The sequence below is a fragment of the Streptomyces sp. NPDC042100 genome (assembly GCF_055582325.1).
In genome coordinates this window covers 1-56086 of record NZ_JBVJDK010000027.1, presented here as the reverse complement: position 1 = coordinate 56086, position 56086 = coordinate 1, and the positions used below count along the sequence as shown (strand labels likewise).

46 protein-coding genes are annotated in these 56086 nt (G+C 73.8%); 23 read left to right on the top strand and 23 right to left on the bottom strand.

What is annotated here, in order from left to right; all coding sequences use genetic code 11:
- From ACZ6J5_RS35385 to ACZ6J5_RS35375, 3 genes are all read right to left on the bottom strand, one after another.
- Positions 1 to 855, bottom strand: an 855-nt coding sequence (locus tag ACZ6J5_RS35385) for a carbohydrate ABC transporter permease (protein ID WP_469398055.1), incomplete at its 3' end; no start/stop codon positions are given.
- A 3-nt stretch (positions 856 to 858) separates the two neighbouring features.
- Positions 859 to 1863 carry a carbohydrate ABC transporter permease gene (locus tag ACZ6J5_RS35380; RefSeq protein ID WP_469398054.1) on the bottom strand — a complete coding sequence of 335 codons (1005 nt, stop codon included), beginning with the start codon at positions 1861 to 1863 and terminating at the stop codon, positions 859 to 861.
- Between the two features lie 135 nt (positions 1864 to 1998).
- Positions 1999 to 3345, bottom strand: a complete 1347-nt coding sequence (locus tag ACZ6J5_RS35375; RefSeq protein WP_469398053.1) for an ABC transporter substrate-binding protein — start codon at positions 3343 to 3345, stop codon at positions 1999 to 2001.
- Between the two features lie 406 nt (positions 3346 to 3751).
- On the opposite strand from ACZ6J5_RS35375, the gene ACZ6J5_RS35370 reads away from it, so the two are divergent.
- Positions 3752 to 4846, top strand: a complete 1095-nt coding sequence (locus ACZ6J5_RS35370) for a LacI family DNA-binding transcriptional regulator (RefSeq protein ID WP_469398052.1) — start codon at positions 3752 to 3754, stop codon at positions 4844 to 4846.
- 140 nt (positions 4847 to 4986) lie between these two features.
- Here the strand turns inward: ACZ6J5_RS35370 and ACZ6J5_RS35365 are convergent, their stop codons facing one another.
- Together ACZ6J5_RS35365 and ACZ6J5_RS35360 are read right to left on the bottom strand one after the other, a co-directional pair.
- Entirely contained in the window at positions 4987 to 6759 is a 1773-nt protein-coding gene (locus ACZ6J5_RS35365; RefSeq protein ID WP_469398051.1) for a glycoside hydrolase family 6 protein, read from the bottom strand.
- 498 nt (positions 6760 to 7257) lie between these two features.
- Positions 7258 to 8169 (bottom strand): poly-gamma-glutamate hydrolase family protein, encoded by a 912-nt coding sequence (locus ACZ6J5_RS35360; RefSeq protein ID WP_469398050.1) that lies wholly within the window; start codon positions 8167 to 8169, stop codon positions 7258 to 7260.
- A gap of 322 nt (positions 8170 to 8491) precedes the next feature.
- Between ACZ6J5_RS35360 and ACZ6J5_RS35355 the strand changes: the two genes are divergently transcribed.
- The 3 genes from ACZ6J5_RS35355 to ACZ6J5_RS35345 all read left to right on the top strand — a co-directional run bounded on the left by ACZ6J5_RS35355 (position 8492) and on the right by ACZ6J5_RS35345 (position 12848).
- Complete coding sequence (locus ACZ6J5_RS35355) at positions 8492 to 10402, top strand: glucose PTS transporter subunit IIA (RefSeq protein WP_469398049.1); 1911 nt, start codon at positions 8492 to 8494, stop codon at positions 10400 to 10402.
- Entirely contained in the window at positions 10399 to 11874 is a 1476-nt protein-coding gene (locus ACZ6J5_RS35350) for a 6-phospho-beta-glucosidase (RefSeq protein WP_469398048.1), read from the top strand. The genes ACZ6J5_RS35355 and ACZ6J5_RS35350 overlap by 4 nt, the downstream gene beginning before the upstream one ends.
- A gap of 134 nt (positions 11875 to 12008) precedes the next feature.
- Positions 12009 to 12848: a PRD domain-containing protein gene (locus tag ACZ6J5_RS35345; protein ID WP_469398047.1), complete on the top strand. Its 840-nt coding sequence runs from the start codon at positions 12009 to 12011 to the stop codon at positions 12846 to 12848.
- Between the two features lie 258 nt (positions 12849 to 13106).
- On the opposite strand, the gene ACZ6J5_RS35340 is transcribed toward ACZ6J5_RS35345, so the two are convergent.
- Together ACZ6J5_RS35340 and xylA are read right to left on the bottom strand one after the other, a co-directional pair.
- Positions 13107 to 13571: a hypothetical protein gene (locus tag ACZ6J5_RS35340; protein WP_469398046.1), complete on the bottom strand. Its 465-nt coding sequence runs from the start codon at positions 13569 to 13571 to the stop codon at positions 13107 to 13109.
- A gap of 89 nt (positions 13572 to 13660) precedes the next feature.
- A complete protein-coding gene (gene xylA, locus ACZ6J5_RS35335; RefSeq protein ID WP_469398045.1) occupies positions 13661 to 14830 on the bottom strand; it encodes a xylose isomerase in 1170 nt (389 codons plus the stop codon).
- Positions 14831 to 14953: 123 nt separating this feature from the next.
- On the opposite strand from xylA, the gene ACZ6J5_RS35330 reads away from it, so the two are divergent.
- Entirely contained in the window at positions 14954 to 16639 is a 1686-nt protein-coding gene (locus tag ACZ6J5_RS35330; RefSeq protein WP_469398044.1) for an FGGY family carbohydrate kinase, read from the top strand.
- 81 nt (positions 16640 to 16720) lie between these two features.
- Here ACZ6J5_RS35330 and ACZ6J5_RS35325 read toward each other — a convergent pair whose 3' ends face one another.
- Positions 16721 to 17182: a MarR family winged helix-turn-helix transcriptional regulator gene (locus ACZ6J5_RS35325; RefSeq protein ID WP_469398043.1), complete on the bottom strand. Its 462-nt coding sequence runs from the start codon at positions 17180 to 17182 to the stop codon at positions 16721 to 16723.
- Positions 17183 to 17376: 194 nt separating this feature from the next.
- Between ACZ6J5_RS35325 and ACZ6J5_RS35320 the strand changes: the two genes are divergently transcribed.
- From ACZ6J5_RS35320 to ACZ6J5_RS35290, 7 genes are all read left to right on the top strand, one after another.
- On the top strand, positions 17377 to 18246 hold the full coding sequence (locus tag ACZ6J5_RS35320; RefSeq protein ID WP_469398042.1) for a CoA transferase subunit A: 870 nt from the start codon (positions 17377 to 17379) through the stop codon (positions 18244 to 18246).
- Entirely contained in the window at positions 18243 to 18896 is a 654-nt protein-coding gene (locus tag ACZ6J5_RS35315; RefSeq protein WP_469398041.1) for a CoA transferase subunit B, read from the top strand. The genes ACZ6J5_RS35320 and ACZ6J5_RS35315 overlap by 4 nt, the downstream gene beginning before the upstream one ends.
- Positions 18897 to 18947: 51 nt before the next feature.
- Positions 18948 to 19724 (top strand): protocatechuate 3,4-dioxygenase subunit beta, encoded by a 777-nt coding sequence (gene pcaH / locus ACZ6J5_RS35310; RefSeq protein ID WP_469398040.1) that lies wholly within the window; start codon positions 18948 to 18950, stop codon positions 19722 to 19724.
- Positions 19725 to 19727: 3 nt separating this feature from the next.
- Positions 19728 to 20297, top strand: a complete 570-nt coding sequence (gene pcaG, locus ACZ6J5_RS35305) for a protocatechuate 3,4-dioxygenase subunit alpha (RefSeq protein ID WP_469398039.1) — start codon at positions 19728 to 19730, stop codon at positions 20295 to 20297.
- Complete coding sequence (pcaB, locus tag ACZ6J5_RS35300; RefSeq protein WP_469398038.1) at positions 20294 to 21724, top strand: 3-carboxy-cis,cis-muconate cycloisomerase; 1431 nt, start codon at positions 20294 to 20296, stop codon at positions 21722 to 21724. Before pcaG ends, pcaB begins: the two co-directional genes overlap by 4 nt.
- Positions 21725 to 21795: 71 nt before the next feature.
- Positions 21796 to 22920, top strand: a complete 1125-nt coding sequence (gene pcaDC / locus ACZ6J5_RS35295; RefSeq protein ID WP_469398037.1) for a bifunctional 3-oxoadipate enol-lactonase/4-carboxymuconolactone decarboxylase PcaDC — start codon at positions 21796 to 21798, stop codon at positions 22918 to 22920.
- Between the two features lie 204 nt (positions 22921 to 23124).
- On the top strand, positions 23125 to 23514 hold the full coding sequence (locus ACZ6J5_RS35290) for a VOC family protein (protein ID WP_469398036.1): 390 nt from the start codon (positions 23125 to 23127) through the stop codon (positions 23512 to 23514).
- Between the two features lie 98 nt (positions 23515 to 23612).
- On the opposite strand, the gene ACZ6J5_RS35285 is transcribed toward ACZ6J5_RS35290, so the two are convergent.
- Entirely contained in the window at positions 23613 to 25340 is a 1728-nt protein-coding gene (locus ACZ6J5_RS35285) for an IclR family transcriptional regulator domain-containing protein (RefSeq protein WP_469398035.1), read from the bottom strand.
- 153 nt (positions 25341 to 25493) lie between these two features.
- Between ACZ6J5_RS35285 and ACZ6J5_RS35280 the strand changes: the two genes are divergently transcribed.
- The gene (locus ACZ6J5_RS35280; protein WP_469398034.1) at positions 25494 to 26681 is read left to right on the top strand and encodes a 4-hydroxybenzoate 3-monooxygenase; all 1188 of its coding nucleotides are present in this window, start codon (positions 25494 to 25496) and stop codon (positions 26679 to 26681) included.
- A 53-nt stretch (positions 26682 to 26734) separates the two neighbouring features.
- Here ACZ6J5_RS35280 and ACZ6J5_RS35275 read toward each other — a convergent pair whose 3' ends face one another.
- Complete coding sequence (locus ACZ6J5_RS35275; protein ID WP_469398057.1) at positions 26735 to 27154, bottom strand: MarR family winged helix-turn-helix transcriptional regulator; 420 nt, start codon at positions 27152 to 27154, stop codon at positions 26735 to 26737.
- 421 nt (positions 27155 to 27575) lie between these two features.
- Between ACZ6J5_RS35275 and ACZ6J5_RS35270 the strand changes: the two genes are divergently transcribed.
- Together ACZ6J5_RS35270 and ACZ6J5_RS35265 are read left to right on the top strand one after the other, a co-directional pair.
- Positions 27576 to 29033 (top strand): MFS transporter, encoded by a 1458-nt coding sequence (locus ACZ6J5_RS35270; RefSeq protein WP_469398033.1) that lies wholly within the window; start codon positions 27576 to 27578, stop codon positions 29031 to 29033.
- An 86-nt stretch (positions 29034 to 29119) separates the two neighbouring features.
- Positions 29120 to 29896: an SDR family NAD(P)-dependent oxidoreductase gene (locus ACZ6J5_RS35265; protein ID WP_469398032.1), complete on the top strand. Its 777-nt coding sequence runs from the start codon at positions 29120 to 29122 to the stop codon at positions 29894 to 29896.
- 9 nt (positions 29897 to 29905) lie between these two features.
- Here the strand turns inward: ACZ6J5_RS35265 and ACZ6J5_RS35260 are convergent, their stop codons facing one another.
- Positions 29906 to 30748 (bottom strand): LysR substrate-binding domain-containing protein, encoded by an 843-nt coding sequence (locus ACZ6J5_RS35260; RefSeq protein ID WP_469398031.1) that lies wholly within the window; start codon positions 30746 to 30748, stop codon positions 29906 to 29908.
- Positions 30749 to 30806: 58 nt separating this feature from the next.
- Here ACZ6J5_RS35260 and ACZ6J5_RS35255 point away from each other — a divergent pair, with 58 nt between their 5' ends.
- A complete protein-coding gene (locus tag ACZ6J5_RS35255) occupies positions 30807 to 31217 on the top strand; it encodes a DUF5997 family protein (protein ID WP_469398030.1) in 411 nt (136 codons plus the stop codon).
- 621 nt (positions 31218 to 31838) lie between these two features.
- On the opposite strand, the gene ACZ6J5_RS35250 is transcribed toward ACZ6J5_RS35255, so the two are convergent.
- The 3 genes from ACZ6J5_RS35250 to mgtA all read right to left on the bottom strand — a co-directional run bounded on the left by ACZ6J5_RS35250 (position 31839) and on the right by mgtA (position 36362).
- On the bottom strand, positions 31839 to 32888 hold the full coding sequence (locus ACZ6J5_RS35250; protein WP_469398029.1) for a hypothetical protein: 1050 nt from the start codon (positions 32886 to 32888) through the stop codon (positions 31839 to 31841).
- Entirely contained in the window at positions 32885 to 33484 is a 600-nt protein-coding gene (locus tag ACZ6J5_RS35245; protein ID WP_469398028.1) for a hypothetical protein, read from the bottom strand. The genes ACZ6J5_RS35250 and ACZ6J5_RS35245 overlap by 4 nt, the downstream gene beginning before the upstream one ends.
- A 118-nt stretch (positions 33485 to 33602) precedes the next feature.
- Positions 33603 to 36362 (bottom strand): magnesium-translocating P-type ATPase, encoded by a 2760-nt coding sequence (mgtA, locus tag ACZ6J5_RS35240; RefSeq protein WP_469398027.1) that lies wholly within the window; start codon positions 36360 to 36362, stop codon positions 33603 to 33605.
- A 693-nt stretch (positions 36363 to 37055) separates the two neighbouring features.
- Between mgtA and ACZ6J5_RS35235 the strand changes: the two genes are divergently transcribed.
- Positions 37056 to 38747: a phosphodiester glycosidase family protein gene (locus ACZ6J5_RS35235; RefSeq protein ID WP_469398026.1), complete on the top strand. Its 1692-nt coding sequence runs from the start codon at positions 37056 to 37058 to the stop codon at positions 38745 to 38747.
- Between the two features lie 37 nt (positions 38748 to 38784).
- Here ACZ6J5_RS35235 and ACZ6J5_RS35230 read toward each other — a convergent pair whose 3' ends face one another.
- On the bottom strand, positions 38785 to 39762 hold the full coding sequence (locus ACZ6J5_RS35230; protein WP_469398025.1) for a LysR family transcriptional regulator: 978 nt from the start codon (positions 39760 to 39762) through the stop codon (positions 38785 to 38787).
- Between the two features lie 72 nt (positions 39763 to 39834).
- On the opposite strand from ACZ6J5_RS35230, the gene ACZ6J5_RS35225 reads away from it, so the two are divergent.
- Positions 39835 to 40803: a 4-hydroxy-tetrahydrodipicolinate synthase family protein gene (locus ACZ6J5_RS35225; protein ID WP_469398024.1), complete on the top strand. Its 969-nt coding sequence runs from the start codon at positions 39835 to 39837 to the stop codon at positions 40801 to 40803.
- 271 nt (positions 40804 to 41074) lie between these two features.
- Positions 41075 to 41719 carry a maleylpyruvate isomerase N-terminal domain-containing protein gene (locus ACZ6J5_RS35220; RefSeq protein ID WP_469398023.1) on the top strand — a complete coding sequence of 215 codons (645 nt, stop codon included), beginning with the start codon at positions 41075 to 41077 and terminating at the stop codon, positions 41717 to 41719.
- Between the two features lie 4 nt (positions 41720 to 41723).
- Here ACZ6J5_RS35220 and ACZ6J5_RS35215 read toward each other — a convergent pair whose 3' ends face one another.
- Both ACZ6J5_RS35215 and ACZ6J5_RS35210 read right to left on the bottom strand, forming a co-directional pair.
- Entirely contained in the window at positions 41724 to 42521 is a 798-nt protein-coding gene (locus tag ACZ6J5_RS35215) for an alpha/beta fold hydrolase (RefSeq protein WP_469398056.1), read from the bottom strand.
- 73 nt (positions 42522 to 42594) lie between these two features.
- Positions 42595 to 42960 carry a DUF2568 domain-containing protein gene (locus tag ACZ6J5_RS35210; protein ID WP_469398022.1) on the bottom strand — a complete coding sequence of 122 codons (366 nt, stop codon included), beginning with the start codon at positions 42958 to 42960 and terminating at the stop codon, positions 42595 to 42597.
- A 225-nt stretch (positions 42961 to 43185) separates the two neighbouring features.
- On the opposite strand from ACZ6J5_RS35210, the gene ACZ6J5_RS35205 reads away from it, so the two are divergent.
- A complete protein-coding gene (locus ACZ6J5_RS35205; protein WP_469398021.1) occupies positions 43186 to 45003 on the top strand; it encodes a S8 family serine peptidase in 1818 nt (605 codons plus the stop codon).
- A gap of 102 nt (positions 45004 to 45105) precedes the next feature.
- Here ACZ6J5_RS35205 and ACZ6J5_RS35200 read toward each other — a convergent pair whose 3' ends face one another.
- Together ACZ6J5_RS35200 and ACZ6J5_RS35195 are read right to left on the bottom strand one after the other, a co-directional pair.
- The gene (locus tag ACZ6J5_RS35200) at positions 45106 to 47202 is read right to left on the bottom strand and encodes a protein kinase domain-containing protein (protein WP_469398020.1); all 2097 of its coding nucleotides are present in this window, start codon (positions 47200 to 47202) and stop codon (positions 45106 to 45108) included.
- A 50-nt stretch (positions 47203 to 47252) separates the two neighbouring features.
- Positions 47253 to 47576, bottom strand: coding sequence for a hypothetical protein (locus tag ACZ6J5_RS35195; protein ID WP_362482279.1), 324 nt, complete (start codon positions 47574 to 47576; stop codon positions 47253 to 47255).
- 94 nt (positions 47577 to 47670) lie between these two features.
- Between ACZ6J5_RS35195 and ACZ6J5_RS35190 the strand changes: the two genes are divergently transcribed.
- A complete protein-coding gene (locus ACZ6J5_RS35190) occupies positions 47671 to 48417 on the top strand; it encodes a hypothetical protein (RefSeq protein ID WP_469398019.1) in 747 nt (248 codons plus the stop codon).
- Here ACZ6J5_RS35190 and ACZ6J5_RS35185 read toward each other — a convergent pair.
- From ACZ6J5_RS35185 to ACZ6J5_RS35170, 4 genes are all read right to left on the bottom strand, one after another.
- The gene (locus ACZ6J5_RS35185) at positions 48375 to 48614 is read right to left on the bottom strand and encodes a DUF6296 family protein (RefSeq protein WP_469398018.1); all 240 of its coding nucleotides are present in this window, start codon (positions 48612 to 48614) and stop codon (positions 48375 to 48377) included. The two genes, ACZ6J5_RS35190 and ACZ6J5_RS35185, sit on opposite strands and share 43 nt — an antisense overlap.
- A gap of 38 nt (positions 48615 to 48652) precedes the next feature.
- Complete coding sequence (locus ACZ6J5_RS35180; protein ID WP_469398017.1) at positions 48653 to 49483, bottom strand: N-formylglutamate amidohydrolase; 831 nt, start codon at positions 49481 to 49483, stop codon at positions 48653 to 48655.
- Between the two features lie 53 nt (positions 49484 to 49536).
- The gene (locus ACZ6J5_RS35175; protein WP_469398016.1) at positions 49537 to 50514 is read right to left on the bottom strand and encodes an aldo/keto reductase; all 978 of its coding nucleotides are present in this window, start codon (positions 50512 to 50514) and stop codon (positions 49537 to 49539) included.
- Positions 50515 to 50646: 132 nt separating this feature from the next.
- Complete coding sequence (locus tag ACZ6J5_RS35170) at positions 50647 to 52926, bottom strand: MMPL family transporter (protein WP_469398015.1); 2280 nt, start codon at positions 52924 to 52926, stop codon at positions 50647 to 50649.
- Between the two features lie 158 nt (positions 52927 to 53084).
- Between ACZ6J5_RS35170 and ACZ6J5_RS35165 the strand changes: the two genes are divergently transcribed.
- Together ACZ6J5_RS35165 and fusA are read left to right on the top strand one after the other, a co-directional pair.
- Entirely contained in the window at positions 53085 to 53531 is a 447-nt protein-coding gene (locus ACZ6J5_RS35165) for a nucleoside deaminase (protein ID WP_469398014.1), read from the top strand.
- Between the two features lie 339 nt (positions 53532 to 53870).
- Positions 53871 to 55952 (top strand): elongation factor G, encoded by a 2082-nt coding sequence (gene fusA, locus ACZ6J5_RS35160; RefSeq protein WP_469398013.1) that lies wholly within the window; start codon positions 53871 to 53873, stop codon positions 55950 to 55952.
- The last annotated feature ends 134 nt before the right edge of the window (positions 55953 to 56086 follow it).

Sequence of the window (56086 nt, the reverse complement as noted above, 5' to 3'; positions counted from 1 at the left end):
CGCCATCGCGGGCCGGGCCACCGGGAACACCACGTGCCACACGATGCGCAGCGAGTGCGCCCCGTCCATCCGGGCCGCCTCCACCAGCTCGACGGTCAGCACCACGGCCTGGTCGACCGTGTGGTTGCCCGCGCCCAGGCCCGCGAGCGCCACCTGGAGGGTGGGACTGCCGTCCGGGGTGAGCGCGATGAAGGGCCAGAAGAAGTCGTTCCACGCCTGCACGAAGACCAGCATCCCGAGCACCGCCATCGCGGGCCGGGCCACCGGGAACACCACGTGCCACACGATGCGCAGCGAGTGCGCCCCGTCCATCCGGGCCGCCTCCACCAGCTCGACGGGCAGCGCCTCCACCAGGTACTGGCGCATGAAGAACACCCCGAACGCGGCGACCAGCGAGGGCAGCACCACCGACTGGAGCTGGTCGACCCAGCCGAGGTCCGTGATGATCCGGTACAGCGGGATCACGCTGAGCTGCGGCGGGACGGTCATCGTCGCGACCACCAGCGTCAGCAGCGCGCCACGCCCCTTGAACGGCAGCTTGGCGAAGGCGAAGCCGGCCAGCGTGGCGAACAGCACCGTGGACACGGCCACCAGCGAGGCGACCACCGTCGTGTTGACGAGGGCCTCGCCCATGTCCACCTGGTTCCAGGCGAACGACAGGTTGTCGAAGAGGCGCGGCCCGGGCAGCAGCGGCGCGGGCGCCTCGACGACGCGCTCCCCGCTGTGCGAGGCGGCGACGAGGTTCCAGTACAGCGGGAAGAGCGAGAAGAGGGCGGCGGCGCCGAGCAGGACGTAGGTCAGCGGACCCGCGTGGTGCTGCCGGCCGGCCGTCGGCCGGAGAAAGGTTCGGGCCATGGGTCAGCTCCCCGGCTTCGTGCGGTGCGAACGGGTCAGGAGCGCCTGGACGCCCCCGATGAGCAGCAGGATCAGCAGCATCACCCAGGCGATCGCGGAGGCCTGCCCGAGCGCGCCGGTGACCCAGCCCTTCTCGTACATGAGCAGGCTGAGGGTCTGGAACTGGTTGCCGCTGCCGCCCGCGACGCCGACGCTGCCGCCGTACAGCATCGGCTCGCCGAAGAGCTGGGTGGCGCCGATGGTGGAGACGATGACGGTGAAGAGGATGGTGGGCCGGATCGACGGGACCGTGACGCTGAGGAACTGGCGCCACCGGGACGCCCCGTCGAGCGCCGCCGCCTCGTACAGGTCCCGCGGCACGGCCTGCATGGCGGCCAGGTAGATGAGGGCGTTGTAGCCGGTCCAGCGCCAGATCACGATCGTCGAGATCGCGAGCTGCGCGGGCCACTTGGACGCCTCCCAGTCGACCGGTCCGAGCCCGGCCCAGCCGAGCAGGGAGTTGATCATCCCGTAGTCGGTGTTGAAGAGCTGGGCGAAGACCAGGGTGGCCGCCGCGATGGAGGTGGCGTACGGGGCGAGGACGGCGACCCGGAAGAAACCCCGGGCGCGCAGCCGGTAGTTCAGCAGGTGCGCGAGGCCGAGCGCCATGAGGAGCTGGGGGACGGTCGAGATCACCCCGATGGTGAAGGTGTTGGCCAGCGCGTTCCAGAAGAACTCGCTGGTGGCCAGGTCGGTGTAGTTCGCCAGCCCCTTCCAGCGCGCGTCGCCGCCGAGTTCGACCCGGTGGAGCGAGAGCCAGCCGGTGTAGAGCAGCGGGAAGAGTCCGAAGGCGGCGAAGGTGAGGAAGAAGGGGGCGACGAAGGCGTACGGGGTGGCCTTCAGGTCCCAGCGGTAGAGCCGGGTCCGGCGGGCCGCGGCGGCGGGGCCGGTACGGCGGGACGGGACGGGGGAGGGCGGTGCGCCGGGCGACGGGGAGCCGCCGTCCCCCGCCCGAAGGGAGGTGGCCACGAGGGCGTCCTTCCGGGTCGGTGCGTGCGGGGTACGGGGAGTACGGGAGGTGCGAGGGGCACGAGGGGCAGAAGGGGCACGTGAGGTGCGAGGTGGGGGCGGCGGCCCGGGTGGGCCGCCGCGGGCCCGGGGCTCCTACTGGTCGATCTTGTCCTCGGCCAGCTTCCGGACGTTCTCCCACGCCTTCGCCGGGTCCGTGCCGCGCTGTTCGATGTCGAGGATGCCGTTGTCGGTGAGGAAGGTCTTCAGCTGCCCGTCCCAGCGGCTGATCGGGGCGGGCCGGATGTTCGCGGCTGCGGTGGCGAAGATCTCGCCGACCGGGGTGTCGCCGAAGTACGGCAGTTTGGCGCCGACCACGGCGGGGGAGCTGAGCGTGCCCTTCGTGGAGGGGATGTTGCCGTTCACCGCGAAGACCTTGGCGTGCTGTGCCGGGGCGGTGAGCCAGGCGGCCAGCTTCGCCGCCTCCTCCGCGTGCTTGCCGGACTTGGGCACGGCGAGGAAGGAGCCGCCCCAGTTGCCCGCCACCGGGGGCGCGGCGATGTCCCACTTGCCCTGGTTGGCCGCACCGGCCTGGTCCTTGATGATGCCGGTCATCCAGCTGGGGCAGGCGACCGTGGCGAACTTCTCGTTCTTGAAGGCGGCGTTCCAGGTGCCCTTCTCGTCGAACTGGCGCAGTCTGGCGGTGAGTCCGCCCCGCGCCGCCGCGACGGCGGTGTCCCAGGCCTTCTTCACGCCCGGGCTGGTCTCCCAGGCGAGTCGCCCGCTCGGGTCCGCGTACTGCTCCGGCTCGCTGGAGATGACGGCGTTGAACAGGCCGCTCGCCGAGTCGTGGAAGGACGTCCCTGCGGGCGCCTTCCTCTGGTACGTACGGCCGGTCTCCAGGAACTTCGACCAGTCGCCGGCCCAGAGCCTGCCCACCTCGGTCCGGTCGGTGGGCAGCCCGGCCTTGGCGAAGAGCTCCTTGTCGTAGCAGATGGCCATGGGGCCGATGTCGGTGCCGAGGCCGATGACCTTGCCGTCGGAGGTGGTGGCCTGCTTGACCTTCCAGTCGAGGAACGCGCCGAGGTCGGCGCCGCCGGTCCTGGACAGGTCGACCCACTTGCCGGCCATCGACGGGCCGGTGGCCTCGGCGATGTAGCCGACCTCGATCGCCTGGATGTCGGCGAGGCCGCTGTCGCGGGAGAGGCGCAGCTTGAGGGTGTCCCAGTACTTCTGGCCGTCGGCGACGTTCGACTCGACGATCTTGATGTCGGGGTGCGCCTTCTCGTACTCGGCGTAGAGCTTGGCACCCGTCTTGTCGTCGTAGCCGAACGAACCGAAGGTGCCGATCCGCAGCGTGATCTTCCCGTCCGCGGCGGCGTCCGGCCCGTCGCCGCCGCAGCCCGTGAGCAGGGCCGTGCCGGCCGTCAGGGCGGTCACGGCGGCGAGCACGGTACGGCGGCGTCCGCGGCCGGACGTCCGTCTGCTGCTGGAAGTGCGCATTCCACTCTCCTCGTCCAAGGTGGTGCCGGTTGTGCGCCAAGGGGTACGGACGGCTCTCGCGGCCCGGCCGGTGTGCCGGCGTATCGCCGTACCCGTGTGTGGGAGCGCTCCCACGTCGTCGTTGCCGGAAGGTTCCTGCCTGGCGGGTGCCGGTGTCAAGACACGTGCGCGGATTGGACGTTGGGCGGGCGCGCGGGTCGCCCCGGGGGTCCGAGGCGCGGGCCCTTCTCGTGGACCCGTCCCCTGGACCACCGCGTGGACCGCCCCCTGCGTCGGCCGGATTGGGAGCGCTCCCAGGTCGTGGCGGCCGAATCGGGCCCGGTCCTGCCGGGACCGCCGGTCGTGGCCTATCTTGACCAGATCGGCGCATGGGGGCCGAGGCCCGCACGAGGGGAGTACGAAGACCGTGAACGGACGGCAGAGTGGCAGGCCCACGCTGGAAGAGGTCGCCGCCAGGGCCGGGGTCGGCCGGGGCACCGTGTCCCGCGTGATCAACGGCTCGCCCCGGGTGAGCGAACAGGCCCGCCAGGCCGTCCACCGCGCCATCGAGGAACTGGGCTACGTGCCCAACCAGGCCGCCCGCACCCTCGCCGGCAGCCGCACCGACGCCATCGCCCTGGTGATCCCCGAGACCGAGGCGCGGCTCTTCGCGGAGCCCTACTTCCTCGACATCGTCCGGGGCGTGAGCGCCGAACTCGGCGATGCCGACAAGCAGTTGCTGCTCACCCTGGTCCGCACCGAGCGGGAGCGGCAGCGTTTCGCGCAGTACCTCGCCGCCCAGCGCGTGGACGGGGTCCTGCTCACCTCCCTGCACGCCGACGACCCGCTGCCCGACCTCGTCGACGCGCTCGGGCTCCCGGTCGTCCTCGGCGGCCGGCGCTCCGCCGACGAGCCCGCCGCCTACGTCGACTCCGACAACACCGGAGCGGGCCGCGCCGCCGTCGCCCACCTCGCCGAGCGCGGGCGCCGCAGGATCGCCACGATCACCGGTCCCCTCGACATGTACGCGGCCCGGGCCCGCCTCGACGGCTACCGCGAGGGCATCGCGGCGGCCGGTCTCGCGCCCGACGAACTCCTCGTCGCCACGGGCGACTTCACCGAGGAGGGCGGCCGGAGCGCGATGCGCGGGCTGCTGCTCCGCGCCCCGGACCTGGACGCGGTCTTCGCCGCCTCCGACGTCATGGCGGCGGGCGCGCGCGGCGTCCTGCGCGAGGCGGGCCGCCGGGTCCCCGAGGACGTGGCCCTGGTCGGCGTCGACGACTCGGCGGTGGCCCGCCTGATGGACCCGCCGCTCACGAGCGTGCGCCAGCCGATCGAGGAGATGGGCCGCACGATGGCACGGATGCTCCTCGACCGGATCGGGGGGACGGGGGACCAGGCGGCGGGGGCGTCGGCCGAGCCGAACGGTGCCGTGCCGTCGATGCCGGCCTCTGCCTCGGTCCCGGTCCCGGCGCGGGGAAGCGTGCTGCCGACGACGCTCGTGCGGCGGGAGTCGTCGTGAGGTACGGGCGGCGGCGGAACCGATGACGGGTCCCGGCCCGGTCCTCGGCTGCCGGGGGCGCGGGCGCCTGTCCGCGCGCGTGGGTGCGGCCCGGCTGAGCGGGGCGGACGGGGGCGGGGCACGGGGCCCCGCCCCCGTACTCACAGCGCCGGGTGGGCGTTCCTCATGAGCTCCTGGAACTGGGCGGAGAACCACTGGCCCGACAGCGGCGCGTCCGGAAGTGCCCCGGACATGCTGTTGCCGTTGCGGGCGTTGCCGGTGTACGTCGGGTCGCACATCCGGTCGAAGCCCTTGCCCTGGTTGTTCGGGATCTCCTTGCTCGCTCCGTCGGACTCGCCCGGGGGCTTCATCCAGACGTACGCGTCGATGCCGGCCGCCGGGGCCGCCTGGGGCCGCTCGCCGAGGCCCGCTCCGGACTGGTTGCACCAGTTGCCGAGGTGGATGCGCCGGTCGTAGCGCCCGCCGTTCACGTAGGTGTCGACGCTGGTCGTGGCCCCGGGGCCGGTGGGCCGGGCGGTGCCTCCCCAGCCGTTGCGGGAGGTGTCGATCAGCATGCCGATGCGCGGGTCGAAGCCGATCGAGACGAGCCGGTCGCGCATGGCCTGGGCGTACGAGAGCTCGTCGGTGTAGCGGTTCCAGTCCACCCACTTCGACTGGCGCACCGAGACCCCGTTGACCGAGTCGCCGATCGCGAAGTGGTCTTCCTTGAGGGCGCTGTAGTTGGCGGTGTTGACGATGAAGCCGTGCACGTCGGCGACGGTCGAGCCCTCGGCGGTGGCGGCGGTTCTGAACAGGTCGGCGGAGGGGCCGAGGTTGTCGTCCCAGCCGAGCCAGCCGTGGTGCCCGGCGTCCACGTAGTTGTAGACGTTGGGGATGGCGCCCAGCGTCTTCAGGGCGTAGCCGACGCCCTTGACGTAGTTGCCGTTGGCCTTCATCACGTCGCAGTTGGCGGTGGCCGTCGGGCGGCCGGAGACGTTGGTGACGAGGTTGGGCAGGGAGTCGATCTCGACCGTGGTGACGATCCTCAGCCCGGCGTACGCGGCGTCGCCGAGGATCGCCGCGATCGGGTCGATGTACTGGGTCCGGTAGCGGTCGATCTCGGTCGGCCCGAGCTCCCCGTTGGAGGCGAGGGCCGCGCAGTCGCGGCCCGGCAGGTTGTAGATCACGAGCTGGACGACGAGCTCCCCGGCGCCCTTCTGGCGCAGGGCCTCGTCGAGGTGGGCGCGCAGGCCCATCGAGCCGGCGGACCCGCCGATGGCGGCGATCCGGTCGAGCCAGACGCCCGTGGGCTGGTGCGCCACCCGGCTCCCGCCCGGCTCGGCCGAGGCTTTGGCGGACCACTCGGGATTCACGTACACCTTGGCCCCCGCGTAGGGGTTGTCGACCCGGCTCCCGGCCGGCGGTGTCGTGGGCGGCGGGCTGGTGGGCGGGGTGGTCGGGGGTGTGGTGGGCGGGGCGGTCGGGGCGGTGCCGTTGCAGACGACGCCGTTGAGGGTGAAGGTGCCCGGGACGGCGTTGGTGCCGCTGTAGGAGCCGTTGAAGCCGAAGGAGGCCGAACCCCCGGTGGACAGGGCTCCGTTGTAGGACACGTTCTTCGCGGTGACGGCGGCGCCGGACTGCGTGATCGTGGCGTTCCAGCCCTGGGTGACCTTCTGGTCGCCGCCGAAGGACCATCCGACGGTCCAGGCGGCGAGCGGGTCCCCGGTGTTGGTCACGGTCACGTTGGCGCCGAAGCCGGTGTTCCACTGGCTGGAGATCTGGTAGTCGACCCGGCAGCCCGGGGTGGCGGCTCGGGCGGCGCCCGTGCCGATGACGGTCGCGGTGGTGCCGGTCGCGGCGATCAGACCGAGCGCGGCGAGCAGGGCGGTACGACTGGTGGAGCGGCTGGTGGAGCGGCTGGTGGAGCGGCTCATGGGGGTGTGACCCCTTTCAGTGTCCGTTCGGGGTGCGCGGGGATACGCGCGGCCCGAAGCCGAATGCGAGGGGGGTGCCGTCGTACGGGGTGGTCCGGAGCCGCCGCGGGTGCGGGCCCGGGTGCGGATTCGGGTGCGGGTTCGAGTACGGGTTCCGCTGCGGAGACGGGGGATGTCGCATGAGCGAGTCCTTCGGCGGGGGCACGGCCCTGACGGCGTGCCGGCGGAATGGAAGCGCTCCCACTGGTGGGGCCAGACCGTAGCGTCAACCGACTCCGAGGAAAAGAGGCACCGGCGGATTCGCCGGCCGATCGCATTCGACTCTTCGCGCGTCTTGACGGCGTGTCGCCGATTCTGCACAGTGGGAGCGCTCCCACTGGTTCAGTTCCTGACGGTGTGCCTTGTGCGGTGCGCCGTGCACGGCCCGGGACCGGGCGGACCCGCGGGAGGGCCCGCCCGGTCCCGGTCTCGCTCCCGGTCCCGGAGGTTTCGGACGGATCAGGAGGCCGTGAACTTCGGGTCGAGGCCGAGCTCGTGGTTCCTGACGGCTTCGCGCACGCCCTTGACGAAGCCGTTCCAGAAGTGGTCCGCGTACGGGCTCGCCGTGCTGGGGACGCCCGCCGTGGTGCGGCGGTTGTCGGCGCCCGAGAAGGTGCCGAACATCGCCTCGCGCAGCCCGGTGGACAGCTCCAGCTGGGCGCCCGCGCCGGTCCGGGTGCGGTTGACGATGTTGGCCGGGTCGTCGCCGTTGATCGGGTCGTCGGCGCCCGCGACGACGACGCCGACGCTCCGGTCGGCCCCCGGTCCGGGGGAGGTGATCCCGTTCGCCGCGAGGGAGGCCAGCAGATTGCGCTTGAGACGCTCGTCCCGGCCGCCGATCACGATCTTCCGCTCGGCGGAGTCGAAGCCGTGGAGGGAGACGGCGTACAGGTTGTTCGCGCACACCGCGAGCGCGGCGGGGTCGTCGCAGTGGGTGGAGGTCACGTGCTGGGGGCCCGAGTTCTTCAGCGCCTCGAACATCCAGAAGTCGCGCTGCGGTTCGCCGGGCACCGCCGACACGGCCGGGTCGGTGTCGTACGCGAAGGGCCGGTAGCCCGCGACGGCCATGCACAGCTCGCTCGTGCCCGCCTCGATGCCGCCGCCGTGCGGGGCGAGGACGGCGGTGCTGCCGACGGGGAGGCTGCCGGCCTTCGCGTTGTCCGAGACGGCCGGCGCGCCGAGCCGGAAGCGGCGCATCCAGTCGGTGCCCTCCAGGTGCGCGGTCTTGCTGTAGAGCTCGGTGTTGGAGCCGTACGTATCGGCCGCCGCGGCAGGTGTCGCGCCGCTGCCGGCGATGGCGTTGAGCGTGGGGAGGGCCGCCGCCGCGGCGACGGCGGTGGCGAGGACGGAGCGTCGGCTGGTGTTCTTCATGCCGCCGATCTTGCCCGGGCCCCGTACGGAGGAGGCCGCCGGGGGGCCCTGAGCATGACAACGAACGGCGGTACTCGGGCATCCGGACGCGCGTACCGTTTTTGCGGTCCGGTCATGGGGCTTATAGGGTGACATGCGTATCTATCCGGATATCGGGCTTGTTACTCGCAAGAGGCAATACTCGAGGTCGGAGCGTCCGCTTCGTCTCTGACGTGTTGCCTCTTTTGGTTTGTCGCGCCGGCCACCGGGAGAAGCTGGGTCCGCCCAGTCACCCCAACCGAGTGACCCGGTCGACGGCCGGGAGTGCAGAGAGACCAGCATCGTGACTGAGCCAGTCCGCGACTACCCCAAACTCGCACGCGACATCCTCGAACGTGTCGGCGGCCCCGAAAACGTCTCACGGGCCAGCAGGTGCGCCACCCGGCTGCGCCTGGTCCTCGGAGAGGTTCCCGCCGACGCGAAGGAACAGATAGCCGCACTCCCCGGTGTGATCACCGTGGTCCAGACCGCCGGGCAGTTCCAGGTGGTCATCGGCTCCCACGTGGGGGAGGTCCACGAGGAGTTCCTGCGCATCGCCCGGACCGACGAGGCCACCGACGCGGGGGCCGAGAAGCAGTCGGTCGTGAACCGAGTGATCGCGACCATGTCCGCGGTGTTCGCACCCTTCATCTACATCCTGGCTGCCGCCGGCATCCTCCAGGGCGGCTTGATCCTGGCCAAACTGGGCTGGCCGGCGTTCGAACAGAGCGGCACCTTCGAGGTGCTCTCCTTCATGTCGTGGACGCCCTTCACCTTCCTGCCCGTGTTCATCGCGATCACGGCGTCCAAGCACTTCAGGACCAACACCTTCATCGCCGTGGTGTGCTGCGCCGCGATCATGAATCCCAGCTGGGCCGCGATCGCCGCGCGCATCGCCGAGGGCGAAACCGTCACCTTCGCCGGCATCGGCCTGAGCGAGACCGTCTACACCAGTTCGGTCCTGCCGCCCCTGCTGCTCGTCTGGGGTCTGTCCTATCTGGAACGCTTCCTCTCCCGCCACCTGCGGGGCACCGCCGAGCAGCTCCTGACGCCGCTGCTGTGCCTGCTCGTCATGGTTCCGCTGACCCTGCTCGTCATCGGCCCGCTCAGCGCGGGCGCCGCCGACGGAATCGCCAACGGGTACAACGCCCTCGTCAAGGCGGCACCGCCGGTCGCCGCCGCACTGATCGGCGGCGCCTGGCAGTTCGCCGTGATCTTCGGGGTCCATTGGGGCGTCACGCCCATGAACCTGTCCAACTTCGCCCGTTTTGGCGAGGACTCCTTCCAGGCGTTCCAGACCGCCGCCGTCATCGGCCAGGTCGGCGCGGCCTTCGGCGTCTTCCTCAAGTCGCGGGACAAGAAGCTGCGCGGGGTGGCCGCCTCGGCGACCGCCACCGGTTTCTTCGGCATCACCGAGCCCGCGATCTACGGGGTCACCCTGCGGCTGAAGAAGCCCTTCCTGATGGGGTGCGTCGGCGGAGCCGTCGGCGCCGTCGTCATCTCCCTCTTCGGTGCCCGGTACTACGCCTACGCCGGTCTGCCGGGCCCGCTGACCATCGTCAACGCCGCCAAGCCCGGCACGAACTCCCTGCTGTGGCAGACGGTCGGCTGCCTCACCGCCTTCGTCGTGTCCGCGGCGCTCGTCTACCTCGTCGGCTTCAAGGAGCCCCGCGACGCCCGGGACCCGCAGGACACCGGTGGCGGGGGCGATCGGCTCGCCACCGCCTCGGTGCCGGCCCAGGAACCGGCCCCGCTCACCGTGGCCTCCCCGGTGAGCGGCGCGATCATCCCGCTGGCGGAACTGCCCGACCCGGTCTTCTCCTCGGGCGCCATGGGCCAGGGCGTGGCCGTGGAACCGACCGATGACCGGGTCCACGCGCCGTTCAGCGGCACCGTGGTGGCCCTGATGCCACACGCCGTCGGGCTGCGGGCCGACAGCGGGATCGAACTGCTGATCCACGTCGGCCTGGACACGGTCAAGCTCAACGGCCGTGGCTTCACCCCGCGGGTTCAGCAGGGAGACCGGGTCAAGGCCGGTGAACCGCTGCTGGACATCGACCGCCGCGCCCTCGTCCAGGCGGGCTACCCCCTCACCACCATCCTGGTCGTCACCAACAGCGGTTCCTACGCCGATGTCATCGCCGAGACGGATGTCTCCGTCCGCCGCGGCGACCCCGTCCTGACCGCCCTGCGGACCGCGCCCGTCACCGCATGACCCGTCACCGCATGATCAAGGAGCAGACCATGAACGCGTTCCCCGGCGAATTCCTCTGGGGCGGCGCCGTCGCCGCCCACCAGCTGGAAGGCGGATGGGACCAGGGCGGCAAGGGCCCCAGCGTCGTCGACGTCCTCACCGCCGGAGCGCACGGCGTACCGCGGCGCATCACCCGGAACGTCGAGCCCGGCGAGTTCTACCCCAACCACGAGGCCATCGACTTCTACCACCGCTTCCGCGAGGACGTCGCGCTCTTCGCGGAGCTGGGACTGAAGTGTTTCCGCACCTCGATCGCCTGGACCCGGATATTCCCCCTCGGCGATGAGACCGAGCCCAACGAGGAGGGCCTACGTTTCTACGACGAGCTCTTCGACGAGTTGCTGGCACACGGCATCCAGCCCGTGATCACCCTCTCGCACTTCGAGATACCGCTGCACCTCGCGCGTGAGTACGGCGGCTTCCGCAACCGTAAGCTGGTCGGCTTCTTCGAGCGCTTCGCCCGGGTGTGCTTCGAACGCTACGCGTCCAAGGTCCGCTACTGGATGACCTTCAACGAGATCAACAACCAGATGAACACCGACGCCCCGATCTTCCTGTGGACCAACTCCGGGGTGAGCGTCGAGCCCGGCGAGGACGCACGGGAGGTCATGTACCGCGCCGCTCATCACGAGCTCCTCGCGAGCGCGCGGGCGGTCACCGTCGGCCACGAGATCGATCCCGGACTGAAGATCGGCTGCATGATCGCGTCCGTCCCGGTCTACCCCCTGTCGTGCGACCCGGACGACATGATGGCGGCGCAGACCGCCAACCACTCCCGCTACTTCTTCAGCGACGTGCACGTGCGCGGCCACTACCCCGGATACGCGCTGAAGGAGTTCGAGCGCCAGGGCTGGGACGTCGGGTTCCAGGACGGCGACGCGGAGATCCTGGCCGCCGGCACGGTGGACTACATCGGACTCAGCTACTACATGTCGGTGGCCGTGCGGGCGGCGCGGGACAAGGACCTCGACGAGGCCAACGTCGTCTCCGGCGGTCTGCCGGGGGCGGTCGCCAACCCGCACATCGGGGCGACCGAGTGGGGCTGGCCGATCGACCCGGTCGGCCTGCGCTGGACGCTCAACGCGCTCTACGAGCGCTACGACCTTCCGCTGTTCATCGTGGAGAACGGTTTCGGCGCGGTCGACGAGCCCGAGGCGGACGGGTCGTTCCACGATCCGGAGCGCATCGACTACCTCCGCCGTCACGTCGAGCAGGTCCGGCGCGCCGTCCTGGAGGACGGGGTGGACGTGATCGGCTACACCCCCTGGGGCGTCATCGACCTCGTCTCGTTCACGACGGGTGAGATGAAGAAGCGGTACGGCATGATCCACGTGGACCGTGACAACGCGGGTAACGGCACGCTGGAACGCAGCCGCAAGACCTCGTTCACCTGGTTCAAGCGGGTCATCGCCAGCAACGGAGCCGAACTCTGAATCGGGTTGCCCGACGGTGTGGGGCGGGCGGCCGCCCGCCCCACACCCCACCCCTCCCGCCACGGGACTCCACAGCGCACACCTCACCACTGGCCGAGGCCGGAACCCCACCCGACGGAAACGGAGGAGCACACGTGCAGGTCGTCCGGGTGCTGAACAACAACACCGTGCTGGCCTCCCGCTCCGACGGGCGGCGCGTCGTCCTCATGGGCAAGGGGATCGGCTTCGGCAGACGGCTGGGGGACCCCGTCGACAGGGCCGCCGTGCGGCACACCTTCGTCCCCACCGGGCCCCATCCGATCGGGCGGCTCGCCGACCTCGTGGGAGACCTGCCCATCGACATCACCGAGACCGCGGGCCTGATCGTCCGGGCCGCACAGGCACACACGGGAGTGCCCCCGAACCAGGCACTGCTGCTGACCGTCGCCGACCACCTCGCCTTCGCGGTGCGACGGGGCGACCACGGCACGGCTGCCTACCCCCTCGCGTGGGAGGTGTCCCAGCTCTTCCCCGACGCGCTCGCCGCGGGCCGGCAGGCGCTCCAGATCATCGCGCAGCGGCACGGTGTCCGTCTGCCGGCCGAAGAGGCCACGGCCTTCGCCCTGCACTTCGTGAACGCGCAACTGGCCGGGGACTTCGACCGGACGGTCGCGATGACGCGGCGCATCACCCAACTCCTGGACGTGGTCGGAGCGGCGATGGGGACACCGCTGGACACGGACTCCCTGTCGGTCACGCGATTCGTCACGCACCTGCGCTACCTCTTCGCGCGGATCGCCCAGGAACAGCAGATCACCAGCGCACCCTCACTGCTGTCAGACGCCATCAGACAGTCCCATCCACTGTCCTTCCGCACCGCGGAACGGCTGCGGGAGATCCTTGAGATGGACGCGCGGGGCATCACCGACGACGAGGTCAGCTACCTCGCACTGCACGTCGCCCGCCTCGCCACCGACATGGGCCGCCCCACCTGACCCGATGACAACGCCCGTGGGGCGCGGAGCCGGTGAGGAGCGTCACCTTCAGTTCCGCGCTCTCACCCTTCTTCAGGCCTCGCTGAAGACAGTCGATTTCCCGCGCCGCCTGTTTCCTCTGCTCCTCCCCCTGATCCAGGCTCACCTCGCCACAATTCGAGAACACGGTCCTGGACTCCCAACGGTCCTTGACCGGATCGTTCAGCGCGCCGCGACCGGCGACCACCAAAGGACGTCAGCCGGACCACGAACGACGCGCTAAGCGGTGGGCTCCGCCGCGCACTCGCCCACGACGGTCACCGTGCCGCCCCGCTTGACCAGGGTGTTCGCGGCGGGCTCCATGCGCGTGTAGCCGCAGGGCCCGTCGGTGAGACCGCCGCTCTCCTCGCGGTAGGCGCGTTCCAGGATCACGCAGAGGGTGCCGTCGCCGCAGGCGCCCTCGAAGAGCTTCTTGATCTCCTCCCAGTTCGCGCGCCCGACGGCCGAGTCGTCGTCGAAGAGGAAACCGTTCCTGCCCCACTCCGGGATCCGGATCGGGGCGCCGTCGTCACCGCCCTCGCCCGGGGCGCCGCTCCCGCTCGTTCCGGGAGAGGGCCGCCCGCTCGTGCCGGAGCGCCCGCCCGGGTCGCCGTCCCTGCCGCCCTCGCTGTCGCAGGCGACGGCGGCGGGAAGGCACAGGACGAGCGCGACGGCCACGCGGGCAGCGCTGGTCGAGATCCACATGACGCGTCACCGATCCCCCGACGATGAAGTGGTGCTCGGAGGATGGCACAGCGGTCACCGGCCGTACAGGGCACGGCCGGTGCCGGTGTTCAGCGCACCCCGAGAAGATGCTCCAGCGCCAGTTGGTCCAGCCGCTCGAAGGCCATCGAACGGCCTCCGGCGGCGTCCGCGTCGAAGGTCTCGTACGCCGTGGGGTCGCCGAGCAGGCCGGCGAGGCCGTCCGGGGCGGTGGGGGCGGCGAGCTCGTCGAGCCGGGAGGCGGCGAGCGCGTCCCGGACCGCCGGGTCGGCACGGAAGCCGGCCGAACGGTCCTTGAGCAGAAGGTAGTTGCGCATGCAGTTCTTCGCGGACTCCCACACCCCGTCGAAGCCGTCGGTGCGCACGGGCTTGAAGTCGAAGTGCCGAGGTCCCGCGTAACCCGCCGTCTCCAGGAGGTCCACCAGCCAGAACGCCTGGCGCAGGTCCCCGGCGCCGAAACGGAGGTCCTGGTCGTACTTGATGCCGGACTGCCCGTTGAGGTCGATGTGGAAGAGCTTCCCCGCCCACAGTGCCTGTGCGATGCCGTGCGGGAAGTTGAGCCCGGCCATCTGCTCGTGCCCCGTCTCCGGGTTGACGCCCACGAGTCCGGGCCGTTCCAGGCGCTCGATGAAGGCGAGGGCGTGCCCGATCGTCGGGAGCAGGATGTCGCCGCGGGGCTCGTTCGGCTTGGGCTCGATCGCGAAGCGGAGCGGGTAGCCCTGCTCGGTGACGTACTCCCCGAGCAGGTCGAAGGCCTCCTTCAACCGGTCGAGTGCCACCCGCACGTCCTTGGCCGCACCCGACTCGGCACCCTCCCGTCCGCCCCAGGCCACGTAGACCGAGGCGCCGAGCTCGACGGCGAGGTCGATGTTGCGGATCGTCTTGCGCAGCGCGAAACGGCGGACGTCGCGGTCGTTGGCGGTGAAGGCACCGTCCTTGAAGACGGGGTGGGTGAAGAGGTTGGTGGTGGCCATCGGCACCTTCAGGCCCGTGCGGTCGAGCGCGGCGCGGAAGCGCGCGACGGCCTTCGCCCGGGTACTTTCTTCCGCTCCGAACGGAATGAGGTCGTCGTCGTGGAAGGTCACCCCGTACGCCCCGAGGGCGGCGAGCCGCTCCACCGTCTCGACCGGGTCGAGCGCGGGGCGGGTGGCGTCGCCGAACGGATCGCGCCCCTGCCAGCCGACCGTCCACAGGCCGAAGGTGAAGCGGTCGTCGGGCGTGGGAAGAAGCTCATGCGGCATGTCCGGCTCCTTGACGAGGCTGGCCGTGGGTTTTGTTTTCTGAGATAACTAATACCGTCGGGGAAGGGGCGGGCGCCAGTGCCCGCCCACGACGACGGACAGAACCGGAAGGAGAGGTGGGTCATGCCGGCACGCCCGGTGGTCATCGGCGTCGACAGCTCCACCCAGTCCACGAAGGCCGCGGTCGTCGACGCCGAGAGCGGCGCCCTGCTCGCCGTCGGCCGCGCGCCGCACACCGTCACCGGCACCGGCGGGGCCCGCGAGAGCGACCCCGAGGAGTGGTGGGCGGCGCTCGGGCAGGCCGTCACCGCGGCTCTGAAGGAGGCCGCCGTGCCGCCCTCCGCCGTCACCGGCATCGCCGTCGCCGGGCAGCAGCACGGTCTCGTCACCCTCGACGCCTCCGGCCGCCCGCTCCGCCCGGCGCCGCTCTGGAACGACACCCGCTCCGCGCCCCAGGCCGCCGCCCTCACCGCCGCGCTCGGCGGGCCCGGACGCTGGCTCGACCGCACGGGTTCCGTCCCCGTCGCCGCCGTGACGGCCGCCAAGTGGCGGTGGCTGCGCGAGCACGACCCCGCCACGGCGGACCGGACCGCCGCCGTCCGGCTCCCGCACGACTTCCTCACCGAGCGACTCTGCGGCGAGGCCGTCACCGACCCCGGCGACGCGTCGGGCACCGGCTGGTACGCCACGGACCCCGCCGCCGGCCCGAGCCGCCTTTCCACGGGCCCCGCCGCCGGCCCGAGCCGCCCTCCCATGGGCCCCGCCGCCGGACTCGGCCGCCATTCCACGGGCCCCGCCGCCGGATCCCGCCCCCATTCCACAGCCTCCGCCGCCGGACCTGGCCCCCATCTCAAGGGCCCCGCCGCCCCCGCCGCCGGACCCGGCCGCTACGACCCGGAGATCCTCGCCCTCCTCGGCCTCGACCCCGCGCTCCTCCCGGCTGTCGCGCCCTCCGGCGGCACCCGCGCCGGCTCGCTCACCCGCACCGCCGCCGACGCCCTCGGCCTGCCGCCCGGCATCGCCGTCGCCGCCGGAACTGGCGACAACATGGCCGCCGCCGTCGGCCTCGGCCTGGGTGCCCATGGCCTCCTCGACCACCCGGTCGTGAGCCTCGGCACCTCGGGCACGGTCTTCGCCGCCACCCGCACCCGCCCCGCGAGCCCCGGCCTGTCCGGGTTCGCGGCCACCGACGGCACCTACCTGCCGCTGGGCTGCACCCTGAACTGCACCCTCGCCGTCGACCGGATCGCCACCCTCCTCGGCCTCGACCGCGAGGACGCCCGGCCCGGCGACGGCCTCGTCCTCCTGCCGTACCTCGACGGCGAACGCACCCCCGACCTCCCGCACGCCACGGGGCTGCTCACCGGCCTGACCCACGCCGCCACCCCGCCCGCGCTTCTGGGCGCCGCCTACGAGGGCGCCGTCTTCACGGTGCTCCGCGCCCTCGACGAACTCCTCGCCGCCTGCGGCCTCGCCCCCGCCGCGCCCGAGGTACGGGACCGGCCGCTGCGCCTGATCGGCGGCGGCGCGCGGGGCCGGGCCTGGACCGAGACCGTGCGCCGCCTCTCCGGCCGCCCGCTCGTGGTCCCCGCCGCCACCGAACTCGTCGCCCTCGGCGCCGCCGCCCTCGCCGCCGCGGCGGCCACCGGAGCGGAGCCGGTGGCGCTCGCCCGCTCCTGGGGGACCGGCGACGGCCGGACGCTCGGCCCCGCACCGCGCGACGAGGAGACCTGGGCGCGCATCGGGACCGTCCTCGACCGGGCCGCCCCGGCCCTCCTCGGCGCGGCGGCGGCCCCGGGCCTCGCCTGACGCTGATCGGGCCGGATGAGGCCGGACCCGACACGGGTCACGGGTCACGAGGGGCTGGGGGCAGGAGTCAGGGGCCAGGGGTCAGGGCGTGGCGGGCGGTTCCGCCGGGGTGCGCAGTTGCTCCGCCGCGTCCGAGACGCGGCGGAGCAGGGAGAGGAAGTGCGCCTGCTCCTCGGGGGAGAGGGGGGAGAGGAAGACCTGGTTCATCCGGGCCGTGCGGACGGCCAGCCTCCGATGGGTCCGCTCGCCGTCCTCCGTGAGCCGGAGCAGGGAGCGCCGCCCGTCGTCCGGGTCGCGCACCTTGTCGAGCAGCCCGCGCCGGGTCAGCCGCCCGACGACCTCCGCGATGGTGGATCGGTCGAGCGCCACCCGTTCGCCGAGCGTGCGCTGGTCGAGTCCCGGTTCGGTCAGCAGCGCGTTGAGGACGCCGAACTGGGGGGAGGTGATCTCCTCCGACACCATGGTCGTCCACAGCAGGTGGTGCCCCTGCTGGAGCCGCCGGGCGAGATGCCCGGGGTGCGTGGTCAGGTCCACCGCGGCCATGAGTGCGCCTCCCGCTGCCATTCGTTGGTGCACGGAACGATACCCGCCCCCGAACCTGCTGCCCTCGACCCGTTGACGATGCCCGGGTCGATGCAGATACTCAGTGCACTGACTAATTGTCGCAGTCGGCGACGTCCGTGGGGGAGCAGCTGTCCCGCGTTCGTTTCGCTCGGACCGGAACGAAGGGCTTCCCTATGGACAAGGTGGTCGCCACCGCCGCGGACGCGGTGGCCGACGTCCCCGACGGCGCCTCGCTCGCCGTGGGCGGCTTCGGCCTCAGCGGCGTGCCGAACGTCCTCATCCAGGCGCTCCACGAGCGCGGCGTGGGCGGCCTCGGCGTCGTCTCCAACAACTGCGGTGCCATGGACTCGGGCCTCGCCGTCCTGCTCGCCGCGGGCCGCATCGCCCGCGTCACCGGCTCGTACATCGGCGCCAACAAGGAGTTCGCCCGCCAGTACCTCGCGGGCGAGCTCGACGTCGAGCTGATCCCGCAGGGCACCCTCGCCGAACGCCTGCGGGCCGGCGGCTGCGGCATCCCCGCCTTCTACACGCCCGCCGGAGTCGGCACACAGGTCGCCGACGGCGGACTGCCCTGGCGCTACGACGGCCGTGGCGGGGTCGCGCTCGCCTCGCCCGCGAAGGAGGTACGGGAGTTCGACGGCGTCCCGTACGTCCTGGAGCACGCCATCCGCACCGACTTCGCCCTGGTCCGCGCCGCCAAGGGCGACCGGCACGGCAACCTCGTCTTCCACGCCGCCGCCCGCAACTTCAACCCCCTCGCCGCGATGGCCGGCCGGATCACCGTCGCCGAGGTCGAGGAACTGGTCGAACCCGGCGCCCTCGACCCCGACCACGTCCACCTCCCCGGGATCTTCGTCCAGCGCGTCGTCGCCCTCACCCCCGCCCAGGCCGCCGCGAAGGGCATCGAACGCCGCACGACCTCCGAACGGCGCACGACCTCCGAGCCGACGGCGGCGTCGGCGGCGTCGGCGTCGGCAGAGCACGCGGCCCCCCGTGACGTACGAGACCCCCATGACGCACGAGACGGAGTAGACCCGGCATGACCTGGAACCGCGAGCAGATGGCCGCCCGTGCCGCCCGCGAACTGCGCGACGGACAGTACGTCAACCTCGGCATCGGCCTGCCGACCCTCATCCCGAACCACCTCCCCGCCGGGGTCGAGGTCGTCCTCGAATCCGAGAACGGCATCCTCGGCACCGGCCCGTACCCCACCGAAGACGAGGTCGACCCCGACCTCATCAACGCGGGCAAGGAGACCGTCACCGTCCTGCCCGGCGCCTCCTTCTTCGACTCGGCGCTCTCCTTCGGCATGATCCGGGGCGGTCACATCGACGTCGCCGTCCTCGGCGCCATGCAGGTCTCGGCCCGCGGCGACCTCGCCAACTGGGCCGTGCCCGGGCGTCTGGTCACCGGCATCGGCGGCGCGATGGACCTCGTCCACGGTGCCCGCACGGTCATCGTCGTCATGACGCACACCGCCAAGGACGGCTCCCCGAAGCTCGTCGAGGAGTGCGACCTGCCGCTCACCGGGCGCGCCTGCGTCGACCGGATCATCACCGACCTCTGCGTCCTCGACGTCACCGCCGACGGACTCGTCCTCGTCGAGACCGCCCCCGGCGTGACGGCGGAGGAGGTCGCGGCGAAGACGGCGGCAACGGTACACGTCCCGGCCCCCGCCCCGCGGCCCGCCTGACCCGCCGCCCGCCCCGCCCCCCCGCCTCCCCCGATCCACCCAGGAGCCTTCATGGCCGACCTCACCCAGGCGCGCGTAGACGCCGAGATCGCCGCCCACCAGGACGCGTACGACCAGGCCCTCGCCTCCGGCGCCCCGCCCCGGCACCACCCGCCGCGCGACTACGCCCCGTACCGCAGCTCCCTGCTGCGCCACCCCCGGCAGCCGCTCGTGCCGGTGGGCGGTGCGGGGGACCCCGACGCCGTCGAGCTGACCGGGCCCGTCTTCGGGGCCACCGACGTCACCGAGACCGACAACGACCTGACCCGCGCGCACGCGGGCGAGCCGCTCGGCGAGCGGATCACCGTCTCCGGGCGCCTCCTGGACCGCTCCGGGCGGCCCGTCCGGGGCCAGTTGATCGAGATCTGGCAGGCCAACGCCTCGGGCCGGTACGCCCATCTGCGCGATCAGCACCCGGCTCCGCTCGACCCCCACTTCACCGGTGTGGGAAGGACCTTGACGGACGATCAGGGCACCTACCGCTTCACCACCGTCAAGCCGGGCGCCTACCCCTGGCGCAACCACACCAACGCCTGGCGCCCCGCCCACATCCACTTCTCCGTCTTCGGCACGGCGTTCACCCAGCGGCTCGTCACCCAGATGTACTTCCCCGGCGACCCGCTCCTCGCCCACGACCCGATCATGCGCTCGGTCACCGACCGCGCCGCCCGCGAACGCCTCGTCGCACGGTACGAACACGACCGTTCGCAGCCGGAGTTCTCCCTGGGCTACACCTGGGACATCGTGCTCGACGGACCCGCCGCCACCTGGACCGAGGAAGGAAACTGACCCATGCGACCCATGCTCCCCCTGCCTCCCACCGCCTCCAGCACCGTCGGACCCTTCTACGGCTACGCCCTTCCCTTCCCCGGCGGCGAACGCCTCGCGCCCGAGGGCCACCCCGACCGCGTCACCCTCCACGGCTACGTACGCGACGGCGCCGGCGAACCCGTACCCGACGCGCTCCTGGAGTTCTGGCAGGCCGCCCCCGACGGCTCCCTCGCCGGCGCGCCCGGCTCGCTGCGCCGGGACCCGGTCACCGGCGGCTTCCTCGGCCGCGACGGCACCCGCTTCACCGGCTTCGGCCGCGTCGCCACCGACGCCGACGGCCACTACGCCGTCCACACCCTGGCCCCCGGCAACCCCGGCCAACCCCACGTCGCCGTCGCCGTGTTCGCCCGCGGCCTCCTGCACCACCTGTACACCCGCGCCTACCTCCGCGACGGCCCCGACCCGCTGCTCGACCGCCTCCCGGCCGACCGGCGCGCCACCCTGGTCGCCGCCGAGGAACCGCACCGCGTCCACCGCTTCGACATCCGGCTTCAGGGCGAGGGCGAGACGGTCTTCCTGGAGTTCCCGTGACCGGGCCCGCCACCCCGGAGCCCGCGGCCCCGGACGCCGGACTGCTCGATCCCGTACGGGCGGGCTCGCCCGCCGAGGCGGCCACCGACGACACCGCCTTCCTGCGCGCCCTCCTGGACGCCGAAGCCGCCCTCACCCGGGCCCAGACCGCCCTCGGCGCCGCCCCCGCCGAGGCCGCCCGCGCGGTCACGGACGCGGCGGCGGACCCGTGCCGTTTCGACGCCCGCTCGCTCGCCCTGCGCGCCCTGGACGGCGGCAACCCGGTGATCCCGCTCGTGGCGGACCTCACCGCGGCGGCGGGGGAGTGGGGCGCCTACGTGCACCGGGGCGCGACCAGCCAGGACATCCTGGACACGGCCGCGATGCTGGTGGCCGCCCGCACCCTGGAGGCCGTCCTCACGGACCTCGCGCGCACGGAGGCGGCGCTGGCCGCCCTCGCCGCCGCCCACCGTGACACGTCGATGCCCGGTCGCACCCTCACCCAGCACGCCGTCCCCACCACCTTCGGGCTCAAGGCGGCGGGCTGGCGCTCCCTCGTGCTGGACGCGCGGGACCGGCTGATCGCCGTACGGGACGGACTGCCCGCCCAACTCGGCGGCGCGGCGGGGACATTGGCGGCGTTCGCCGAGGCGGTCGACGGTTCGGAGCCCGACGGTTCCGAACCCGACCGTTCCGAACCCGACGCCGACCGCGTGCTCGCGCTGCCCGCCGCGTACGCCCGTGAGCTCGGGCTCGCCGTGCCCCACCTCCCCTGGCACACCCTGCGCACCCCGGTCGCCGACCTCGCGGGGGCGCTCGCGTTCACCGCCGGGGCGCTGGGGAAGCTCGCCGCCGATGTGCTCACCCTCTCCCGGACCGAGATCGCCGAGGTCGGGGAAGGGACGGGCGGGGGTTCCTCCGCCATGCCGCACAAGGCGAACCCGGTCCGCGCGACCCTCGTGGCCTCGGCCGCCCGGCGGGCCCCGCACCTCGCCGCGAGCCTGTACGCCTGCCTGCCCGCCGAGGACGAACGGCCCGCCGGGGCCTGGCACGCCGAGTGGCAGCCGCTGCGCGAACTGCTGCGCCTCACCGGCGGCGCCGCCCACCACACCGCGGCCCTCGCGGAAGGACTCCGCGTCGACGCCCCGGCGATGCGGGCCCACCTCGACCTGACCGGGGGGCTCCTCGTCTCCGAACGCCTCGCGGGCGCCCTCGCCCCGTTCCTGGGACGGTCCAGGGCCCGCGCCCTGCTGGCCGAGCTGGCCGCCCGCAGCCGCGCCGAGGGCCGGGCGCTGGCCGACCTCCTCGCCGAGGCGGCCGCCACCGACGTACCGGAACTGGCCGGCACCGGCCTGGCCGACCCCGCCCAGCTGACCGCGCTGACCGACCCCACCCGAGCCACCGGCCTGGCCGGACACCTCACCGACCGCGCCCTGGAGCGACGTTGACCCCCTTGAACCCGTCGAATCCGGTGACCCCCTTGACCCCCTTGACTCCGTCGAATCCGGTGAACCCCGCGATGAGTCTCTACCACCGAGCCGAGGGCCCGGCCGGCGCGCCCGTCCTGATCCTCGGGCCCTCGCTCGGCACCTCCACCGCCCTCTGGGACGCCGTCGCCCCCGAGCTCTCCCTCACCCATCGCGTCGTACGGTTCGACCTGCCCGGCCACGGGCGCTCGCCCGCCGGTCTCATCGGGCCCGGGGCGACCGTCGCCGACCTCGCCGGGCTGGTGCTCGACCTGGCCGACGCGCTCGGTGCCGAGCGCTTCTCGTACGCCGGGGTCTCCCTCGGAGGCGCGATCGGCCTCCACCTGGCGGCTTTCCGCTCCGAGCGGATCGAAAAGCTCGCGGTGGTCTGCTCCTCCGCCCACTTCGGCGGGTCCGATCCCTGGACGCGGCGGGCGGCGACGGTGCGGCGGGAGGGCCTCGCGGCGCTGGCGGCGACGGCGGGGGCCCGCTGGTTCACACCAGGCTTCACCGTGCCGCGCCTCGTCGAGGACCACCGGACCGCCGACCCCGCCGCCTACGCCGCCTGCTGTGACGCACTCGCCGCCTTCGACCTGCGGGAACGGCTGCGGGACATCACCGTGCCCACCCTGCTGATCGCCGGCCGGGAGGACCCCGCGACCCCGCCCGCGCATCTGCGTGAGCTCGCCGACGGCATCCCGGGAGCCGCCCTCACCGAACTGCCCGGTGCCTCCCATCTGGCCCCCGCCGAGCGCCCGGAGGACGTGCTCGCCGCGCTCCGCTCCCACCTGTCGGGGACTTCCGCTCGGAGCGGAATGAAAGTACGCCGTGAGGTGCTCGGCGACGCGCACGTGGACCGGGCGCAGGCAGCGCAGACCCCGTTCACGGCCCGCTTCCAGGACTTCATCTCCCGCTACGCCTGGGGGGAGATCTGGACCGACCCGACCCTCTCCCGCCGCGAGCGCAGCCTGATCACCCTCACCGCCCTGGTCGCCCACGGCCACCACGACGAACTCGCCCTGCACGTCCGTGCCGCCCGCCGCAACGGCCTCACCCCCGACGAGATCGCCGCCGCACTCCTCCAGTCGGGCGTCTACTGCGGCGTCCCCGCCGCGAACGCCGCCTTCACCGTGGCCCAGCGCGCCCTGACCGAGGAACCCCCGCCCCCGGCCCCTTAGTCACTGATCAGTCACCGCTTGGCACGCTCCGCGCGCATCCAGCCCGCCCCTTCCGGCAGCCGACATCACTATCACTTGATCACGTTTCAAGAATCGAGGGCTTCCCATTCGGGCGACGGTGACTATGATCGACGGCGACATCGCGTGTCGGTCATCGGCTGGGTGAGGCATGGAGGTGTCGGGACATGCCGTCGGAGGCATTCCATGTCAGTCGAGTTGAACCACACGATCGTCCATGCCCGGGACAACCGGGAGTCCGCCGAGTTCTTCGCGGACCTTCTCGATCTAGAGATCACCACCGAGTGGGGTCCGTTCATCGCGGTCGCCCTGGGCAATGGCGTCACCCTGGACTTCGCCACCATCCCTGTGGACAGCATCACCCCTCAGCACTACGCCTTCCTCATCTCCGAGGAACTGTTCGACACGGCGTACGCGCAGATCGGACGGCGCGGCATCGAGCACTACGCCGATCCCCATCGGAAGCAGCCCGGCACGATCAACCACAACGACGGCGGACGCGGCGTGTACTTCATCGACCCGGCGGGCCACTTCATGGAGCTCATCACCGTGCCGTACGGCGGCTGGACCTCGTAACGGCACGCTGTAACGACACGCTCTGAGGGCCGCACTCCGGCAGGGAGTGCGGCCCTCACCCGCTGTCCGGGGGCGGGGCGGGGCGGGGGCGGCGGCGTTCAGAACGTCGGGACCCGGGCGAAGCGCTCCGTCACGTGCAGGTCTGCCTCGATGTCCGCGATCGCGCGGGACAGTTCCGGCAGCACCTCGCTCACGCACTCCTCGCGGGTCCTGCGGGCGCTGTGCAGGGCCACGTTCACCGCCGCGACGACCGTGCCCGCGCGGTCCCGCACCGGCATGGCGATCGAGCGCAGGCCGACCTCCAGCTCCTCGTCGACGAGCGCGTATCCCCGCCGTCCGACCTCCTCCAGGAGCGCGTCGAGCTCCGCGCGGCCGGTGACCGTGTACGGGGTGAGGGGGGCCGGTTCGGTGCGCGCCAGGCGGTCCGCGCGGTCCTCGGGGTCGAGCCCGGCGAGCAGGACGCGGCCCATGGAGGTGGCGTACGCGGGGAAGCGGGTGCCGATGGTGATGTGGACGTTCATGATGCGTGTGGTCTCCACCCGGCCCGTGTACTGGACCTCGTCGCCCGTCAGCACAGCTAGCGAGGCGGACTCGCGCACCCGTGCGGCCAGCGCGGCCAGGTGCACCTGGGCGATCCGGGTCAGGGTCGTACGCGACAGCGGCGGGAAGCCCAGCGACAGCACGCGCGGAGTGAGTCGGAAGGCGCGCCCGTCCGCCGCCACGCAGCCCAGGTGCTCCAGCGTGATGAGGGCCCGGCGCGCGGTGGCCCGGGCGAGTCCGGTCGCCTCGGCGACAGCCGTCAGCGGCAGCGCCTCCCGGCCCTCGCCGAAGGCCGTCAGCACCGTCAGCCCCCGCGCCAGCGACTCCACGAACTCCCGGCCCAGCTCCTGCTTCGACGCCCCGGTCCAGGCGGCGAGCCCTGTCGTCCCTGTCCCTGTCCCAGTCGCCGGGGGAGCCTGCGAGGCAGGGGAGGCGGGCGAGGCAGGGGAGGCGGGGGGAGCCTCGCGGAGCGTTCGCTCCATGCCGTCGGCCGCCTCCCGCAGGCGCGGCAGCAGGGCGTCCGGCAGCGCGGCGGCGTCGTGCCGGCTGGTGTGGCTGACGGCGCTCAGCACGCAGGCGATCCGCCCGTCGGGTCCGCGCACCGGCACCGAGAGGGCCACCAGGCCCGGTTCGATCAGCTGGTCGTCGACCGCCCAGCCCCGCCGTCGCGCCTCGGCCACCCGCGCCTCGAAGCCTTCGGCCGCCCCGGGCCGGGGCAGGAGGGCGGGGTACGCGGGATCGGCCCACGCGGCCCACTCGGTCTGTCCGGCCCGCTCGGTCCGCTCGGCCCACCCAGCCCACTGGGATTCGTTCCACTCGGAGGCGAACAAAGCCCCGGGGGCGGTGCGTTCCGCCGGCAGGGGGTCGCCGATGCGGAAGCTCACGGACATGGCCCGCCGCCGTGTCGCCTGGTGGACGAAGCGGATGCCGTCGCCGTCCGCCACCGCGAGCGACACCGACTCGTCCAGCGCGTCGGCGAGGGCGTCGGCGCGGGCGCCGAGGAGGTCCGGCAGGCGGACGGCGGCGAGGTAGGAGTTGCCGAGCTCCAGCAGCCGGGGGGCGAGGACGATGTCGCGCCCCTCGACCCGTACGTACCCCATCCGGGCGAGCGTCCCGGTGATCCGGTCGACCGTGGACCGGGCGAGCCCCGTGGCGCGCTCCAGTTCGCCGACCGGCATCCGTCCGTCGGCGCCGGTGAGCCGGCGCAGCACGTCGATCCCGCGCAGCAGCGGGGTGACGGCCTCGGGCGGCGCGGCCGGCGTCGTGTCGTGCGTGGTCGGTGACATGGGCTCCCCGTCGTGGATCTCCGGTCCACCGTAGTGAACGTGCCGGCCGAGGGGCGCGGCGGCCCGTTGACACGGGTGCCCGGCCGCGCCCACACTCCCAATATAGTGAAGATCTCTTCACTATGCGAACGGATATGAAACAGGGGAGACTCCATGCACACCACCGTCGGGATCATCGGCGGCGGCCCCTCCGGCCTGCTCCTCGCCCGGCTGCTGCACCGGGCGGGCATCGACAGCGTCGTCCTGGAGAGCCGTGACCGCGCCTACGTCGAACAGCGGCAGCGGGCCGGGATCCTCGAACAGGCCACCGTCGACGCGCTGCGCACGGCGGGCGCGGGCGCCCGGCTCGACGTCGAGGGGATTCCGCACGACGGCATAGAGCTGCGCCACGACGGCCGCGCCACCCGCGTCGACTTCCCGTCGCTCACCGGCGGCCGGCGCGTCTGGGTCTACGCGCAGACCGAGGTGGTCAAGGACCTCATCGCCCTCCAGCGCGCCGAGGGCGGCCCGCTGCTGTTCGGGGCCGAGGTCACCTCCGTGGAGGGCGCCGACACCGACCGGCCGCTCGTCCGGTACACCCACGAGGGTCGCGAACAGACGCTGACCTGCGACTACGTCGTCGGCTGCGACGGCTTCCACGGCGTCACCCGCAACGCCGTCCCCGAAGGCGAGCGCCGCACCTACGAGCGCACGTACCCCTACTCCTGGCTCGGCATCCTGGCCGAGGCGCCGCCCGTGTACGAGGAGCTGATCTACGCGCACTCGGAGCGCGGCTTCGCCCTCGCCAGTATGCGATCGCCCTCCGTCAGCCGCCTCTACCTCCAGGTCCCCAACGGAACCGACCCCGCCGACTGGCCCGACGAGCGGGTCTGGGACGAGCTCGACGCCCGCCTCGCCCTGCGCGCCGACCCCGCCTGGCGCCTCAAGCGGGGCACGGTGACCCAGAAGTCCGTGCTCCCGATGCGCAGTTCGGTCACCGAGCCGATGCGGTACGGCCGGATCCTGCTAGCCGGGGACGCCGCGCACATCGTCCCGCCGACCGGCGCCAAGGGCCTCAATCTGGCCGCCGCCGACGTCATCGTCCTGGCCCGCGCCTTCGCCCGGCTCAAGGAGACCGGCTCCACCGCCCTCCTCGACGCCTATTCCGACACCTGTCTGCGCCGGGTCTGGCGCGCCGAGCACTTCTCGTACTTCATGACCACGACCCTGCACGCCGACCCGGCCCAGACCCCCTTCGACACCCGCCTCCAGCAGTCCCAGCTCGACCGCGTCGCGAGCTCCCCGCACGCCGCCGCCGAACTCGCCGAGAACTACACGGGGCTTCCGCTCGATCCGGGCTGAGTCCGGCCCGCCCGGGGGCGGGTGCCCGGCCGTGACGGCCCGCCCCCGGAGTCTCAGGGGCGGGGCCAGGGGCGCCCGTCGAGGCGTTCGATGTCCCGGTTGAAACGCTGGAGGGCGGCGGCGAAACCGGCCACCTCCTCGGGGGTCCAGTGCTCCAGGACCCGCTCCAGCCCCTGGATGTTGAAGGCGCGGTCGGCGTCGAGGCGCCGTTCGCCCTCCTCCGTGATGCGGAACTTGCGGGCGATGCCGCCATCCGGGTCGGGGATGCGCTCGACGACCCCGGCGCGGAGCATCGCCGCGGTCTGGCGGTTGAGCGTCGAGGCGTCCAGCCCGAAGGCGTCCGTGAGCTGGCTGATCGACAGCGGGCCGTCCATGCGGATCCGGCTGAGCAGGACGTACGCGCTGCGGTCGAGGTGCCATCCGGAGGCCCGGGGGCGGGGCGTGCTGAGGTGCGAGTGCCGCCCGAGGAGCATGGTCTCGAACTCGACCAGATGGGTCGGCTTGGCCTCCGGCTCGGCCTGCGGGTCGGCCTGCTCGGCCTGCGCGGTCGGCGTGGTCGGGCCGATCTCGTCTGTCGCGTCGGTCACGTCGGTCGCGTGGGTCGGGTCGTTCATCGGGGTCCTGTCACGGCGATGTGGCGGGGCGGGCGGCTCGCGGGCGGGGGCCGCGCGGTGTGGAGCGGTGCGGATCCGTACGGAGCAGAGAGGAGGTTCGGTTCGGTTCCGTTCCGTTCCGTCGGGTTCGGTTCGCGGCGTATCGCACAGCATATGCAGGTTGCATCGCTTGTGCATGATGCATAACGTGTGTACGTTGCACAATGCCCCACCCCCGACGCATCGCCCGAACGCCGCCCGGCGCCCCGGCGAACGGCACACGCCGACCGAGGAGAGAACCATGTCCGCCCCCACCCCAGCCGCCCGCACCGGAGGCGCCGGCGGCATCGTCGGCGTACTCGCCCTGGCCGGCATCGTCGCCGCGCTCATGCAGACGCTCGTCGTCCCCCTCATCGGCGACCTGCCGGCGCTGCTCCACACCAGCGCCTCCGACGCCTCCTGGGTGATCACCGCCACCCTGCTCGCCGCCGCCGTGGCGACCCCCGTCGCAGGCCGCCTCGGCGACATGTACGGCAAGCGGCGCCTGCTCCTCGCCTCGACCGTCCCGCTCATCGCGGGCTCCGTCGTCTGCGCCCTGTCCAGCTCCGTCGTCCCGATGGTCGTCGGGCGCGGACTCCAGGGCCTCGGCATGGGCGTCGTGCCGCTCGGCATCAGCCTGCTCCGGGACGTCCTCCCGCCCGAGCGGCTCGGTTCCTCGATCGCCCTCATGAGCGCCTCCATGGGCGTCGGCGGCGCCCTCGGCCTGCCCTTCTCCGCCGCCGTCGCCGAGCACGCGAGCTGGCGGGTGCTGTTCTGGGTCGCCGCCGCCCTCAGCCTCGTCGTCGGCGTCCTCGTCTGGCTGGTCGCCCCGACCGGCCGGATCGCCCCAGTCGCCGGACGCTTCGACCTGCTCGGCGCCCTCGGGCTCGGCGGCGGCCTCGTCGCCCTGCTGCTCGCGGTCTCCAAGGGCTCCGTGTGGGGCTGGGGCAGCGCCACCACGCTCGGCCTGTTCGGCGCCTCGGCCGTGGTCCTGCTGTCCTGGGGCTGGTACGAGCTGCGCACCCGCGACCCGCTCGTCGACCTCCGCGTCACCGCCCGGCCGCAGGTCCTCATGACCAACGCCGCCTCGATCCTGGTCGGCTTCGCCATGTACGCGCAGTCGCTCGTCGTTCCGCAGCTCCTGCAGTTGCCCGAGGCGACCGGTTACGGTCTGGGTCAGTCGATGATGGCCATGGGCCTGTGGATGGCCCCGGCGGGCCTCATGATGATGGTCCTCGCCCCGCTCGGCGCCAAGCTCTCCGCCGCCCGCGGCCCCAAGGTCACCCTCTCCGTCGGCAGCCTCGTGATCGCCGTCGGCTACCTCTCCTCACTGCTCCTCATGAGCACCACCTGGGGCCTGCTCATCGTCACCCTCATCTGCAACACGGGTGTCGGTCTCGCGTACGGGGCCATGCCCGCCCTCATCATGGGAGCCGTCCCGCAGGCCGAGACGGCCTCCGCCAACAGCTTCAACACCCTGATGCGGTCCATCGGCAGTTCGGTGTCCGCCGCCGTCATCGGCGTCGTCCTCGCCCAGCTCACCACGGACTTCGGCGGTCACGCGCTGCCGTCCGAGAGCGGCTTCCGCATCGCGCTGCTGATCGGCGGCGGCGTGGCCCTCGCCGCCTCGGCCGTGGCCGCCCTCATTCCCGTACGTCCGGCCGCCGCCCCCGTCGCCGAGCCGCGCCCCGCCCCGGCGGCGGACGCGACCACGGCGTGAGCGGCGCCACGAGCAACCCGTGCGGCCCAAGCGACACCGGTAGGCGGCACCAGCAGCACGAGCACCAGGAACGGAGCACCACCCTCATGACCCACCCCCAGGACTTCGCCGGCCGCACGGCCGTCGTCACCGGGGCCGGCTCCGGTATCGGCCGCGCCACCGCCCTCGCCTTCGCCGCCCGCGGCGCCCGGGTCCTCGTCGCCGACCTGAACGGCGACGCCGCCGCCGAGGTCACCGCGCTGATCGAGGAGGCCGGCGGCACCGCCGTCGCCGTCGTCGGCGACCTCAGCGATCAGGCGGTCGTCGACCGGCTGGTCGCCACCGCCCTCGACGCCGGGGGACCGGACGGCACCATCGACGTGCTCGTCAACAACGCCGGGATCATGGACAGCATGTCCGCCGTCGCCGACGTGTCCGATGCCGAGTGGGAGCGCCTGCTGCGGATCAACCTCACGGCGCCGTTCCTGCTGACCCGGGCCGTCCTGCCGCACATGCTGGCGGCGGGCAAGGGCGCCGTCGTCTTCACCGCCTCCGAGGCGGGACTGCGCGGCTCCGCGGCCGGTGCCGCCTACACCGCGGCCAAGCACGGCGTCGTCGGCCTCACCAAGTCGCTCGCGGTGACCTACCGGCACCGGGGCATCCGTACCAACGCGGTCGCCCCCGGCGGCACCCTCACCAACATCCGGGTCGATCTCGACCCCGAGGCCGCCGGGCCGCAGGCCCTCGGCGCCTACATGGGCAACGTCGGACAGCCCGCCGGGGCCGAGACCCAGGCGGAGGCGATCGTCTTCCTCGCCTCCGACGCGGCGAGCAACATCAACGGGGCTGTGCTGCCCGTGGACGGCGGCTGGTCCGCCGTCTGACGACGGGCCCTAGGACCGGCGGCGCGGCTTCCCGGAGCGTCCGCTCTTGGGGGCCGCGCCCCCGGCCGGCTTGCGCCGCCCGCCCGCGCCCTGGGGCTTCTGCCCGCCGCCCTGCTTCTGCCCGGCACCCTGTCGGCGGCCCTGCTGGGGCTTCGCCGCCGTGCCTGGCTTGCGGTCCTTCTCCTCCGGACGCCGCCCGCGCGAGCTGTTCACCGTGCGGCCGCGCACGATCCCGATGAAGTCCTCCACCAGCTCCGTGGTGGCGTCCTCCGGCCACGACAGCGCGATCTGGGACTGCGGGGTCCCGGTCAGCGTCCGGTATGTGAGGTCCTTGCGGTGGTGCAGGCGCGCCAGCGACTGGGGCACGGCCAGCAGGCCGATCCCCGCCGCCACCAGCTCGATCGCGTCCGCCGTGGTCGCCGGCCGCTCGAACGCGGGACGGCCCGGGGGCGCCTCCCAGCCGAGGGTGTCGTCCAGCGGGTGCAGCAGGATCTCGTCGGCGATGTCCTCGACCGCCACCTCCTCTTCCGCCGCCGCCACGACGTGGTCCTTGGGCACCACGATCACGGTCGTCTCGACGTACAGGGGGATGGCGCTCAGCTCCGTACGGTCGACCGGCAGCCGCAGGAAGCCCGCGTCCGCCTTCCGCTCCCGCAGCAGGCCCTCCGCCTCGGCGGGCTCGACCTGCACGAGCTCCAGCGGGACGTCGGGCAGCCGCTCGTTCCAGATCCGCACCCACTTCGAGGGTGTCACCCCCGGCACGTACGCGAGCCGGAATGCGGGGGAAGCCGGAGAACCGGAGGAACGGGAGGGGGCGGGAGCGGGGGTGGGGGATGTGTCCGAGCCTGTCACCTGCCCAGATTACCGGCCGTGGTCGGCGAAGGCGCACCCGCCCGATATTCTTGTCAGCATGACGCAGCACCAGACCGCCCAGACGATGAAGCCCGCCACCGCGGCGAAGAAGCTGGGTGTGTACCTCGACGCCACCCCCGCCGACTTCCGCGAGGGCGTCGTTTCCCGCGCCGAGCTCAACGCCCTCCAGACCGACCCGCCGGAGTGGCTGCGCGAGCTGCGCCGCACCGGTCCGCACCCGCGCCCCGTCGTGGCGGCGAAGCTGGGCGTCTCCATCTCCGGCCTGGCCCGGGGAGGCATCACGGAGCCCCTCACCACCGAGCAGATCGACGCGATCAAGGACGAGAACCCGGAGTGGCTCCAGAAGGAGCGCGCCACGCAGGCCGACGTCCGCAAGGAGACCGTCCGCATCAAGGAGCTCCACGCCGAGAAGGCGGAGAAGGCCGCGAAGGCCGCGAAGCCTGAGTAGGCCCGAGTAGGACCGAGGAGGGCTGAGCCTCTCCGTAGTCCCCGCCGTGTCCCGTCGGTCCGGCGGGGTCGGCGGGCGGCAGCCCCGGGTCCCGCAGCGCCACGGCCCGGACGTGCGGATCGGCCGCGTCCGCGAGGTGGCGGATCCGGCCCTTGGGACAGCACGGGTGCTCGACGATCAGCGGCCGCAGCCACTCGGCCTCGCCGACGTCCCAGTGGAACGCCGCCCGCGCCGTGCCGTCGCCGGGATCCAGCTCGGCCTCCACGAGTGCGTACAGCCGCGCCCTCGGTTCGGCGTCGGTGCGCCGGCCGCGCGCGACCGCCATCCGCGGGTACGCGTCCGGGGCAGCGCCGGTGTCCGTAGCAGCTGGCCGGCGATCGTGCGGCGCGTCGCGGGGGAGAGCCGCGCGCCCCGGAGCCTGGCGGCGGCCCCCGGCTCATGGCGCAGCACGGCTTCCACCACGGCGTCGGGGACCACCCCGGGCCGCCGGAGGATGCCGGTCTGCCCGGCCGGGTGCGCGGCCGGGCGGAGCAGGGTGCCTTCGGGGCCTCGGGATTCCGGCCGAGGCCGGTGAGGAGCGGGCGGACGGAGTGCGTCATGCGGGCTCCTGGGGCGGGTGGTTCATTCCGGGCGGGGCTCCGACCCCTCGGCTTGGCCGGGAGCGGTGAAGTCCGGGCTCGCGAAGTCGGGCTCAAGGGAGCCCAGGGCCGGGAGGCGCCTGAGCGGGTGGGAGGCCGTGCGCCGCGTGGAACGGGCATCGGGACCGGAGAAGGGGCCGCCCGCATCGGTGCCCGTGCCCGGCCCCGTGCCCTTATCCGTACCCGCGCCCGTATCCCCATCCGTGTCGAGTGCGACGCGAAGGAAGGGGACGATGCCGCGTTCCAGCAGCGCGTTCCGCCAGGCGTCCCGGGCGGCGGCCACGTCGTCCCGCTCGGGTGCCGGTGGCGGCGGTCCCGCGCGCAGGGCGGTGACGACGAGGCCGACGACGGCGACGAGGGTGCCCGCCCCGGCGACCGCCGCGCACCACCAGCCCGTATGGACCAGGGCGCTGGCCAAGGACGACGCTGGATCGAGCACCGTGAGGACGTAGCCGACCAGCAGGAAGATCAGCGCGGCGGTCCCCGCCAACGCGGGAGCGAGGACGGCGACGACGGCCGGGACTCCCGCCCCGTACCGCGTCTCGGCAGGATCTTCGCGGGGCGTGCGGGGGTGCGCACGCGGCGCCGTCGGCCTCCGGATCCCGCGCGCCCGTGGTGCCCTCGGCGCCTTCGGTGTCTCCGGGCGTACGTGGAGCCCGAGCAGCGCCGCGAGCAGGCGGCGGCCGAAGGACATCCGCGCCCAGCGCGCGGGGGTCACCTCAGTGCCCGCCGGGCGTCCGCCCCCCAGCACGGCGGCCGCGAATCCTCGGGCGGGAGCGGTGGACGGGGCGGGGGAGCGTGGGGCGGAGCCGCGGTGGTGCTCTCGTACGCGCACGTAGCGGTCGTACTCGACGGCCGCGGCCGCGTTGATGACGCCGGAGGCGGTGAGGGCCAGCGTGCGCACCCGCTCGGCGTCGCGGCGCCCGACGAGGGCCGACAGCTCCGGGCGTTCGTGGGCGGTGCGCAGCACCTCGTCGATGATCCGCTCGTAGTCGGGGCGGTCCTCGGTCAGCAGGTGCGGATGGTGCGTCACGGTCCCTCCTCCCCGAGCACGGGCCCCTGCCGCCATCGTGGCGAGGGATCGGGGGTGAGGGGATCCGTCGCGGCGGGCCGTCGCACCGCGCGCGCGGGGACGGTGGGGGAGTGCGGTGCTCCGGGTGGAACAGCGGGCCGGCCGTCCTGTTCCCGGCCCTCCTGTTCCGGGGCGGCCTGGTTCTCACCCGGCGGTGGCGGTGGCGGTGGCGCGGGTTCCGGGGCCGGGGCGGCCGGCTGACGTTCGCCGGTGACGGCCTCGTTCACCGTCTGCACGCGCCCCAGTTGAGTGAGGAGCATCGGGGCCGAGATGCCGACCACCAGGGCGGCGTACCCGCCGCTGATCTGGCCCGTGGTCCCGAACAGGACCGCCGCACCCGCCCCCATCACCCCGTGCACGACGGCGGCGACGGCATCGACAGCGGGGTCGAAGTAGGCCGGGAACCGAGGGGCCTCGCCCGTCGAGGTTCCCTCCGCGGCCGACCGCCGGTGTGCCCGGCGGTCCTCCTGCCAGGAGACGAACCGCGCGTACACGTCCAGCGCCCCGCGCAGCAGCCCGCCCGCCGCCCCCAGGAGGATCAGCGTCGTAACGTCCACGCGCTCCCCCGGCCGACGGCACCGACCCCTGCTCGCGCACTACCGCTCACGGCCATGCCCATGACCAACAGCCTGCCATGTCCGCCGCCGTCCGTGGGTTCTTTCTCGTCACCCGTCTTCAGAGCCAGGTCCCGAAGCGGCGGATGTACAGCGTCTTCACCGCCTGCGTCAGCGCGCAGTAGGCGAGCAGGACCCCGATCAGCCACGGGAAGTACGCGGCCGGCAGGGCCACGAGGCCCAGGCTGTCCGCGAGCGGCGAGAACGGCAGGTACAGGCCGGTCAGAATCGCCAGGGCCGTCATCGCCAGCACCGGCCACGAGGCCCGGCCGCGGAGGAACGGGATCTCGCGGGTGCGGATCACGTGGACGATGAGGGCCTGCGACAGCAGCCCCTCGACGAACCAGCCGGACTGGAACAAAGCCTGCTCCGCCGGGGTGTCGGCGGCGAACACGTGCCACATCACCAGGAACATCGCGATGTCGAACACCGAGCTGATCGGGCCGATGACCAGCATGAACCGCCCGATCCCCTTGGCGTCCCAGTCGCGCGGCCTCCGCAGGTAGGCCTCGTCCACGCGGTCCCACGGCGTCGCCAACTGGGCGAAGTCGTACACCAGGTTCTGCACGAGCAGCATCACGGCGAGCATCGGCTGGAACGGGAGGAACGCGCCGGCGACGAGGACCGAGAAGACGTTCCCGAAGTTCGACGACGCCGTCGTCTTGATGTACTTGACGGTGTTGCCGAAGGTCGTGCGCCCCTGCACCACGCCCTGTTCGAGGACGGTGAGGTCCTTCTCCAGGAGGATCACGTCGGCCGACTCCTTGGCGATGTCCACGGCCGTGTCCACCGAGACGCCGACGTCGGAGTCCCGCAGCGCGGCGGCGTCGTTGACGCCGTCGCCGAGGAAGCCGACCGTGTGGCCCTCCGCCCGCAGCGCGCGCACGACCCGCGCCTTCTGTACGGGGTCGGCCTTCGCGAACACGCTGGTTCGGGAGCTCAGTTCGCGCAACTCCGCCTCGTCCAGGCCGTCCAGCTCGGCGCCCGTGACGACCCTGCCGACGTCCAGGCCGACGTCCGCGCAGACCCGCGCGGCGACCAGCTCGTTGTCGCCGGTGACGACCTTCACCCTCACGCCCTTGTCGGCGAGCGCCCGCAGCGCCTCGGCCGCGTCGGCCTTCGGCGGGTCGCGGAACGCGAGGAAGCCGATCAGCGTGAGGTCCCACTCGTCGGTCACGCCGTACGTGTCGCGCGGTGTCCGCAGCGCCCGGGCGGCCACCGCGAGCACGCGCAGCCCCTGCCGGTTGTGCTCCTCCGCGACCCGGGCCGCGTCCTGCCGAAGCCGCTCGGTGAGCGCGACGGTCTCGCCCCCGTCCCGCATCCGGGTGCACAGGGCCAGCACCTCCTCGACCGCGCCCTTGGTGATCATGACGTGCTCGGGGCGCCCGAGCCCCGCTCCGAGGCCCGCTCCAGGGTCTGCTCCGGGATCCGCTTCGAGCAGCCCGTTGCGGTTCAGGACCACGGACATACGGCGTCGGGCGAAGTCGAAGGGGATCTCGTCGACCAGCGTGAACCGCGCGTCGACGACAACCTCCTCGGCCTCGTCGATCCGGGCCGCGACCGCCCGGTCCATCGGGTTCCGCAGCCCGGTCTGGAAGTGCGCGTTGAGGTAGCCGTACGCCAGGACCTCCCGGTCCTCGTCCCCGCGCACGTCCAGGGAGCGGTCGAGGACGATCCGGTCCTCGGTCAGCGTGCCGGTCTTGTCCGTGCACAGCACGTCCATCGCGCCGAGGCTCTGTATCGCGTCGAGCCGCTTGACGACGACCTTCCGCTTCGCCATCGCGACCGCTCCCCGGGCCAGGTTGGCGGAGACGACCATCGGCAGCATCTCGGGCGTCAGGCCGACGGCGACGGCCACGGCGAAGAGGAAGGCCGCGTCCCAGTCGCCCTTGGTCAGGCCGTTGACGGCGAACACGACCGGCACCATCACCAGCATGAAGCGCAGCAGCAGGAAGCTGACCCGGCGCACGCCGTCGTCGAAGCCGGTCCGCGGGCGCTCGCCGGCGAGCGCGCCCGCCATCGAGCCGAAGTAGCTGTCGGAGCCGGTCGCGACGACCAGCCCGGTCGCCGTCCCGGAGGTCACCGACGTGCCCATCAGGCACAGGTTCCCGGCCTCCACCGGGTCGGTCACCTCCGGCCGGCCGTCGTCCACGCCCCGGATGTCGTCCTTGGCCACGGGCAGCGACTCGCCCGACAGGGCCGCCTGGGCGACCATCAGGTCCTTGGCGGCGATCAGCCGCAGATCGGCCGGGACCAGGTCGCCGGCGGCCAGCCGTACGAGATCGCCCGGGACGATCTGGTCCATGCCGACCTCGCACGGCGTCGGCAGGCTGTTGCGGCCGGCCCTGCGCACGACGGCGGCGGTCGTCGTGACGAGCCGGGCCAGCGCGTCCGCCGCCCGGCCGGAGCGGTACTCCTGCCAGAACCGCAGCAGGCCGCTGACCAGCACCATCACCGACAGGATGACGACACCCGGGTCGGCGGGCTCCTGCCAGAACATGACGGTGGCGAGGAAGGCCAGCACGGCGACGAAGGGGCTCGCGTACGCCTTCGCGAGCTGGACGTACCAGCGCGGCGCACGCTCCCGGGCGACGGTGTTCGGGCCGTGGCGCTCCAGGCGCGCGGCGGCCTCGCCCCGTGTGAGTCCGTTGTGGGTGGCGGCGAACTCCCGCAGGACCCGGTCGCCCGGGTGTCCGGCGATGGCGACGAGCCGGGCGGCGACCCGGCGGGTACGGGCCTCCAGTTCGGCCGCCTCGCGTTCACGGCGGATACGGGTGCCCCGGCCCGGCGGCGCGAGCTTCTGGGGCGTGAACAGGGTCATGACGGATCCTCCCTCCGCGGTTCCGGGCACGCCGGGTCACGGACGGTCGTGCGCACGCGGGCACCGAGAAGGGTCCGCGCGGGGGCGGATCGGGAGCCGGTTCACCGGACGGGGGCGCGCGGGCGCGCGCTCGTCAGGAGGTCACGTGCGGGGCGGGGCGGCGATGAGGCGACGCTGGGGAACAGCCGGTACGGGCCGGGCGCGGGGCCCCGGTGGCGGACGTGTCGGGGTCAGCCGGCCGGCAGGGTGGGGCGAGGACTTCCTTCGGGACTCATCCCGAACACCTCCTCGCCTCGCACCGGTATGCCCGTCGCCCACCGCACAGCGGGTGCGGCGCGGGAGTCCAGGACGTCCACCGCGCGGCGACCCCTCGACCGTACCCCACGCGGGAGGGCCGCCGTCCGGGACCAAGGTCCCGTGCGGCGCGGGTCGTAGGTCCGGCCCGCTCGTCTGACCTGCGGCTTCGCGTGCGGTGCCGGGCTGAGGAGTCGTCATGTCCGGACGGTTCCTTTGCCGAGCGGGGTGACGTGATCATGTCGAGGCGGCTTCGTAGGATGCGGGCGGGGGAGGGATCATTCGACCGCGCGGTCCGCGTGATCCGCGAAGTGCGCTGGTCTCCGCGGTCTTCGTGGTCTGTGTGGACCGCTGGTCCTCCCCGTGCCGTCTTCACCGCCTGTCCGAGGAGTTCCGAGAGTGAATCGAATACGCCGCATCACCGGTCTGAGCGTCGCGCTCGCCGCGCTGGTCACCCTGGCGCCCGCCACGGCCACCACCGCCACCGGCGCCGCCGTCGCCGACGCGACCGCTCGGGCGGAGACGGCGGCGCCCACGGGCCGGATGCCCCTGGGGCCCGGCGACCTGGAGACCGTCGCGAAGCCCGTCCAGACGCCGGCGCCCGGCATCACGTACGAGAAGTACACCCAGGGCGAGGCCACCGACGTGTGGTCGGTCGAGGTGCTCGTCAGGCAGCCCGCCACCTGGACGGCGGGCCTCAAGGCGAACGCCGACGCCGTCGTCGCCGACCTGCTGGCGAAGGGCTTCACCGGCCGCGTGGACTCGGTCGCGCTCCCCGCCGGTCCGGGGGTCGGCGCCGGGCTGCCCACGCAGTACATGGTCCGGGTCGGCTCCTTCGCCCCCGACCGGTACGCCGACGCCGGGGCGCAGCTGAAGTCGCTCCAGGCGGCCGGGTTCACCGCCCGGACGGTCTACACGGCGCAGGACGGCAACCCGAGCCGGGGTCCCTGGGAGGTCCGGGTGATGAGGGTCGACCCCTCCGCCGCCCTCACGTTCAAGGCCGTCCACGGCGCCGATGTCGCCCGCGCCGAGACGGTGCGGGACATGGGTGCCGCGGCCGGGGCGCTGGTCGCCGTGAACGGCTCCGACTTCGACATCGACTCGACCAACAACCCCGCCTTCTCCGGGTACGACGGCGATCCGCAAGGACTCTACGTGCGGAGCAAGGACCTCCTCAGCGAGGCCAACAACGGGCGCACCGCCCTGATCCTGGAGGGCACCGGGGCCCGGGTCCGGGTCGACGAGATCACCACGCGCACCCAGGTGACCGCGCCCGACGGCGTCACCCGGGTGGTGGACGGGATCAACCGGATGCCGGGACGCAACGTGGGCTGCGGCGGGGTCGGCGACGACCGGCGCCGCGACGCCAAGGGCCAACTCGTCCTGGAACTGCGGCCGGTGCGCAACATCCTGTGCGTCGATCCCGACGAGATCGTGGTGTTCCGCCCGGAGTGGGGCGTCGACACGCCCTCCCAGCCGACGGGCGACAGCGTGGACGTGCTCATGAACGGCAGCTGGGTCGTCACCGGTCTCCGCAGCCCCGCCGGCGGCCCCGTCCCCGCGGGCGGGCGGGTCCTCCAGGGGATCGGCGCCGGGGCGCGGTGGCTGCGCGACCACAGCGAGCTCGGCAAGGCGTTCAAGCCCGGCACCAGCATCACGGACTCCCGGGGCGCGGCGGTCAGCGGCTCCGCCCTGTCCGCCGTCGCGGGCGGCGGGCCCGCTCTGGTCCGCGACGGCGAGATCATGATCAACGCCGACGCGAACGGGCTGCTCAACCCCGACACGAACGTCGCCACCAACGGCATCGTGCAGCGCCACCCCCGCACCCTCGCCGGGGTCACCGCGACCGGGGAACTGCTGCTCGTCACCATCGACGGACGGCTGCCGCAGACCAGCGTCGGCGTCACCGTGCCCGAGGCCGCGGCCGTCATGAAGTGGCTCGGCGCGAAGGACGCCCTGAGCCTCGGCTCCGGCGGCGACACCACCCTCCTCGTCAACGGCACCCTCTACAACCGTCCGATGGACAGCTGGCAGGCGGCCGCGCCCACCGAGCGCAGGGTCGGCAACGCGGTCGTGGTCGTCCCGCGCTGACCCACGCGCCGCGCGCCGGGGCCGTCACCCGGCCCCGTCACCCGGCCCCGTCCTCGGGCGGGCCGGTCAGCACCGGCGGTAGGGAGTCGCGGAGGGCGCGGGCCAGGGCGGTGACCGCCGGGTGCGGGCCCGCGCCGCCCCGGAACGCGATCCGGGTCCGACGGCGCACCGGAAGCGGCGTGAGGCGTACGCCCGGCGGGGGATCGAGCGCCCCCAGCCTAGGGACGACGGCCACGCCCTGACCGGCCGCCACGAAGGCCAGCACGGTGGCGAACTCGTCCACCTGGTGCCGCACGCGCGGTGCGAACCCGGCGGCCCGGCAGACCCGTTCGGTGACCGCGCGGCAGAGGGTGTCCGGGGACGACACGATCCACGGCGCGTCCCTCCAGGGGAAGAGCGCGGAGAGCCCGGAGAGCCCGGAGGCGGCACCGGGCCCCGACACGTGCGGGCCGGGATCCTCCCGGTCCGGCGCGCCGGCCGTGGACGCGGGGGTGGCCAGGAACATCGCCTCCTCGCACAAGGGCTCCTCCGCGAGCCCCGGTTCGAGCGCTGCGGGCACCAGGTCGTACCCGTGGACCAGCGCCACGTCGAGATCCCCGGCGCGCAGGGCGTGCGCCGCGCCCGCCGGGTCCACCTCCGAGACCATCGGCTCCAGCGCCGGATGCCGGGCGGAGAGCAGGCCCAGCGCGCCCGGCAGGATCGTGCGGGTCGCCGTGGGGAAGGCGCCGATGCGCAGCGGGCCCGCCGGGCCGCCCCGCGCCTCGGCGAGCTCGGCGGAGGCCAGCTCCAGGCGTTCGAGCACGGCCTCGGCGTGCCGGACCAGCCGTTCCCCGGCTGGTGTCAGCCGCACCCGCCGCCCGGTCCGTTCGAGCAGCGGCACCCCCGCCTCCCGCTCCAGGGTGCCGAGCTGCTGGGACACGGCGGACGGGGTGAAGGACAGGGCCTCCGCGACGGCGGCGATGGTGCCGCGCAGGGCCAGTTCGCGCAGAAGGCGCAGACGACGGACATCGAGCATCAGCTCAGCTTACGGTTCTGATCGGAAAAGCGAACTGGACCTGAGGGGTCCGCCGCGCCCACTCTCGAAGACATGGCACAGGAACAGACCGCCGCTCCCACCCCGGCTCCCGACAGGGACGCCGTGCCGGAGCCCGCGACGACCGGATTCGACCCGTACGGCATCTACGTCCCCCTCGTCACTCCCTTCGGGCGGGACGGCCGCCCCGACCTCGACGCCCTGGAGGGCCTGGCCCGCTCCGTCCTCGACGACGGCGCCGCCGGGCTCGTCGCCCTCGGCACCACCGGCGAGGCGGGCGCGCTCGACGCCGACGAGCGCCGGGCCGTCGTCGACACCTGCGCGCGGGTCTGCCGCGAGCGGGGCGCCCAGCTCGTCGTCGGCGCCGCCGGGGGCGACACGGCCGCCGTCGCCCGGGACCTCGCGGCGCTCGGCCGGTGGCCCGGGGCCCGCGCGGCCCTGGTCACGGTGCCCGCCTTCGTCCGGCCCTCGCCGGAGGGGGTGCTGGCCCACTTCGGGCGCCTCGCCGCCGCGAGTCCGGTGCCCCTGATCGCCTACCACATCCCGTACCGCACCGGCCGGCCGCTGGACGCGGGCACCCTGCGCGCGCTCGGGAGCCTTCCCGGGGTCGTCGGGGTCAAGTACGCGGCCGGCGCCGTCGACGAGGACACCGTCCGGCTCCTCGGCGACCTGCCGCCGGGCTTCGCGGTGCTCGCGGGCGACGACGTCTTCGCCTCGCCGCTGCTCGCCCTCGGCGCGAGCGGCGGGATCCTCGCCTCGGCGCACCTGGCCACCGGCCGCTTCGCCGAGCTGGTCGAGGCCTGGCGGACGGGTGACACGGCCCGTGCGCGGGCGCTCGGGCACCGCCTGGCACGGCTGTCGGCCCTGCTGTTCGCCGAGCCCAACCCGACCGTCGTCAAGGGAGTCCTGCACGCCCAGGGACGCATCCCCACCCCGGACGTGCGGCTTCCGCTGCTGCCCGCCGGGGAGGGGTCGGTCGCGGCGGCCCTGAAGGCGACCGAGGCGGCGGCGACGGGATCCTGAGGCGGGGCCCGCGCCTGGGACGGCTCGTGGGTGCCGGGCAGCCCGGAGGCCCCGGGCAGCCCGGGGCCCCGTGCGGCTCGTCGGGCCTGCGAGGCCCGAAGGTCCCGCACGGCCCGCAGGATCGTAAGCCCCATCGGCCCCACGAGGCCCGACGGTCCCGCAAGCCCCGCCAGCCCCGCAAGCCCCGCAAGCCCCGCTAGGCGCGCAAGGCCCGCACGCCCCCAAGCGGTGCCTCCTTGTCCGGACGCTCCGGCGCCCGTACGGTGCCCGCGTGGACCTCTTCTCGCGCTCCTGGTCGGCGTTGCGCTCGGCGGTCGCCGACCTGCCCGACGAGGACTTCGCCCGTCCCTCGGGCTGCGCCGGCTGGCTGGTGCGGGACCTGGTCTGTCATCTGGTCATCGATGCCCAGGACGTGCTGATCACCCTGGTCACGCCCGCCGAGGGGCCGCCGACCGCCGACGCCGACACGTACTGGAGGCTGGTGCCGCCGCCGACCGGCGAGGATCCGCTCGACGCGCTGATCCCGCGCCTCGCCGCCGCGTACGGGGACCCGGCGCTGCTGCGGTTCCACCTCGACGACGTGGGGGCGGCGGCGGGCCGGGCCGCCGGGCTCGCCGATCCCGGCGCCCTCGTGGCGACCCAGGACCAGGTGCTGACGGCCGGCGACTACCTCACCGCGTACGTCCTCGAATGGACCCTGCACCACCTCGACCTCGGCCCCGCCGTGCCGCCCCCGCCCGCCGAGGCGCTGGCGGCGGCGCGCGGCTCCCTGGAACGGATCGCCGGGGCCGCGTTCCCCGCCGCCTTCACGGACGGGGCGGCGCTGCTCGTCGGCACCGGGCGGCGCGCCCCGGCCGGGACGGAGCGGGACGCGCTCGGGCCGCTCGCCGCGCGGCTCCCGTTCGTGCTCGGCTGAGCCGTCAGCAGGTGGCGTCCGCGGCCTGCTCGATCAGGCGGGTGACGACGTCGGGGTGGGACATCATCGCGACGTGCGAGGAGTCGATCTCGACCGTGCGGGACCTCGCCCGCTTCGCCTCGAACCGCTCCAGGTCGGGGGCGATGGCCTTGTCCTGCCTGGCCACCAGGAACCATGACGGGATCGTCTTCCAGGCCGCCGCCGTCGCCTTCTCGGCGAAGCCCGCGGCCGTCACCGGACGCTGCTCGGTCGCCATGACCCGGGTCTGCTCCTCGGGCAGGTCGGCGGCGAACACGCTGTGGAACCTGTCGTTCTGGATGTACAGGTCCGTGCCGCTGCCGTTGGCGTCCGTGTAGGGGACGGGCCGGACGGCGGTGCCCAGCTCGCTGCCGGGGAACCTGGTGGAGAGCTCGGCCGGAGACTCGCCCTTGTCGGGCATGAAGGCCGCGATGTAGACCAGCGCCTTGACGTTCGGGTTGCCCGCCGCCGCGCCGCTGATCACGGCGCCGCCGTAGGAGTGACCGGCGAGGATGACGGGGCCCTTGACGCTCTTGAGCACGCTGGCGACGTACGTGGAGTCGTTGGCGAGGCCGCGCAGCGGGTTCGGCGGGGCGACGACCGGGTAGCCGGCGCGCTGGAGCCGGTCGACGACGTCGTTCCACCCCGAGGCGTCGGCGAAGGCGCCGTGCACGAGGACCACCGTCGGCTTGGCGCCGTGCCCGCGCGCGGCGTCCGTGCCGTCCGCCGCCGTGGCGGGGCCGCACCCAGCTTCGGCACAGCGGGCCCGGCACGGCGCGCTCAGCCGGGCAGGAGGGTGAGCGCGGCGGCCAGGCGGATGACCCGTCGCGCCACTCGGCGAGCCCCCGGCCCAGGCGTCACGGCGCGGTGGCCCGGGCGCGCCTCTCCGCCGTGGCCAGCGCGGTGTTGACGAGCGCCACGACCGCGAAGGCGAGCGCGGGACCCGGGCCGGTCAGTGCGGCGAGCGCGGCCGTGGCGGCGCCGTAGACCAGGGCCTTCACGGCGAGGACGCCCACGAGGGGGAGGCGGATCCGGGCCTTGGGCGCGGCGAACAGGCCCCACAGCACGGCCGCGGCGGCGGGGGCGGCCACGGCGAGGAGCAGGCCGGGGAGGAGGGATCCGGGAGTGGTCCAGCCCCACCAGGCAAGGAGGGCCAGGGCGGCGAGTTCGAGGAGGAAGGCGAGGGCCTCGTTGAGGGCGTGCAGGGGCGCGGGCAGTCTCATAGTGGATCATTCTGCGCCGATGTCGACTCACCTCGAACAACTCCAGCCAACTGCGGCTGAATGCAGTCGGATTGCTGTCACGTCAGATCAACAACGTGTAACGAAAAAACGCTTGTCGGACAGAATCCTTCCCTCCGGTACCTGTGGCCTGGGATCTTGCGTCCACCCCACACATCACAGGACCCGGACGGCGCCACCAGCGTCTCCGGGCCATCGGAGGACGCATTGTTTTCCCAGATATCCAGCAGGCTGAGACTCCCGATCGCCGCCGCTGCCGTCGTCAGCGCCGCCCTCGCCCTCGCCGCCCCGGCCCAGGCCGCGCCCACGACCGGCCCCGAGGTCCCCGCCGCCGCGACGAGCGCCCGCACCGCCCCCACCGCCGCGGCGCCGGCCGCCGCCGGTGCCTGGGCCGCCGGCACCCGCGCCTACCTGGTGATCACCGCGCCCGGTGCCACCGCCTCCGCGCAGACGGCCGTGACCGCCAACGGCGGCACCGTCTTCGCCGCCTATGACGCGATCGGCGTCATCGTGGCCCACTCCACCGGCGCCTCCTTCGCCGCCACCATGCGCGGCGTGTCCGGAGTGCAGCAGGTCGGCGCGACCCGCACCTCCGACGTCCCGGCCGACGCCTACAACCCGGCGCTGCCCGCGAACCCGACGCAGTCGGCGACGACGCTGACCGAGTCCAACCGCTGGGACATGACCCAGATCAAGGCCGACCAGGCCTGGGCCGTCACCACCGGGTCCGCCTCGGTCAAGGTCGGTGTGCTGGACACCGGCGTCGACGACCAGCACCAGGACATCGCGCCCAACTTCAACGCCGCCGACTCCGTCTCCTGCGCCTACGGCAAGCCGGACACCCGCGCCGGCGCCTGGCGTGACGTCGGCACCCACGGCACCCACGTCGCCGGGACCATCGCCGCCGCCAAGAACGGCAAGGGCGTCATCGGCGTCGCGCCGGGCGTCAAGATCTCCTCGGTCCGTGTCGCGGAGCCCACCAGCAGCCTGTTCTTCGCCGAGAACACCGTCTGCGCCTTCGTCTGGGCCGGTGACCACGGCTTCAAGGTCACCAACAACAGCTACTACACGGACCCGTGGCAGTTCAACTGCCCCGACAACGTGGACCAGGCCGCCATCATCGAGGGCGTCCGCCGGGCCCAGGCCTACGCCGAGGGCAAGGGTTCGCTCCAGGTCGCCGCCGCCGGCAACTCCAACTACGACCTGGCGAACAAGACGACCGACACGGAGAGCCCCAACGACTCCACCCCGGTCACCCGCACCATCACCAACGCCTGCCTCGACATCCCGACCGAGCTGCCGGGCGTCGTGACCGTCGCCGCGCAGGCCAGCGGCGGCGCCAAGGCCTCGTACTCCAACTTCGGCAACGGCGTCATCGACATCGCCGCGCCGGGCGGTGACGGCGCCACCCAGGTGTACTCGACGCTCCCGGGCGGCAAGTACGGCAACATGAGCGGCACGTCGATGGCCTCCCCGCACGTCACCGGCGTCGCGGCCCTCATCGCCAGCGCCAACCCGACGTACACCCCGGCGGACATCCGCAACGCGCTCGGCACCCAGGCGACCGACAAGGCCTGCCCCTCGGACGCCCGTTGCACCGGCACCACCGCCAAGAACGGCTTCTTCGGCGAGGGTTCGGTCGACGCGCTGAAGGCGGTCGGCGGCGGCACCACGCCCACCGGCCCGTACTTCGAGAACGTCAACGACGTCACCATCGTCGACAACGCCACCGTCGAGAGCGCCCTCACCGTCTCCGGCGTCACCGGCAACGCGCCCGCCACCCTCAAGGTCGGCGTGGACATCAAGCACACCTACCGGGGCGACCTCGTGCTCACCCTCGTCGCCCCGGACGGCACCGTGTACCCGCTGGAGGACTTCGCCAACAGCGACAGCGCCGACGACGTCCTCAAGACGTACACCGTCAACGCCTCCTCCGAGGTGGCCAACGGCACCTGGAAGCTGCGCGTCCAGGACATCGCCAGCCAGGACACCGGGCGCATCGACGCCTGGAACCTGACCTTCTGATCCACCCGCCGCACCTGCTCCACCGTCTCCACCCCAGGCGCCCCGCCCCCCCCGCAGGGGGCGCGGGGCGTCCCGCCGTTCCCGGCCGCCCGGCGGCACCCGTCAGCGCCAGGCCGGATGCCCCTCCGGCGCGCTTCCGGTGGTGAGCCTGCGCTCGCCCGTCCCGTCGGCCCGCACCGCCCACACGGCCGGCTCCTCGTAGGGCCCCCGGACGAAGGCCACCCAGCGCCCGTCGGCCGACCACGCCGGATCCATCTCGTGGGCCTCCGTCACGACCAGCGGCCGGTCCCCGGACCCGTCCGCGCCGACCAGCCGGATGTCGCCCTTCGCCGCGCCCTTGTACGTGCCCGCCGTGTACGCGAACGTGCGCCCGTCCGGCGACCACACCGCGTCCACCGCCGGGTGCGGCAGCCGGGTCACCCGGCGCGGCGCCCGCCCGGGATCGGCGGGGTCCACCAGATGGATCTGCCAGTCGCCCGGCGAGACCTCCAGGGAGACGGCGATCCGGGTCCCGTCAGGCGACCAGGCCGGGTCCTCCACCTTGCGCGTACCGCTGGTGAGCTGCCGCGCCGAGCCGTCCGCGACGTCCACCGCGAACAGCTGCTGGACCCCGCCCGCCACCCGCAGGACGGCGAGCCGGGTGCCGTCCGGGGACCAGGAGACCCGGCCGCCCGCGATCGCCGCGATCCGCCGCGCCCCGGAGCCGTCCGCCGTCGCCGTCCACACCGCGCTGCCCCCGGACGTGACCCGAGTGAACGCGAAGGAGGCCCGGTCCGGCGCCCACTGCGGCAGGATGTCGCACTCCCCGTCCGGCAGCAGCCGCCGCGGCCGGTCCGTCGCCGCGTCGCGGACGGCGATCACCCCGTGGCAGGTTCCCGGCCAGCCGGGCGCGGTGTCCTCCCGTACGAGCAGGGGGGCGGTCGGGAAGGGGGCGGCGGAGGCGCCCGTGGACGGGGAGGCGCCGGACCTCGGGTCGTCACCGCCGCCGGGACCCCCCTCCCACGGCCGCCACACCAGCAGCCCCGCCGTCACGGCGCACCCGGCCAGCACGGCCCCGAACGCCGCGCGCCGCCGCCCGGGCCGGGCGGGCGCACCCCTGCCGGGCGGCGGAACGGGGAGCGGGGGCCCGGGCGGGGACGGTACGGGGACGGGCCGTGTCGCCTCGGCGGCGACGAGGAGGGTGGCGGGCCGCCCGGAGCCGCCCGGCGCGTCGGGCGCTCCGGCACCGTCCCGAGCGGCGTTCCCCGCGTTCCCGGCGTGGTCCGATGCGCCGTCCCCGGCGTCGTCCGAGGCCTCGTGCGGGGCGTCCCCGGGCCCCGCCGGCGGCGTGGTGTGCTCCGGGCCGCGCAGCAGGCGGGTCGCCGGGTCCGGGAGCCAGCCGCCGTCCGCGCGGTGGCGGACGGTGAGGGAGCCGAGGAAGGCGGTCGGGGTGGGCCGCAGCGCCGGGTCCTTGGCCAGGCAGGCGGCGACGGAGGCGCGCAGCGAGGCGGGCACGGCGCTGAGGTCGGGCTCCTCGTGGACCATCCGGTACAGCCGGGCGGCGGAGGGCCCGTCGCCGTACGGGGAGCCGCCGGCGGCCTCGGCGAGCACGATCCCCAGCGCGAACATGTCGACGGCCGGGGTCGCGGCGCCGTCGGTGAGCTGCTCGGGGGCGAGGTAGCCGGGCGTGCCGACCTGGTAGCCCGTCCGGGTCAGGTCGGCCGTGCCGTCCAGGGCCCGCGCGATGCCGAAGTCGATGACCCGGGGGCCGTCCTCGGCCACGATGATGTTGGCGGGCTTGAGGTCGCGGTGGACCACCCCGGCCCGGTGGACGGCCTCCAGGGCCTCGGCGAGCCCCGCGGCGAGGACGGTCAGGGTGTCCTCGGGCAGCGCCCCGACCCGGTCCAGGACGGCGCGGAGGGTGGGACCGGGGACGTAGGCGGTCACCAGCCACGGGGGGTCGCCGTGCGGGTCCGCGTCGACGACCGGGGCCGTGTGGAAGCCGCCGACCCGACGGGCCGCCGCGACCTCGCGGGCGAAGCGGCGCAGGAACTCCGGGTCGGTGCCGAGCTCGGGCCGGACGACCTTCACGGCGACGGCCCGGCCGGAGCGGGACCGGCCCAGGTAGACGACGCCCATGCCGCCCTGCCCGAGGCGTCCTACCAGGCGGTAGCCGCCGGCGCCGACGGACTCGGGATCGGTGGACTCCAGCGGCTTCATCCTGCCCCCTCGCGCGATGTACCGGGACAGGATCGCGCCATGCGGCCGGATCAGTCCAGGGAGTGCTCCTCCCAGGTCTCGTCGTCGGGGTCGAACTCGGTGTGCGCGGACTCCCAGGTGGCCGAGGCGAGCTCGACGCCCGGGACGGCGCCGAGGAGCGCGACGGGGTCGATGAAGTGGGCGAGGGAGCCCGACGGGTCCACGTCGATGGCCTCGATGGCCTGGGCGCGCTCGTCGTCCTCCAGGTACTCGTCGTCCCGGACCTGGGTGAGGGCGGCGGCCTTGAGCGCCTCCTCGTCGGTGATCTCGGCGACGAGCTCGATGGTGACGCGTACGTAGCGCGGTGCGGACTCGGAAGGGTCGGTGCTGGTCATCAGGGCAGCTTAGGCGACGCGCGCGGCCCGCGCGTCCGCACGGGCCGTACGATCCACGGGGCCCGGGGAGGGCCGGGACGAGGGGACCGGGGAAATGGAAGCCGACACGCACACGAGCGCGCACCCGCCCACGGGCACGAGCGCGCACCCGCCCACGGGCACGAGCGCGCACCCGCCCACGGGCACGGTCGCGAGCGCGCGCCCGGACGCGCACACCGGCGTGGGCGCGGCGTGGGCCGACCGGTCCCGGTTCGGGGACCCCGGCTTCGAGGTGGAGACCGTGCCGTGCGGCCGCCGGCCGCCGGTGCGGAGGCTGTCCCGGCAGGGGCGCCGGAGGCGGTTCCGGGTGCTGAGGGACTTCTTCCTCGCCCGTTTCCTCCTCGCCCTGCCCGAGGACCCCCTGGAGGCGCTGGCCGCGCTGGTCGAGCCGGTGACGAAGGCGTACCGGCTGGCGATGCGGCTGGTGCGGGGGCCCGGGGTGCGCGGCGGCTGGGGCAGCGACGCCGGGCGCTTCCTGATCGCCGCGCACGAGCCGCACTGGGCGCGGGACGGTCTTCGCGCGGAAGAGGCGGAGTTCCGGCTGGTGCCCGGCGCGGGCCCGGACCTGACCGTCCGGGCGCCCTGGCAGCCGGACGAGGAGTGCGTGCGCTTCACGCACGCCGGGGTGCGGACGACACCGCTCCCGAGGCGGCGCCGCCGCCGGGTCGACATCGCCTTTCCCGACGGATCCTGGGCCGCCGTCCGCACGGCGACCCGGTACTCGGCCGCCCGGCTCCGCGCATGCCTCGCGGAGGGGGCTCAGCCGGGGGCGTCGGGCAGCGGGCGGGCGACGACGCCCTGAGGGGCGTCCTGGTGGCCGCCCGACGCCAGGACGCGGACCTCGTCGCGGTCGCTGATCTCGGCGCGGATGATCCCGGTCGGATCCGCGTACACGGGATGCCCGCCGGGTCCCTTGGCGGCCGTCCGCTCGACGACCACCAGGTCCTCGTCGGCACCGCCGACCCCGGCGAACACCAGCTCGTACCTGTGTACGCTCACCCGCACCATTTTACGCTCCGCGCCGTACGCGCAGGAGGTCAGCCGCCCGCCGTCACCGCGTCGACCAGCGTGGCCAACGCCGTGCCCAGGGCGTGTACGCCCGGGTTCGAGGGGCCGCCGGGTTCGGTCATGTAGCGGTCGCGGCGGATCTCCACCATCAGGGCGGTCACGCGCGGATCGCGGCCGTGATGGGCCAGCGGGACGTACGTGCCCGCGAACGGGCTGTCCGTGCCGACCTCGCCGATGCCCGCGAACGCCTCCCGCGCCGCCGCCAGCAGCGCGGGAGGCGTGTGGAAGGCGTCCGTGCCCAGGCAGACGGGCGGCCGGGGGCCCCGGCCGTGCAGTTCGTACGGCAGGGCCCGGGTCGGGTACGAGTGGACGTCGACGATGACCGCGCGCCCCGCCGCCGCCAGCCGTCCGGCGACCGCGTCCGTCATCGCCCGCGCGTACGGGGCGAAGTACCGCTCCACCAGCGGCGCCGGGTCGAAGCCGGCCGGCCGCAGCTCGGCCCGGTGCGTGGTGCGGGTGTACACCGCGCCCATTCCGACCGCCAGCATCTCCTCGCGCTCGTCCGGGAACCGCTCCGGATCGACCACGAGCCGCGACAGCCGGTTGACGAACCGCCAGGGCGCGCGGCCCGCCGCCGCTGCCGCCACGGCGGCGATGTCCTCCGTGTGCGCGTCCGTGATGTGGTCCAGCTCGCGGGCCAGCTCCGCGTCGTCGAGGACGATCCCGGAGCGCACGTCCGCCGGGACCGTCCGCGAGGAGTGCGGCACGTGGAGCAGGACCGGCGAGTCCGGCGAGCCGGGGAGGAGCCGGTAGGACGGCGCTGGGCCGGGCTGCGGGGGCCGCTGCGGCTGGGGGGTCAACTGGCCTCTTCTCGGGGCGGGTCGCGGTGGTCCGGTGGTGCGGCGGCCACGGGCTACGGCAGGGGCTCGCCGCGGGCCGTGATCCACAGGGCGTACCACTCCTCGTGGCTCAGCCTCGGTTCCTGGGCCGCCGCGTCCCGGCAGGCCCGGATCCGGGCCGGGGCGCTGGTGCCGACGACCGGGACCACCCCGGCCGGGTGACGCCGGAGCCACCACAGCACGACGGTCTCCGGCGTGGTGCCCTTCGCCTCGGCCAGTTCGGCGACGAGCGCGGCGGTGGCCCGCTCCGCCGGGGTCTCCTGGCGCCCGCTGTAGCGGCCCTGCGCCAGCGCCCCCCAGGCCTGCAACCCGATCCCGTGGGCCAGGCAGTGCTCGACCGTGCCCGCCGGGAAGCCGTTGGCGGCCGAGGCGGGCGTGTTCACCAGCACCCCGTCCTCCAGCCAGTCCCGCCGCCCCAGGCTCATCTCCAGCTGGTTGGCGGTGAGCGGCAGGCTCAACCGCGCCTGGAGCCGGGCGATCTGGGGCCCGTTCATGTTGGACACCCCGAACCGGCGCACCAGGCCCTGCCGGTGCAGCGACTCCAGCGCCTCGGCGACGTCCGCCGGGTCGGCCAGCGGGTCGGGCCGGTGCAGCAGGAGCACGTCGAGGACGTCGGTGCGCAGGCGCGTCAGGCTCTCCTCGACCCGCCGCACGATGGAGTCGCCGCGCAGGTCGTAGATCCCGGGCCGGTCGCCGTCGGCGAGCCGGATGCCGCACTTCGACTGGAGGGTGACGCGCTCGCGCAGCCCCGGGGCGCGGGTCAGCACCTCGCCGAACGCGGCCTCCGCCTTGCCGTGCCGGTAGATGTCGGCATGGTCGAAGGCGGTGATCCCGCTCTCCAGCGCCGCCTCGACGGCCGCCTCCGCCGCGTCGATGTCGGCGCCGGTCAGCGGGCTCGGGTCCCAGCTCCCGCCGAGGCCCATGCAGCCGAGGACCAGCCGGTCGGCGGGGCGGGAGCCGGCGGGGGGTGCGGGCGTCTGAGGTTCGGTCACGGGGGCAGCCTGCCATAGTTCGTTCACCTGTACGGCGCGCCCTTGCGGCCCCCCCCAGGCACCTGGCACCTGCCCTTCCCGTTCCCGCCTTCGTTCCCGCCCCCGTTCCCCCGACCCGTCCGGCCGGGCCGCTCAGCTGGGCCGGACGGGCGTCTGCGCGTCGCGCTCCAGCGCGGCCTCGCCCTCGGTGTCCAGGTGCGGGAGCGCCCGGTCGAGCCAGCGCGGGGTCCACCAGGCACGGGCGCCGAGCAGGGTCATCACCGCGGGCACGAGCAGCAGCCGCACGATCGTGGCGTCGATGAGGACGCTCGCCGCGAGGCCGAGGCCCAGCATCTTGACCACGATGTTGTCGGACACGATGAACGCGGCGAACACGCTGACCATGATCAGCGCGGCGCAGGTGATCACCCGGGCGGTGATCTCCAGCGCGTGCGCGACGCTCGCCTTCGAGTCGCCGGTGCGCAGCCACGCCTCGCGTACCCGCGACAGCAGGAAGATCTCGTAGTCCATGCTCAGTCCGAAGACGATCGCGAACATCATCATCGGCACGTAGCTCTCGACCGGCACCTTGCCGGAGACGCCCAGCGCCGGACCGCCCCAGCCCCACTGGAAGACGGCGACGACGACCCCGTACGAGGCGGCGATCGACAGCACGTTGAGCACGGCCGCCTTGACCGCGACGAGCAGGCCGCGGAAGACGGTCAGGATGACCAGGAAGGCCAGCCCGACGACCACGGCGATGATGAGCGGCAGCCGGCTGGAGACGATGTCCAGGAAGTCGACCTGGGCGGCGGTGGTGCCGGTGACGTACGTCCGGGCGTCGGTCCCGGCGACGGCCTGCGGCAGGACGTCGTCGACGAGGCGGTCGGTGAGCTGGGTGGTGCGCTCGTCCTGCGGGGCGGCGACCGAGTAGGCCGTGCCGATCAGCACGTCCCCGTCGGGCGTCGTCTGGAGCGGGGTGACGGACGCGGCGTCGGGGACGTTCGCGAGCGACTTCTGGAGCTGGGAGGCCAGCGCCGCGCGGTCGGACTGCGGCACGTTCGTCTGGTCGACGACGAGGGTCAGCGGCCCGTTGGCGCCCGGCCCGAAGGCGGTCGAGATCAGGTCGTAGGCGCGCCGGTCGGTGAAGGACTTGGGGTCGGCGCCGTCGCCGATGTGCCCGAGCTGGATGAAGAAGAGCGGGATGGCGAGGATGACGAGGGCCACGACGCCGCAGCTCAGGAAGGTCCAGGGGCGCCGTTCGACGCGCTGCGCGTAGCGGTGCCAGGTGCCGTGCGCGTCGGTGCCCGGCTCGGCGTCGGTCTCGGCGACGGGGGTGCGCAGGTGGTAGCGGTCGATCCGGCGGCCGACCAGGCCCAGCATCGCCGGGACCAGGGTCAGCGCCGCCAGCACGGCCGTGACCACGGTGAAGGCCGCCGCGAGCCCGAGTTTGCCGATGAAGCTGACGCCGGACACCCACAGCCCGGACAGGGCGATGATCACCGTGCAGCCGGAGACCAGGACGGCCCGCCCGCTGGTCGTCGTGGCCATGCCCGCGGAGGTGGCCGGATCGTGGCCGTCCATGAGGTTCTGGCGGTGCCGGGTGATGAGGAACAGCGCGTAGTCGATGCCGACGCCCAGGCCGATCATGGTGGCCAGCGTCGGCGACACCGTGCCGAAGGTGAACGCCGCCGCCGTCAGGCCCAGCAGCGCGAGCCCGCAGATCGCCCCGATGAGCGCGGTCACCAGCGGCAGCACGGCGGCGATGACGCTGCCGAAGCCGATCAGGAGCACCACGATGGCCACCGCGAAGCCGATCGCCTCGCTGGTGCGGTCGTCGGCGGCGGGCCGGGCCAGTTCGCCGAGCGGGCCGCCGTACTCGACCGTGACGCCCGCGTCGCGCAGCGGCTGTACGGCCGTGTCGACGCCGTTCAGGTAGTCGGTGCCGAGCGTGGACGGCGGCACGCTGAAGCGCACGGTGATGTACGCGGTCTTCCCGTCCGTGGACAGCGGCCCGGTGTCCGGCACGGACGAGGGGCTGGTCGGCGGGGGAGTGCCGGGCGGCGGCAGCGGGTTCTGGGCGCTCAGCACGTCGGGGAGCCTCTGCAGCGAGGCGACCGCCGTGTTCACCGCGGACGCCTCCTGGGTCAGCGGCTTCGCGGGGTCGTTGAGCACGATCTGGGCGCCGTAGCCGCCCGCGGCGGGGTCGTGCGCCTTCAGGACGGCGAGCCCGTCGGCCGACTGCACACCGGGGAGCGTGAAGTTGTCCGAGTACTGGCCGCCGACCGCCCGGTTGGCGAACTGGAGGCCGACCAGGGCCGCGAGCCACAGGACGATGACGACGACGAACCGCCGGGCACACCAGTGCCCGAGCCGGTACAGGACACTCTTACGCGGTGCGAGCCCGCCCGTGGCGGGGGCCTTTGCGCTCATGACGTGGCCACGTTCCGGTAGGGGGCGTCCCCGAGCGGAGGCGAAGACGACGGCGCCGACGGCCGCATTCCCTCCTCGGCTCGTGCCTCCTCCGCCAATTGTTCGCCCTCGCGGGCCGCTCGGCATCTCGGGGGGAGTGCCGGGATAGCCTCCCGGGCATGAACGAGATCACCTCCGCCGACGAGCAGTTGCTGCGCCGAGCGATCGCACTCGCCGCCCGCGCCGTGACCCTCGGCGACGCCCCGTACGGCTCCCTGCTCGCCGGACCCGACGGCACCGTCCTCGCCGAGGACCACAACACCGTCCGGCGCGACGGCGACATCACCGCCCACCCCGAACTGAAGCTGGCCCGCTGGGCGGCCCGCGAACTCGACGCCGAGACGGCCGCCGGCAGCACCCTCTACACGAGCTGCCAGCCCTGCGGCATGTGCGAGGGCGCGCTGGTCCGCTCGGGCGTCGGGCGGGTCGTGTACGCGCTCGCCACCGGGCAACTCGTCGCGCTCAACCCGGAGTCGGGCGCCTGGCCGGAGCTCGTCCAGGACGGCCCCGCGCTCTTCGACGAGGCCCGCCGCCCGATCGAGGACTACTACCGCCCGAAGGGCTGACCCGCCAACCCCCCCAGGAAAAGCACTGTTCACCCGGGCCGGCCGCTCCCTACACTTCCCGGAGCGGGCCGCCCGGCCCGCCGTGCCACACCCACGGAGCGACGGAGGGAGCCGACCATGCGTGCCGACCGCAGCACCGCAGCGCCCGTCGTCCCCCGCGTCCGGTACGACGTGATCCTGGCCTCTTCGTCCGTCCGGTGCCGGCTGCGCGGCCGGTACCGCTGACCCGCGACGACGCAGGGCTCACGCACCCCGCACCACCCCGCACCCCCACGCCTCGTCCGCCGTCACGGGAATCGCGCTGCCCAGCAACCGCTTCGCACGCGAAAGACCACCATCATGCGTACCTCCAGCACCCCCGGCACCCCCCGCGCCACCGCCCGTCCCGCCGTCCGCAACCTGGGCATCCTGGCCCACGTCGACGCCGGCAAGACGACGCTCACCGAGCGGTTCCTCTTCCTGACCGGCGCGGTCCACAAGCGCGGCGAGGTCCACGACGGCACCACCGTCACCGACTTCGACCCGCAGGAACGCGCCCGAGGCATCACCATCTCCGCCGCGGCCGTCAGCTGCGACTGGGCCGGACACCGTCTCAACCTGATCGACACGCCGGGGCACGTCGACTTCTCCGACGAGGTCGAGCGCGCACTGCGCGTCCTGGACGGCGCCGTCGCCGTCTTCGACGGCGTGGCGGGCGTCGAGCCGCAGAGCGAGTCGGTGTGGCGCCAGGCCGACCGGCACGGCGTCCCGCGCCTCGCGTTCGTCAACAAGCTCGACCGCGCGGGCGCCGACCTCGACGCCGCCGTGGACTCCCTGCGCACCCGCCTCGGCACCGTACCGCTGCCCGTCCAGCTCCCCATCGGCCGCGAGTCCGGCTTCCGGGGAGTCGTCGACCTGGTCCGCCTCCGGGCGTACGCGTGGCCCGACGGCGGCGGCCCGTACACCGAGGGCCCGGTGCCCGAGGAGCTGCGCGAGGAGGCCGCCCGGCGGCGGCGCCGGCTGGCCGAGACGGTCGCCGAGCTGCACCCGGCGGCCCTGGAGGAGTACTGCGAGCACGGCACGCTCGGCGAGGCGACCCTCGTTGCCGCGCTGCGCGAACTGACCCTCTCCGGCGCGGGCGTGGTCGTGCTGTGCGGCTCCGCCTACCGTGACCGGGGGATCGAGCCGCTGCTCGACGCCGTGGTCGCCTATCTGCCGGCCCCGGCCGACCTGCCGCCGGTGCGCGGGGACCGCCCGGCGGACCCGGAGGCGCCGTTCACCGCGCTCGCGTTCAAGGTGGGCAGCACGCCCACCGGCCGCCTCACCTACCTCCGCGTCTACGCGGGAACGCTCCGGAAGGGGGACACCGTGCTCGACGCCACCGCGGGCCGCACCGAGCGGATCGCGCGGATCCTGCGGGTCCAGGCGGACCGCACCGGCGAGACGGACGCGGCCGTGGCCGGGGACATCGTCGCCGTCGTGGGCCCGAAGGCGGTCCGCGCCGGGGCGACGCTCTGCGCCCCGGACGCCCCGCTGCTGCTCGAACCGCCGGTCTGTGCCGTCCCGGTCGTCTCCGTGGCCGTCGAGGCCCGGCGCGGCACCGACACCGAACGCCTCGCGACCGGTCTGGCCCGGCTCGCCGAGGAGGACCCGTCGCTGGTCGTGCGGACCGACCCGGAGTCGGGCCAGACGCTGCTGTCGGGCCTGGGCGAGCTGCACCTGGAGGTGGCGGTGGAGCGGCTGCGCCGCGCCCAGGGCCTGGAGGTCACGGTCGGCCGTCCCCGGGTCGCGTACCGGGAGACGCCCGCCGGGCGCGTGACCGGGCTGGTGCGCCGGCACGTCAAACAGGACGGCGGTTCGGGCCAGTTCGCCCAGGTCGTGATCGACGTCGAGCCGCTGGAGAAGCAGGATGAGAGAGACCAGAGAGACCGGGGGGACAAGGGGATTGCGGGAGAGAACGGGGACTTCGTGTTCCGTTCGACGGTCACGGGCGGCCGGGTTCCGCAGGAGTACGTCCGCGCGGTCGAGGCCGGCTGCCGTGACGCGCTCGCCGAAGGCCCGCTCGGCGGCCATCCGGTCACCGGCGTGCGGGTCACGCTCACCGACGGGGCGACCCATGTGAAGGACTCCTCGGAGCTCGCCTTCCGCGCCGCCGGGCGCTTCGCCCTGCGCGAGGCGCTGCGGACGGGCGGGACGGTACTGCTCGAACCGCTCGCCGAGGTCACCGTGACCGTCCCGGAGGCGGCCCTCGGCACGGTCCTGGGCGACCTGTCCGCCCGGCGCGGCCGGGTCACGGACTCGACCGCCCGGGGCGGTACGGCGGTGCTGACGGCGACGGTGCCGCTGGCCGAGCTGTTCGGCTACGCCTCCCGGCTGCGCGGACGCACACAGGGCCGCGGCGCCTTCACCAGCCGCCCGGCCGGCTACGCCCCGGCCTGCTAGGAGACGGAGACGCCGTGGGGGCCGGGGGGGGGGCCCCCCCCCCCCCCCCGGGGCCGGCCCCGGGGGGGGGGCCCCCCCCCCCCGGGCCCCCCCCCCCCCCCCCCCACACCACACAGCAAGGGGTGGGGGTTGGG

Coding starts and splice junctions, on each gene's coding strand:
- ACZ6J5_RS35375 (WP_469398053.1), bottom strand. CDS start 3,345: ATGCGCACTTCCAGCAGCAGACGGACGTCCGGCCGCGGACGCCGCCGT.
- ACZ6J5_RS35365 (WP_469398051.1), bottom strand. CDS start 6,759: ATGAGCCGCTCCACCAGCCGCTCCACCAGCCGCTCCACCAGTCGTACC.
- ACZ6J5_RS35360 (WP_469398050.1), bottom strand. CDS start 8,169: ATGAAGAACACCAGCCGACGCTCCGTCCTCGCCACCGCCGTCGCCGCG.
- ACZ6J5_RS35350 (WP_469398048.1), top strand. CDS start 10,399: ATGACCCGTCACCGCATGATCAAGGAGCAGACCATGAACGCGTTCCCC.
- ACZ6J5_RS35340 (WP_469398046.1), bottom strand. CDS start 13,571: ATGTGGATCTCGACCAGCGCTGCCCGCGTGGCCGTCGCGCTCGTCCTG.
- xylA (WP_469398045.1), bottom strand. CDS start 14,830: ATGCCGCATGAGCTTCTTCCCACGCCCGACGACCGCTTCACCTTCGGC.
- ACZ6J5_RS35330 (WP_469398044.1), top strand. CDS start 14,954: ATGCCGGCACGCCCGGTGGTCATCGGCGTCGACAGCTCCACCCAGTCC.
- ACZ6J5_RS35325 (WP_469398043.1), bottom strand. CDS start 17,182: ATGGCCGCGGTGGACCTGACCACGCACCCCGGGCATCTCGCCCGGCGG.
- ACZ6J5_RS35320 (WP_469398042.1), top strand. CDS start 17,377: ATGGACAAGGTGGTCGCCACCGCCGCGGACGCGGTGGCCGACGTCCCC.
- ACZ6J5_RS35315 (WP_469398041.1), top strand. CDS start 18,243: ATGACCTGGAACCGCGAGCAGATGGCCGCCCGTGCCGCCCGCGAACTG.
- pcaH (WP_469398040.1), top strand. CDS start 18,948: ATGGCCGACCTCACCCAGGCGCGCGTAGACGCCGAGATCGCCGCCCAC.
- pcaG (WP_469398039.1), top strand. CDS start 19,728: ATGCGACCCATGCTCCCCCTGCCTCCCACCGCCTCCAGCACCGTCGGA.
- pcaDC (WP_469398037.1), top strand. CDS start 21,796: ATGAGTCTCTACCACCGAGCCGAGGGCCCGGCCGGCGCGCCCGTCCTG.
- ACZ6J5_RS35290 (WP_469398036.1), top strand. CDS start 23,125: ATGTCAGTCGAGTTGAACCACACGATCGTCCATGCCCGGGACAACCGG.
- ACZ6J5_RS35285 (WP_469398035.1), bottom strand. CDS start 25,340: ATGTCACCGACCACGCACGACACGACGCCGGCCGCGCCGCCCGAGGCC.
- ACZ6J5_RS35280 (WP_469398034.1), top strand. CDS start 25,494: ATGCACACCACCGTCGGGATCATCGGCGGCGGCCCCTCCGGCCTGCTC.
- ACZ6J5_RS35275 (WP_469398057.1), bottom strand. CDS start 27,154: ATGCTCCTCGGGCGGCACTCGCACCTCAGCACGCCCCGCCCCCGGGCC.
- ACZ6J5_RS35270 (WP_469398033.1), top strand. CDS start 27,576: ATGTCCGCCCCCACCCCAGCCGCCCGCACCGGAGGCGCCGGCGGCATC.
- ACZ6J5_RS35265 (WP_469398032.1), top strand. CDS start 29,120: ATGACCCACCCCCAGGACTTCGCCGGCCGCACGGCCGTCGTCACCGGG.
- ACZ6J5_RS35255 (WP_469398030.1), top strand. CDS start 30,807: ATGACGCAGCACCAGACCGCCCAGACGATGAAGCCCGCCACCGCGGCG.
- mgtA (WP_469398027.1), bottom strand. CDS start 36,362: ATGACCCTGTTCACGCCCCAGAAGCTCGCGCCGCCGGGCCGGGGCACC.
- ACZ6J5_RS35230 (WP_469398025.1), bottom strand. CDS start 39,762: ATGCTCGATGTCCGTCGTCTGCGCCTTCTGCGCGAACTGGCCCTGCGC.
- ACZ6J5_RS35225 (WP_469398024.1), top strand. CDS start 39,835: ATGGCACAGGAACAGACCGCCGCTCCCACCCCGGCTCCCGACAGGGAC.
- ACZ6J5_RS35210 (WP_469398022.1), bottom strand. CDS start 42,960: ATGAGACTGCCCGCGCCCCTGCACGCCCTCAACGAGGCCCTCGCCTTC.
- ACZ6J5_RS35200 (WP_469398020.1), bottom strand. CDS start 47,202: ATGAAGCCGCTGGAGTCCACCGATCCCGAGTCCGTCGGCGCCGGCGGC.
- ACZ6J5_RS35195 (WP_362482279.1), bottom strand. CDS start 47,576: ATGACCAGCACCGACCCTTCCGAGTCCGCACCGCGCTACGTACGCGTC.
- ACZ6J5_RS35190 (WP_469398019.1), top strand. CDS start 47,671: ATGGAAGCCGACACGCACACGAGCGCGCACCCGCCCACGGGCACGAGC.
- ACZ6J5_RS35170 (WP_469398015.1), bottom strand. CDS start 52,926: ATGAGCGCAAAGGCCCCCGCCACGGGCGGGCTCGCACCGCGTAAGAGT.
- ACZ6J5_RS35165 (WP_469398014.1), top strand. CDS start 53,085: ATGAACGAGATCACCTCCGCCGACGAGCAGTTGCTGCGCCGAGCGATC.
- fusA (WP_469398013.1), top strand. CDS start 53,871: ATGCGTACCTCCAGCACCCCCGGCACCCCCCGCGCCACCGCCCGTCCC.